We start from the raw sequence: 57,206 nt of genomic DNA, 5'->3' as shown, positions 1-57,206 counted from the left end.
TCTGACTTTATGGCTAAAAATAACCTGACTGGAAAAGCCACCAAAACCGAGTCTGGCTTGGTATATATCGTCGAAAAACCTGGTACAGGAAAGTCACCCTCTGCCGGAGATAAAGTGAAGGTTAACTATGTTGGAAAGTTCCTAGATGGTAAGGAATTTGATAGTTCAAAAGGCACACCCCTGGATCTTCAGGTGGGAGCAGGCATGGTTATCCCAGGATGGGAAGAAGGAATTATGCTCATGAAAAAAGGAGAAAAAGGCCTGCTTATCATTCCATCAGGACTGGCCTATGGTCCGGAAACTTACGGTCCAATCCCAGGAAACTCGGTATTGCAGTTCGAATTGGAATTGGTAGATTTCAGTAAGGGAGAAAAACTTCCTACACCTCCTGCAAGATAATCCAGAGCCAACCTGCTACAAAAGCGCGGCTACTTCCCCTGGGAGGTAGCCGCTTTTTTGTATGCCCATTTTTCATTAAACTGCACCTTAGTCGCATCAAATCACCATATCTATTCATGAATCAACTTTGTTTCGCTACCAATAATCAGAATAAAATTAAGGAAATAGCTTCCTTGTTAGGATCCGATTTTACTCTCCGATCCCTGGAAGATATAGGGTGCCATACCGAAATACCCGAACCCTATGATACAATAGCCAAAAACTCTATGGGCAAGGCTCGCTATGTCTGGGAGCAGTTTGGAGTGGACTGCTTCGCCGATGACACCGGTCTGGAAGTATTCGCATTAGACCATGCACCCGGAGTGTTATCGGCACGTTACGCCGGGCCACAACGACTGGCCGACGATAATATGAATCTACTGCTTTCCAATCTTGCCCCTTATACCGATCGTAGTGCCAGGTTCTTAACGGTCATCACCTTGGTAATAAATGGTACCTTTCACCAGTTCGAAGGGGAAGTTATCGGTACTATTTTGAAAGAAAAACGCGGTGGACAAGGTTTTGGATACGACCCAATTTTCATGCCTGAAGGGCAATCATTGACCTTTGCTGAAATGGAACTGAGCAAGAAAAACACCATGAGCCATCGAGCACGGGCATTTGCTAAGCTGGTTGATTTTTTGCAAAAAAAATCCTGATTAGTTTTTGTTTCCACATCAACAGACTTCTCCACCATCCAAAATATAGTTTGCTATGTCTAATTTCAAAATAGAAGAATACCGGTACGAAGGAAAGAATACCTTTAATATAAAAAAGGCAGAAACACGATTTAAAGACATATACGACAATGATCAGGAGTATGAGATCATGCAGGCTGCCGCAGCCCATGAACTGGATGACTTGCAGTCGATGATGTATGCACACAATCGGTATGGTCTGCTGCTTGTATTTCAGGCTATGGATGCTGCTGGTAAGGACGGGACCATCAAGCACGTAATCTCTGGTGTGAACCCTGCTGGTGTAGCTATCCATAATTTTAAACGCCCATCAGAAAATGAATTAGAACATGATTTTCTCTGGAGATCCAATATGGTGCTTCCCCAAAGAGGAACGATAGGAATTTTTAATAGAAGCTACTACGAGGAGGTCTTGGTAGTCAAGATTGAAAAAAGTATTCTTGATAATGTCCAGCGTCTGCCCCCAGAGCTTCTAGAAGACCGGGAAAAACTCTTCAAAAGACGCTATAAGGATATTAGGAATATGGAGAAATACTTGCATCATAATGGCTTTAGGGTGGTCAAATTTTTCCTGAACGTCTCCAAAAAAGAACAGGGGGAGCGACTCATTGAACGCATTAAAGATCCCAGCAAGAACTGGAAATTCGAAGAACAGGACATTCAGGTACGCGATAGATGGGACGAATATATGGAAGCCTATGAAACCTGCATTAACGAAACAGCCACGGAGAAAGCCCCCTGGTATGTAGTGCCTGCGGACGACAAAAAAAATATGCGTCTGACTGTTGCCAAAATTATCTGCGAGGAGCTTCATCAGCTCAAGATGCAGTATCCTGCCGTCAGTAAGGAAAGAGCTGAAGAACTGCAGCGCTTTATCAAAGTGATAGAGGATCAGAATAAGGCCTAAACACAAAGAGAGCGTCGGATCAGCTCCAACGCTCTCTTTATATATCTTCTTAATCTTAGCTTATTTGATTACGAAATTGCTAGCTCCAATTTTATATCCTTCGCTATAAAGTTCTACATTATACTTACCTGGACGAAACTTACCCGTGTTATCGTATAACATTTCTACTTTCTGATTATTATTTTGATACGCGATAGATTCTCTAGCAGTAAACTTAGATGCCATACCATTCACTTCAAACTCACCAGAACCGGTGGCCTCGTCAGCAATAACGGCTCCATCAGGATCTAAAACTCTCAGGAAAATATCCTTAGGTTCCTCCGCAGTAAGTGGATTCTCAGGTAAGGTAAAGGTCAGTTTAATTTTATCTACCTGGTTTGCGCGATAGGCATCTTTATCTTTCACACGTCCATTAGACTTTACAGTAAGCACTTTCATATTTTGTGCCTTTAAAGCAGCCGCCAGACTTACTTTTTCGGATAAAACTCGGTTTTCCGCAGTAAATGTCATCACGGAATCCGTTAACTCCGACTGCCGCTTTACCAATCGCTCACGCTCCGATGAAAGACTCACTACATGGGTACCTAGCGAATCGTTGGTAGCCATAAGATGCTCATTTTCAAGCTTAAGTTGTGCGATTACCTCATCTTTCTCTACCAAAAATTTCTCGTACTCCTTAATTTTAGCAAGATATTTTCCTGTATCTGCGCGATTGCTACGACTAAAGGCTTTCTTGTCGGCCTCGAGCTGTTCTTTTACTTTGGTAAGTTCTGCAACGTCACCACCCAAACGTTCGATTTCTAGAATTTTACTATCCAATACTGTAGAGATAGAGTCCAGTTTGGTACGAGTAGCGGCCAGTTCCTGCGCTTTCTCCATTACCAAGGATTCCTGCTGGTTCAACTCGCTTTTTTGAGTAGTAAACAAATACCCAAACATGGCCGTCGCAATTCCCAGAATTACAACCAGAGCCCAGGCGGTCGAATTTTTACTTTTTTGTTCCTGCTGCATTTCGATAAAATTTTAAATTGTCCTTTTTGATTTAGTTTTAGCAAGTAGGTGGTATCTTCTAATAGGTGCCCAAGGATGAGCTATCTAAGAAAAGGCTTCTAAAGCCGATACCGGTATTTATTCTAATAATACTGTTCCAAGTCTAATTAAGAGTTAGGTATTTCGCAGGAGAATGGACCGGTATACCCTGTCTAGAAGGCCTAAAAATTGGGAAAGAAGTCTAATAGAAGCAGTTATTTTTCCAGAAAGGACTATACGCAGGGAAGCATCATTTTTATGGAAATATAAAAATAATACAATTATAAAATTGGGTAATCATTACCCAATTTATGGTATTTTGAAGCAGTTTGAAAGCGGATTTACAGTGTATACCTTACAATAACAAGGTAAGCACATTCTTAATACGGCATTATTCTATTTGGTCACGCCATGACCATTATTTTATGCTTACCTGAATATCGAAGGGGCGTTTGTCCATCATTACCAATTTCTGGTAGCCATGCACATGATAGGCTGTTAAGTGTCCCTCAGCAATATTCAGCCGAAAAGAACGCTTAGATTCATACAGTTTGTTAACCGACTCAAAGCTGCCGTCAATTTGAACTGGCAGCTGGCCTAAATCGTCGTAGTGTACTGTGAGTTGTTGCAGGGTCAAGTTCTCGGTAGGTTTTAAGGTATATACCACGGTAGTAGAGTCAGGGCGATCCGTGGTGTAACTGTTTTTATAAGCAGGCTTGTTAAGGTCGGCCTTCATAAATAGCGCCAACTCTTTGGACCAATCTACCGAATTGGTTTCCAGGTTTTCTGTCTCGCCCGCAAGCATGGTAATTTTCTTAACGAGGGGCTTCGTTGCACTCAAATGCCCCATCTCGCTCTGCAACCATCCTGCCAGATCGTAATAATATTTTTCACTACCAGCAAGCTCTTCCCTGTCTTCACAGCTCGAGCATAAGAATAAAAGAAGAATCAAAGGGAAATAAATTGCTTTATTCTTTAATAAAGAAGAGAAATGGAGCTTCATGGCTATAGATATACCTTAAAATTAATAATAGAGCAGGAAGAAAGGTCTTCCCGCTCTATTCAATATTTATTCAACAATGTACTATAATAGGCTGGAACCTGTCATCTCCTCTGGTTTTACAATGCCCATGAGTGCCAAAATGGTAGGAGCCACATCTGCTAGCTTCCCGTCATTGATCGGTTGACGGTAATCTTTGTCCACCAATATACAAGGCACTAAGTTTAACGAATGGGCCGTATTGGGCGATCCATCATCGTTGGCCATATAGTCAGAATTGCCATGATCGGCGATGATAATGGACGAATAACCATGCTCTAACCCAGTTGTCACCACATCTTGTACACATTTATCAACTGTTTCACAAGCTTTGATGGCCGCCTCAAACACACCTGTATGACCTACCATATCGGGATTAGCAAAGTTAAGGCAAACGAAGTCTACCTCCTCCTTTACCAATTCAGGAACAATGGCATCACGGATTTCGTAAGCCGACATTTCGGGCTGCAAATCGTAGGTAGCTACTTTGGGAGAAGGGCATAGCAAACGGCTCTCTCCTTCAAAGGGTTTCTCCCGGCCTCCAGAAAAGAAAAAAGTAACATGTGGATATTTCTCAGTTTCGGCAATCCTGATCTGCTTTTTGCCAGCACCTTCCAGTACTTCTCCAAGGGTGTTATTAAGGTTATCCTTATCGAAGATTACCTCTACCCCTTTGAAGCTATCATCATAATTGGTAAGGGTAATATAATGTAACTTAAGCTTGTGCATATTCTGCTCATGAAAATCCTGCTGGGTAAGGACTTCTGTAATCTCCCGTCCACGGTCGGTACGGAAGTTGAAGCAGAGTACCACATCGTCTTCCTCTATAACGGCAAGTGGCGAACCATCAGGATTGGTTGCAATAATAGGCTTAATAAATTCGTCGGTTACGCCTGCCTCATAGGATGCCTCAACAGCCGCCAATACGTCGTCCTGCTGCACGCGTTCCCCTTCGCCATGAACCATGGCATCGTAGGCTAACTTTACACGCTCCCACCGTTTGTCTCGGTCCATGGCATAGTACCGACCCGTTATGCTGGCGATTTTTCCAGTAGTGGTCGCCATAGACGCTTGCAATTCTTGTAAGAAGCCTAGGCCGCTTTTAGGATCACAGTCGCGGCCATCGGTAAAGGCATGCACATACACATCGGGAACCTGAGCCTCAGCGGCAAATTTACAAAGTCCTTTCAGGTGGTCGATATGGGAATGTACTCCACCATCGGAAACCAGCCCGATAAAGTGAACCTTCTTTTTGTTGAGTTTAGCATATGCGAAGGCGTCTTTCAAAACCTTCTCCTGCCCTAGGGTCCCTTCCGAAACCGCCAGGTTAATTTTAACAAGGTCCTGGTATACAACTCTACCTGCCCCCAGATTGGTATGCCCCACTTCGGAGTTACCCATCTGCCCGTCGGGGAGGCCCACGGCTAAGCCGCTCGCCGCCAATTTGCTATGGGGGTAGGTTTGTAAAATGCTATCGTAAAATGGGGTATTGGCCGCTAAAACGGCCGAACGGCTCTCTTCGCCAGCTTTGGCAATTCCCCAACCGTCCATAATGATTAGAATAACTTTCTTGCTCACAATAAGAATATTTTAAAATGAATAGTAATCAGTGATCATGGTTCCGATCCGGCTATAGCCCTTCTCAGAAATGCCGCTCTTTTAGAAACTCCATAAACCCACCGGCACAGCGGTAGGCAATCTGATAGACTTCCTCGAAGGCGTCGTCATCCTCATAGTAGGGATCTGGCACATTTTGCGACTCTCCGCGTTGCGGATCAAACTGTCGATATAAAAATAACTTGTTTTCGGAGATAATAGATCCTGTTTGCTGAAAACATTGCCGGGCAATATGCCGGTAGTTGGCTTCGTCCATGGCCAGGATATAATCGAAATCCTGGAAGTCGCTCTGCTGAAGCTGCCTAGCACGGTGTATCAGGGCTAGACCATGCCGTTTGGCCACGGCACGCATGCGGCTGTCGGGCAGACAACCAATATGATAGGCCCCGGTTCCGGCCGAGTCGCAATGAAACTGCCCCTTAAGCCCTTTCTCCTGTACCAAGGCATTAAAAACGCCCTCGGTGATGGGAGAGCGGCAGATATTTCCTAAACAAACGAAAAGTATACGTATCAAGGCTTTTGATCTTAAAAGATGAGGCCTTGCAGCAACTAGAGTGACCGAGGCACTGCCGGCGACAGATAAATCATTACTCCTTCTGACTGCTTTCCCAAGGCTGGTTGTTTTCATCTACGATCACGTAGACATCTTCGTTGGGCTTGCGCATCATAAATTTCTCCCGGGCCCACTTTTCAAGCATTTCCGGATTACCGAAAACCTCGTTACGCTCCTTCTTTACCTGTTTTACTTTTTCCTGTAAAATAGCACGCTCCTTCTCCAAATCCATCATTTTCATTTTGTTGGAAAGCACTACCGAAATATTGTTATTATCCAGGAAAATGATCCACACCAGCCAGAATACGAAAGTAGCCGGGTAGAAACTCTTCAGAATACGTGGCCAGGGAAAGCTTTTGGATTTGGTGTCGGACATAGGCAATGAAGAAAAACCGGGGCTTTGGGCCCCGGTTTTGAATATATTGAGTCGGTTAGAACTTCAATCCAGGGAAGTAAGCATTCTCGCCTAGCTCCTCTTCGATACGCAATAGCTGGTTGTACTTGGCCATACGGTCGGAACGGGAAGCCGAACCGGTTTTAATTTGACCCGTATTCATGGCTACTGCCAAGTCAGCAATAGTAGAATCTTCTGTTTCACCTGAACGGTGCGACATGATGCTCTTGTATTTGTTGCGCGTAGCAAGGTTTACCGCATCATACGTTTCTGTCAGAGAACCGATCTGGTTTACTTTAATCAAAATCGCATTGGCGATATTAGAATCGATACCCTGCGTCAGACGGTTAACGTTGGTAACGAACAAGTCATCACCTACCAACTGGCACTTGCTGCCCACTGCATCGGTAAGTGCCTTCCATCCATCCCAATCGTCTTCGTCCATCCCATCTTCGATAGACATGATAGGATACTTCGCCACCCACTGAGCCCAATAGTCCGACATTTCGGCAGAAGTTAGTTTACGGCCATCCGATTTTTTGAAATGATACATACCATCCTCATAGAATTCAGAAACGGCTGCATCCATAGCAATGAAGATATCTTCACCTGGCTTATAACCCGCTTTCTCGATGGCCGTCAAGACCACTTCGATGGCCTCTTCGTTGGATTTGATGTTGGGAGCAAATCCGCCTTCATCTCCTACGTTGGTAGAGTATCCTTTGCTTTTCAATACAGTTTTCAAAGTATGGAAAACTTCCACACCCATGCGTAGTGACTGTGAGAACGTATCGGCTTTCACAGGCATAATCATAAACTCCTGGAAATCGATGGAGTTGTCGGCATGGCTACCACCATTCAGGATGTTCATCATCGGAACGGGAAGGGTATTGGCGTTTGTACCTCCAATATAGCGGTACAAAGGAAGACCCGCTTCCTGAGCTGCCGCCTTGGCTACTGCCAAAGAAACCCCAAGAATAGAGTTAGCTCCTAGTTTGCTTTTATTTGGTGTACCATCCAATTCCAACATGATCTTGTCGATCAGATTTTGATCGAACACAGAATGACCAATTAGTTCAGGATAGATAATTTCATTTACATTTTCTACCGCTTTTAAAACCCCCTTACCAACATATACTTGCTTGTCTTCGTCGCGTAATTCTACCGCTTCGTGCTTACCGGTAGATGCTCCTGAAGGAACAGCAGCACGTCCTAAGTAACCATTTTCGGTACGTATATCTACTTCTACTGTTGGATTGCCTCTTGAATCAAGAATTTGTCTTGCATGTACTGACTGAATCGTACTCATTTGCAGCTTGGGTTTTGATTATAAATGGATAAAATATTGATACAAAATAACGCAAAAAAATCGTTAGGATTACAGCTTGCGTAATTTTAGCGTAAATTTACAAAACAATCTAATTAAACTATAGTCATGAAAGCTTTACGCATTGTTTTTACCTTATTTACCCTAGCCGCCTTCTCTTGTCAGTCTCAGGACAAGTCGGAGAACCAGCTTACTGCAGAGAAATTTCAGACAGAACTAGCCAATACCCCCGATGCACAATTGGTAGACGTACGCACGCCAGATGAATTTAAAGACGGTCACCTAAAACAGGCGATGAATATTGATTTTAAAAGTGATGACTTTGAAGAACACATCAAGGCATTGGACAAAGATAAGCCTGTTTTTGTGTACTGCCTGGCCGGCTCACGAAGCGCTGGAGCGGCGAAAGTATTAGCAGAAAATGGCTTTAAGAATGTATATGACATGGATGGCGGCTATTTGAAATGGACCGCCGCCAATTATCCTGTAGACGAGCCTGCCAATGCAGGAGAAAGAAAAGGGATGTCTACCGAGGACTTCCAGAAGATGGTAGCGTCGGAGCCTGTCGTGATGATCGACTTTAACGCCCCCTGGTGTGCGCCCTGCGTTAAAATGCTTCCCATCATCCACCAGTTAGAAAAAGAATATGCTGGCAAAGCGAAGGTAGTAGCCATCAATTACGACGAAAACAAGGCCCTGGCCAAGGAGCTGGGCATAGACGAAATCCCGGCCTTTTTGATGTATAAAAAAGGGAAGTTGGTAGAACGCAAAAATGGGCTGATCGAAGAAAAAGAATTCCGGACTTGGCTCGACGCCCAGTTATAATACGCAATTCCTATCAAAAAAAGCGTACAGCGAGGTTGTTCCTCGCCGTACGCTTTTTTTGTGGAATACTTCATAGATTGGATTATGCATCCCATTCCGGGTTTTCAGTTCCGAGTATAGAGCAAATCGAAGTACTTCGTATTCTAAAATGGGATAAAAGACTTCCATAGATCTTTGCTTTCGATGACTCCAAGTTTAACAAGCCGCTTGGCTGAAATATAGGGGTGATACAAGAAGGCATAAAATCAAATTGGTATATAACAAAATCAACTCTTTAATGAGTATCATAATAGCAATATAAGGAATCTCATATTTCACTCGTTATTTCCAATTCTAGATCATTACAATGGTAATCTATGTCATTTTGCCAACCCAATTCATATTAATAACCATTAACCTTCCTCATTACCGTTCGTTCTAGGGGATTGATATTTTACTTTTGGCCCGAATCGGCAATTCCACCCAAATTACTAATAGTCCAAAAATATAAGAAAAAAATGATCCATCCGAGTACTAAGGTGGTCCATCCTCTCCATTGCTTTCTTGAATAATTCAAAGAAGCTGACTTATAATAAAGAGGTTGAATTTTTTCAAGTTTATTTAAGACCCAGAAGCAACTACTAATCAATGGACCCAAAATCACAGCAGAAATTACAAGATAATACAATAAGGGGTTGCCGGATTTAAGTGTGTAATATAATTCATCAAACCGTATCACTTTTGTTATTAAAGTAAGTATGATTATATAATAAGATAAGAACAAACAAGAAAAAAGTAAAGGATATCCGGTCTTCTGCTTTGCAGATACTTTTCCATATCGACTTGAATAATGAATGTATGCAAAATCTCTCAAGTCTAATAATAAATTGATCATATACGTCATATTGTTTTATTATACGCGTGTCTTGATTGCAATAATTAAAGAACAAGTCCCCATACCCAATGCCCACCAAGGACCGACAAAGATAGAAGCTATTCCTAATCCAAATTGTATGGCATTCTTGTAATCATCACTTGTCCAGCCATTAGTATTATCGGCCAAGCCAACCCATAGCTGAACTCCAGCAATGACCCCTCCAACATGTCCTATGCGTGAACTTACTAGACCAATTTGAGAAAGCATTCTTAGTGATGTAAAATTATGCATATTAGCTCCAATAGATCTAGTAAGTACCTCCGACTTACCAACGCTCCATCCGGCAATATCAGCAGTAAGGTCAACAGGAGTTTTGTTTTACAAACCTAAATAATATTTACAAATCCCTTTCTGACCTATGTCAGAAAGGGAATCCACAAAAGTCAGAAAATCACTTTCGCTGATTGCGGATTCTGCTTAAGGTGCTTGCGGTAATATTGAGGTAAGAGGCTTGAATATTTACGGAAATTCTGCCGGTAATTCCAGGATACTGATTTTCAAAAAATGCCAGCCGATCGGCCGCCGAACGTAATCCGCACATCCTTACACGCATATCCATTAGTTCAAAAGTCCTTTCATGGGTCAGGTGCCCCATTTCAGGATATAATGCGGCTAATTCTTTATAGTTCTGGAAAGATAATTGGTATAGCGTAGAGGGTTCCAAAGTTTCGATATGGTAATGCCCAGGTTTCTGATACAAAAAGCTACTAATATCGGTCAAAAATCCAAAAGCAGGGACGATCCAGGTGGTAATTTCAACAGGCTGGGCGTTACCATCTAACGCCTTGATCAATGTCAAATCCTGCTCTAAGTAATAGGCTCGAAGTACACCCGTTTCAACAAACCATAGACAACTAGCGACATCCCCCGCCGTTAGTAACAATTTCTTTGCGGGAACTCTCACTTTCGTGAAAAATGGGATAGCGGCTTCAAAATGCTCGGGAGCCATTCCTACAAATTCCGCGAGCCCATTTATAAATTTTTCCATTATTAAGACTTTGGGTATACCAATATAAAAAAATTCGACCTCAATAGTTAATGTAAAGCTACTTAAATTAACTGCATATTTTATTAAAATGTCCATTTCTCATGAACTAATGACCTCATGCTTCAAAAACCGATTATCAAAATCAAAAAATCACAAGCTCAGAACTCAACCCTGAATCTCGTAGGACTTTTCGATGCGATTTTTTTAATATGCAGGTATATATTAGCCCAATGGTGAAGGCAAGGGCAGGGAGGAAATTGTAGTTTTCTATATCGTTGAATAGGGTTTCATAATTGCCATATACAATCAAAACAACGATAACGAGGTAGGTCAAAAGAATATCTGGCATGGATAGCTTCGTTTTTCTAAACAGCCTAATTCTCATCAACAGCAATGTCAATAAAAAATAATACAGGGCTTCGAAACAATGCCTGTAAGCAGGATAATCACTCTTAATAAAGCTGATAATAAACAAGACTATTGCAGACACTATATCCCATACTAAAAATATCCTTCGGGAATTCAAAAAAAAATCCCTGCCGGAACCGGCAGGGACGAGATCGTATTAAGCGTTGAGAAGCGCTGTAAACTGATCGAACAGATAGCGCGAGTCGTGCGGCCCGGGCGAGGCCTCGGGGTGGTATTGCACCGAAAAGGCTGGATAGTCCTTTCTGCGAATACCTTCTATTGTTTTATCGTTCAGGTTAACATGCGTGATCTCCACATTGGGATGACTGCTGATCTCCTCTGGATTCACGGCAAAACCATGATTCTGACTGGTGATCTCGCATAGGCCCGTTTGTAGGTTCTTTACAGGGTGGTTAAGCCCCCTATGACCATGATGCATCTTATAAGTGCTGATACCGCTGGAAAGGGCTAGTAGCTGATGTCCCAGACAAATACCAAAGACAGGCTTTTTGGTCGCCACCATTTTCGTCACATTTTCTACTGCATAACCCATCGATGCAGGATCCCCAGGACCGTTAGAGATAAAGAAACCGTCAGGGTTCCACTGCATCACCTCTTCAAAAGAGGTTCGGGCCGGGAAGACCTTACAATAACACCCGCGTTGGGTAAGGTTACTTAAAATGCTTTTCTTTATCCCATAATCCATAACAGCAATCCGATAGCGGCTGTTACCTTCATTGCCCATAAAATAAGGCTCAGAGGTTGTCACTTCGGAGGATAGCTCTAATCCTTCCATGGAAGGGACCTTTTTCAATTCTTCCATTAGGGCTGCCTCGTCAAGAATTTCAGAGGAAATGATTGCATTCATCACTCCTTTTTGACGAACATGACGCACAATATGCCGGGTATCGACATTGCTTATTCCTACAATTTTAGCCCTTTCAAAATACTCTTGAAGGGAAAAATCTGCCGTATCACGGGAGTAAACCTGTGAGAAAGTATTACATACCATCCCTTTGATTTTTACCGACCCCGACTCTTCCTCGTCTTCCAGCTGCACCCCATAATTACCGATATGAGAGTTGGTATTGACGATAATCTGACCGTAGTACGACGGATCGGTATAGATCTCCTGGTAGCCGGTCATGCCGGTATTGAAGCAAAGCTCACCTCCGGTGGTGCCGTCAATCCCCAGCGCTAACCCTCTGTAAGCCGTTCCATCTTCCAACAAAAGCAATGCCTCTTTCTTGTGACCCATATTTGATTCTATATTTATACTATTGGTTAATTTGTGCCGATATCATAACCATCCTTCGGCCATTTCGGTTTAATTCCAGTGGCAAAATTAAAAAATTAGCCATAAAAAGGGGTTAAACGACAACGTCTAACCCCTTAATACTACTAAATTTTCATTTTGCAATATATATTATTCACTTGCAGCATCCGTTTCACGTCCACCATCAAGTTCATCTTGCAACTTTTTCAACTCATCCCATTTACCATCGGCCGCAAGCTGAGCCTGAGCAGGCCAGGTAGCAGGACTATGGGTATTGAACTGAGGACCTGCTTTTTCAAGCAATTCCTGAATCGCTTCGGGAGTGGCTGCTGCCAACTGAGCGTAAGTAGCGATGCCACCTTCCGCTAGAATATCGGCGATCTTTGGACCAACCCCTTCGATTTTCTTCAAGTCATCACCTTCGGCGACTACTTCGCTAGCAGCAGGAGCAGCAGCGGCAGTATCTTCCGACTTCTTACCACCACGGCGGCTACGACGTGTTTTGGCAGGTTTGTCAGCGTTCGCAAGAAGAAGTGCATCGTTGAAGTCGACCAATTCGATCAAGGCTACTTCAGCAGCATCACCCAGACGGTTGCCTAGTTTAATGATGCGGGTATAACCACCGGGACGGTTGGCGATTTTGTCAGAAACGTTACCAAAAAGTTCTTTTACCGACTCTTTATCGTTCAAGTAAGAGAATACAACCCTTCTGTTGTGGGTGGTATCATCCTTGGCTTTTGTAAGCAAAGGCTCTACATAACCTCTTAGTTCTTTGGCTTTTGCCAAAGTAGTTTCAATTCTTTTGTGGATAATCAGCGAAGAAGCCATGTTTGATAACATCGCCTTGCGGTGAGATGCCGTTCTTCCTAAGTGATTATGTTTCTTACCGTGTCTCATTTTGTTTATTGTTTAGTTGCTTCGAGCAGCGTACCTACGCGCTTCAGAATACATACTGATTATGGAATTACTATTTTACTCTTCGTCTAACCGATATTTGGCGACGTCCATTCCAAATGTGAGTTGTTTATCAGCAACAAGTTGCTCCAACTCGGTAAGCGACTTTTTACCAAAATTACGGAACTTCATCATGTCCGAAATTTCAAGTCGTACCAAATCTCCTAATGATTTAACATCGGCAGATTTCAGACAGTTGTAAGCACGAACAGAAAGATCCAACTCCGACAAGGAAGTTTTAAGGAGTTTCCGCATGCGCAACATCTCTTCGTCTACTTGATTATCTTCTTCCGCTTTCTGCTTTTCAAAGGTCATAGTCTGATCTGAGAATAGCATAAAGTGTTGGATCAATATATTGGCGGCACCCTTCAAGGCATCCTCGGGATGGATAGAACCATCGGTTTGGATATCGATCAATAGGCGCTCATAATCGGTCCGCTGTTCTACACGTGTGTTTTCCACACTGTATTTTACATTTTTGATCGGAGTATATATGGAATCTACGGCAATATAACCAAAGGGAAGTTCATTCGCCCTAGGCTCATCCGCAGGAATATAGCCTCTACCTTTGTCCAACAACAGTTCCATTTCGAACTCCTTATTGTCGTCGATATGGCAAATTACAAGATCAGGATTCAACACTTCGTAAGTGTTGGTAAACTTACCAATATCACCAGCCGTAATGACAGAGACATTTTTAAGGTTAACAACGATACGGCTTTCGTTCAAATCTGAAACTTTTTTAAAACGAACCTGCTTGAGGTTCAGGATGATTTCCGTAACATCCTCTACAATACCTTCAATTGAAGAAAACTCGTGAAGCACACCAGGGAACTTCACACTCGTTATGGCATAGCCTTCTAAAGATGAAAGTAGTATTCTACGCAACGCATTTCCTATCGTTACGCCGTATCCTTTCTCTAAAGGCTTAAACTCAAACAACCCATGAAAGTCGTCTGCTTTTTCCATGACGACCTTATCAGGCATTTGGAAAGCTAATATTGACATAGTCTTTGCTCCTTTTATAGTAGTAAATGATAGTTGATCACGCTACCGTTACCTTTGCGATCGCAAAATAACCGTTACCGGCCAATAGCACGTTACCGAACAGTAACGTGCTAATGTAATGAAGATTGTTATTTAGAGTACAATTCAACGATCAATTGTTCGTTGATGTTCTCCGGTATTTGGTCACGTTCTGGGAACGTTACAAACTTACCACTCAATTGCGAACCATCCCACTCCAACCAGTTGAAGCCTCTTGCGCTATGTCCAGATAGGCTATCTGAAATGGCTTCCAAGGACTTTGATTTCTCACGAACGGTCACTACCTGACCAGGACGTAGGGAGTAAGAAGGGATATTAACGATCTCTCCATCTACCAAAATGTGCTTATGCGATACCAACTGACGTGCAGCACGACGGGTTGGCGCTATACCCAAACGGTAAACAGTATTATCCAGACGAGCTTCGCAATATCTGAGTAGGTTTTCACCAGTGATACCCTCTTTTACAGAAGCTTTTTCGAATAGATTACGGAATTGTCTTTCAAGAATACCGTAAATAAATTTAACCTTTTGCTTTTCCATCAACTGTAAAGCATATTCCGACTTCTTAGGTCTGCGACCTTTTCCGTGAACGCCGGGAGGATAATTCTTCTTTGCAAGCGCCTTGCTGGGACCCATGATGGGTTCTCCGTAACGTCTTGCAATCTTGGTTTTGGGACCTGTGTAACGTGCCATTAAAAACTTTTGTTAACTAATTTTAAAAAATTTACCATTCTGTAACCCCAGTGTCCAAATTACGAATGGGTATTGCCCGAGGGCAATAGGGTACTTATACTCTACGACGTTTTGGAGGACGACATCCGTTGTGCGGAAGTGGAGTAATATCGCGAATCACAGTAACTTCGATTCCGGAATTCTGAATGGTACGGATAGCAGACTCACGTCCTGATCCTGGTCCTTTTACGAACACTTCAGCCTTACGCATTCCAAGGTCGAAAGCGACCTGTGCAGCGCTGGAGGCTGCAGTTTGCGCTGCGTAAGGGGTGTTCTTCTTAGAACCGCGGAAACCCATTTTACCAGCAGAACCCCAGGAAATTACCTGTCCGTTCAAGTTAGTAATAGAAATGATGATGTTGTTAAAAGAAGCCCTGATGTGAACTTGTCCCACCGGCTCTACTACAACAACTCTTTTCTTAGCTTTGTCTTTTCTTTTATTTTGTGCCATTGCTTTTGAAAATAAGGTGTGCCATTACGACACCGCTCATTGTTTATTTAGTAGCCTTTTTCTTGTTCGCGATTGTTTTGCGCTTACCCTTACGAGTACGTGAGTTGTTCTTAGTCCGCTGACCACGCAATGGCAATCCCTTACGATGACGAAGACCACGATAACATGCAATGTCCATCAGGCGCTTAATGCTAAGCTGTACCTCCGACTTAAGTGCACCTTCTACCTTAAATTCACCTGCGATTACCGAGCGAACTGCACCAGACTCATCGTCTGACCAATCAATCACTTTCTTATTAACGTCAACGCCAGCTTTGTCCAGGATTTTCTTGGCCGAACTACGGCCAATACCAAAAATATAAGTTAGCGAGATCTCACCCCTTTTGCGGTCGGGAATATCAACTCCAGAAATACGTGCCATAATTTTTAACCTTGTCTTTGTTTATACCGAGGATTCTTTTTGTTTATCACATAAATCTTTCCCTTTCGGCGAATTACCTTGCAGTCTACACTGCGCTTTTTAACTGATGCTTTAACTTTCATCTTTATTGACCTTATGTGTTGTTCACTAAACTAAAGCCCTATTTATATCGATAAACGATTCTTGCTTTCGATAAGTCGTAAGGCGACATTTCCAACTTTACTCTGTCACCGGGTAAGATTTTGATGTAGTGCATCCTCATTTTACCTGATATGTGTGCGATTACTTCGTGCTTATTTTCTAATTCCACACGAAACATTGCATTTGACAGAGCTTCGATTATTACTCCGTCTTGTTCGATTGATGCTTGTTTTGCCATTCGTAAATTTATTGCTCCACTGCAACCATTAGGCTGGTATTGGCCGTTACTTGTTCTATGTAGTCAAATGTTGTCAGGATCTCGGCCTTGCCTTTACGCACGACCACGGTATGTTCGAAATGAGCCGAAGGTTTACGATCGCCAGTACGAATAGTCCACCCGTCCCGCTCCTGCACCACTCCTTTGGTTCCCAGGTTGATCATAGGCTCTATGGCCAGTACCATCCCTTCTTTGAGTTTGATGCCCTTGCCCCGCTTCCCATAATTGGGCACTTCAGGGGCTTCGTGTAAGCTTCTTCCTATTCCGTGGCCTACCAGTTCCCTGACCACACTATAACCTCTTTGTTCAACGAAATTCTGAATAGCAAAACCAACATCACCCATTCGCATTCCATCGCTAGCCTCTGCGATTCCCTTGTAAAGGGACATTTTAGTAGCTACCAACAGATCTTTTACTTCCTGGCTCACTTCACCTACCGGGTAGGTATATGCACTGTCGCTATGAAAACCATTCAGTTTAACGCCACAATCTACAGACAATATATCTCCGTCTCTTAACTCATAGCTACTGGGGAACCCATGAACTACCACCTCATTGGCGGAGATACAAAGTGAGGCTGGGAAACCGTTGAAACCTTTAAAGGAAGGTATTCCACCATTATCCCGGATAAACGACTCGGCAATGCTATCCAGTTTTTGGGTTGTAACACCTGGCTTAACCCAGCTAGCTACTTCGGCATGTGCCTTTCCCAATACCTGAGCACTCAGCTTTATCAGGTCAATCTCCTCTTCTGTTTTGAGGTATATCATTATTAAATTGCTAGACTTTCGGCTCTCCCTGTAACCCGACCTGACTTCATCAGGCCTTCGTAGCGGCGCATCAACAGATAGCTTTCAATTTGCTGTAAGGTGTCCAATACCACCCCTACCATGATGAGTAGAGAGGTACCTCCAAAGAATTGTGCAAACTCACTGTTCACACCCAACAGACTTGCAAAAGCCGGCAAGATGGCCACCAAAGCCAGCATAATAGAGCCTGGGAAAGTTATCCGATCTAAGATAGAGCTGATATATTCCGAGGTCTGCTGTCCAGGTTTGATACCGGGTATAAAACCACCACCACGTTTCATATCATCTGCGATCTGTTGCGGATTGACTGAAATGGCCGTGTAGAAAAATGTAAATACGATAATTAATACCGCAAATAACAAGTTGTATTGCCAGGTGGTATAGTTGGCAAATATCGTCGCAACGTTACTCGCAAAATCGCTTTTATCGGCGAAGTACGAGGCTCCCAATGAAGGGATAAACATCAAGGCCTGTGCAAATATGATGGGCATAACACCCGCTGCATTCAGCTTAAGCGGCAGATACTGGCGTTGGCCACCCATTACCCGGTTGCCTACCACTTGTTTGGCATACTGGATTGGAATCCGACGTACTGCCTGCGTAAGCATCACCGCCCCCATAATCACGAAATACAGCGCTACCATTTCCAGAACTGTCAGCAAGATTTGCCCACTACCTCTAGAAACGACTTCTTTGTAAATCGCCCCGGGGAAACGTGAAACGATTCCAATCATAATCAACATCGAGATACCATTTCCGATTCCTTTATCGGTGATCCGCTCCCCAAGCCACATGCAGAACATGGTACCGGCTGTCAGGATGAATACCGAGGAAATCGAGAACAAACTTCTGGATACTAACAGGGCCTCGTCGGGCACGGTAGTATTCAGGTAGGCTGTTCCCTGTACCAGGGTAACGATGATGGTCAATACCCTGGTAATCTGATTGAGTTTTTTACGTCCCGACTCCCCTTCCTTCTGCATTTTCTGGAAGTATGGCAGGGCCATAGTCAACAGCTGAATGGCAATGGAAGCAGAGATATAGGGCATAATACCCAACGCAAAAATGGAGGCCTTGCTAAAGGCTCCACCCAGAAAAGTATCTAACAAACCCAGTAAACCTTGGGTCGATACGTTTAATTGATCGGGTTCAACACCAGGCAACGCTACATAAGACCCTAATCTGAAGATTGTTATAAACAACAGAGTGTTGAGAATACGAGTTCTCAACTCCTCTATTGAAAATATATGTTGTATGGTTTCAAAAAATCTTTTCATGTTCTGGGCTTACATTTGCCTTTCGAGAGCCAACCGAAGTTGGCCTGTTCGAATTCGTTATAGTTTAACCGCTTTACCTCCTGCTTTTTCAATCGCTTCAATAGCAGTAGCAGAAAAGCCATGCGCTTGAACCTCGATAGAAGCGGATATTTCACCACGACCAAGAATTTTGACAAGGTCTTTTTTGGCTGCCAATCCATTCTCGCGGATCATGTCCACGGTAATGACGTTAGCATTTACCTTGTCGGCTAGTGCCTGGATAGCATCCAGGTTCAAAGCCTTATACTCAACCCGGTTGATGTTATTGAAACCAAACTTGGGCAAACGTCTCTGAAGGGGCATCTGGCCACCTTCAAAGCCCAGTTTACGGCTATAACCAGAGCGGGACTGAGCTCCATTATGACCGCGGGCAGCAGTTCCTCCTTTTCCGGATCCCTGACCACGACCTACACGTTTTCCGACTTTTACAGATCCCGCAGCAGGTTTTAAAGAACTAAGATTCATACTATTAGTATCTATTAAATTGCTTCCACTTTAACCAAATGGCTAACCTTACGGATCATGCCCGCAATGGCGTCGCTATTTTCTTTTTCAACCGATCTGTTCAGTTTACCAAGACCAAGGGCCTTAATGGTAAGTTTTTGTCTTTCTGGGCGATCGATCGCACTTTTAACTTGGGTAATACGTACTTTTGACATAGTTACTTTCAGATATAGGTTATCCGAGACGGATTAACCATTAAACACTTTATCCAGTTTAACACCACGCTGAAAAGCAACTTGATGCGGAGCTCTCATTTTAAGAAGCGCATCAATGGTAGCCTTTATTACATTGTGGGGGTTCGAAGAACCCTTCGACTTAGCCAATACATCTTTGATACCCGCACTTTCCAAAACGGCTCTCATCGGGCCACCGGCAAGTACACCTGTACCAGGAGCAGCTGGCTTAATCAGTACAAATCCACCACTGTATTTTCCTTCCATAGCATGAGGAACAGTGTTCTTCAGCATAGGGATCTGGATCAGGTTTTTCTTAGCGTCGTCGATACCCTTGGCGATGGCGTCAGTAACCTCATTGGCTTTTCCTAGGCCATAACCTACTACACCCTGGCCGTCACCCACTACCACAATGGCAGAAAAGCTAAAACGACGACCACCTTTTACCACTTTTGCAACCCGATTGATCGCTACAACGCGCTCTTTCAGATCTGATTCGTTAACCTTTGAAGGTCTTGTATTTGTAGACATAGAATTGGTTATTCTTAGAATTTCAGGCCACCCTCGCGAGCTCCTTCGGCCAATGCTTTTACTTTACCATGGTACAAATATCCGTTACGGTCGAAAACCACCGCGGAGATACCTGCTTCCTGAGCCTTAAGGGCAATCTTCTTACCTACCTCAAGAGCAACACCAAGGTTGGTGCTGGTTCTCTTTTCTCCAAGGTCGTGTGAAGATGCACTCGCTAGGGTTACCCCTCTCACATCGTCAATTACTTGTGCATAGATTGCTGTATTAGAACGAAACACCGATAATCTGGGACGTTCCGCGCTTCCCTTCACACGCTTGCGAATGTGAAGTTTAAGGCGCTGTCTTCTATCTAATTTTGTCGTAGCCATTTTTTACTTTTTCTAATCTTTGTTATTAAACTAAATTCCGTGGCTACGCACTATTTCTTAGCGGCTGACTTACCAGCTTTTCTACGAACCACTTCACCAACAAAGCGAATACCTTTTCCTTTGTAGGGTTCCACCTTACGCAGAGACTTTATCTTAGCAGCTACAGAACCGATCAATTCTTTATCAATTCCTTCGAGAATAACCTTAGGATTCTGACCTTTATCCATTGTTGTAGTAACCTTGATTTCTACTGGAATGGCCATGAAGATATTATGAGAGTAACCCAACTGCAACTCCAGCACATTATTGGCTGAAGTAGCTTTGTAACCTACCCCTACAAGCTCCAATTCCTTTTTATATCCCTGATCAACTCCAATCACCATATTGTTGATTAGAGAACGATACAGGCCATGGAGTGCTTTATGACGCTTTTGCTCAGTAGGGCGCTTCACTGTAAGTTCAGTGCCTTCTACTTCCACAATCATGTCTGAGTCCACCGCCTGCGTCAGCGTGCCCTTAGGGCCTTTTACCGATACTACATTGTCAGCTGCAACATTTGCAGATACACCAGCCGGTAAAATTATTACTTTATTTCCTATGCGTGACATTTCCTGGAATACTTTAAAATATTAATACACGAAACATAACACTTCACCACCTACATTCAAGGTCTTGGCTTCTTTGTCGGTCATCACCCCTTTCGAAGTGGAGATGATCGCCGTACCAAGGCCTCCCAATACTCGTGGGAGCGTAGATGAACCCGCATACTTCCGAAGACCTGGCTTACTAACGCGCTGCAATTTTACAATGGCAGATTGTTTGGTAACAGGATTATACTTCAAGGCTATTTTAATTGTACCCTGAGGACCGGTTTCATCAAATTTATAACTCTGAATGTACCCTTTATCGAAGAGTACCTTCGTCATTTCTTTCTTTATGTTGGACGCAGGTATCTCTACAACCCGATGCTTCGCTTTGATCGCGTTTCTGAGTCTGGTTAGATAATCTGCTATGGGATCCGTTAACATCTTTATTCTTAGTTTAAACTCTCCCCCTGAAAAGGGAGTGCAAAGTTAAGTAATTGAAATCAGAATTGAAAATATTCTTACCAACTAGATTTTGTCACACCAGGGATCTTGCCATCAGAAGCCATTTCCCTAAACAAAACCCGTGATATTCCGAACTTTCTCATGTATCCCCGTGGTCTACCCGTGATTTTACAACGGTTGTGCAGTCTTACGGGAGAAGAATTGCGGGGCAGTTTATCCAAACCTACCCAGTCACCAGCTTCTTTCAATTGCTTACGCTTTTCAGCATACCTTGCAACGAGTGCTTGTTTTTTTCTATCCCGTGCTTTTACTGATTCTTTTGCCATTTCGGTATATATCTTATATCTTAAGAATTATCCTTGTTTATTCGCATTAATGAAAGGCATCCCTAGGGCCTTCAACAATTCGTAACCTTCTTCATCCGAATCGGTTGAAGTTACGAAAGTGATATCCATCCCCGTGATTTTATTCACCTTTTCAATACTGATTTCAGGGAATATAATTTGCTCTTTTACGCCAAATGTATAGTTTCCACGTCCATCAAATCCTTTGTCGCTAATTCCTTTAAAGTCACGTACACGAGGCATCGCAATCGCAGTAAGACGATCAAGAAATTCATACATATTATCACCACGAAGGGTAACCTTCGCACCGATAGGCATGTTCTCTCTCAACTTAAAGTTAGAAACCGCTTTCTTGGAGATCGTAGCAATTGCTTTTTGACCGGTGATCAGTCCTAATTCTTCTACACCTGTATCGACAAGCTTCTTGTCTGCTACGGCAGCTCCGATACCCTTGTTAATCACGATCTTCTGAAGGCGAGGAACCTGCATAATCGACTTGAACTGAAATTTCTCTTTCAGTTGGCCTACGATTTCGCCTTCGTACTTTTCTTTTAATCTTGGCTTTGCCATTTTTACTGTAATAGTTGATTGTAGATTACCGACCCACAATGATTAATAATAAAACCGGGGGGAATTAGATGAAATTCCCTGATTTCTTTGCAAAACGTTGAAGCTTCCCTTTATCGTTAGCTTTACGTCCGGTTCTGGTGGCTTCACCTGTCTTAGGATCTACGACCTTAAGGTTACTGATATGAATAGTACCCTCGATTTTCTCAATGCTTCCCTGAGGATTTTGTGCATTGGGCTTCACGTGTTTGGTGATCATATTCACACCTTCTACGGTAGCACGAGACTTGTCAATCAAGACCCTTTTGATTACACCGGTTTCCCCTTTAGCGTTTCCAGAAATCACCTTAACGGTGTCTCCTTTACGGATATGAAGCTTTGCCGGTGCTTTTTTATTTTTACTTTCCATCTGAGATATTCTCTTAAAACGGTTTAAAGAAACACTTTAGTTATTGATTTCTTACAACACCTCTGGAGCCAGAGACACGATCTTCATAAATTGCTTTTCGCGCAATTCACGGGCTACCGGCCCGAAGATCCGAGAGCCTCTTGGCTCATCGTTGTTGTTCAATAAAACAGCAGCATTATCCTCAAAACGAATGTAGGTTCCATCTTTGCGGCGTACTTCTTTCTTGGTACGTACCACTACGGCCTTAGAAACCGTTCCTTTTTTCATATTGCTCGAAGACAGAGCCGATTTTACTGTAACGACAATTTTGTCGCCTACTGAAGCATAGCGTTTGCCAGTTCCGCCAAGTACCCGGATCACGAGTACTTCTTTGGCTCCACTGTTATCTGCTACCGACAGTCTTGATTCTTGCTGTACCATGATTACTTAGCTCTTTCAAGGATTTCTACTAATCTCCAACGCTTGTTCTTACTAAGCGGACGTGTTTCCATTACTGAAATCGTATCACCGATTCCTACTTGGTTGGTTTCGTCATGCACCATTAACTTGGTGGTACGGGTCATAAACTTACCGTATTTTGCATGCTTAACGCGACGCTCGACAGTGATCACACAGGACTTATCCATCTTGTTGCTCACTACTTTGCCAACTCTCTCTTTACGTAATTTTCTTTCTGATGCCTCCATAATGTCTAAACTGATTTACTGTTGGATACTTTTAGCCGACAGTTCGGTTAAGAGTTTTGCAATTTCCTTACGTGAGGCGCGAATACGCATAGGGTTCTCGATTGGAGAAATAGCATGAGCAAATTTCAATCGCAATAAGCGCTCTCTTTCCTGTGCAATCTGCTCTTTAAGCTGATCCTGTGACAGTTCTTTTATTTCTTTACTAGTCATTGCTGTTAATAATTAGCGGTTTAAAATCGTTCGGAGTTAGTCTATTCTTGGTAATCCCGACGCACCACAAACTTGGTCTTTACTGGCAATTTCTGAGCTGCCAAACGCAATGCTTCATTAGCGGTATCCAGGGCAACGCCACCGGCTTCGAAAATGATCGTTCCGGGCTTCACTGGAGCTACCCAATACTCAGGTGCACCCTTACCCTTACCCATACGTACCTCGGCTGGCTTCTTGGTAATAGGCTTATCAGGGAATACTCTGATCCATACCTGGCCTTCACGCTTCATAGCACGTGTTACGGAGATACGAGCGGCTTCAATCTGGCGGGCTGTCAACCATCCTGGCTCAAGGGACTTGATGGCGAATGAACCAAATGCTATCTGATGTCCCCGAGTTGCCAGACCGTTATGAGAACCCTTCCCCTTTTGTTGCTTGCGAAATTTTGTTCTTTTCGGCTGTAACATGATTCTAATCTATTTGAACCGATTTATAAAACCGGGAAATGTCTGATTACTTCTTCTTATTTTTTGCTCTTTTGCGACGGTCTGCATCGCCACCACCTTCGCCACGGTCATTTCCACGACCACCACGACGGTCACCTCTTCCACCACGGTCAGCACCAGCGGCACGGTCACTTCTGTCTGCAGCAGCAGTAGCAGCGCTCGGCGTAAGGTCACGCTTTCCGTAAAGCTCTCCTTTGAAGATCCAAACCTTGATACCTATTTTTCCATAGATAGTCTGGGCTTCTGAGATAGCATAGTCGATATCGGCTCTCAGGGTATGCAAAGGAATACGACCCTCTTTGTATTCTTCGGTACGGGCCATTTCAGCACCTCCCAAACGACCACCCAGGCGGATCTTGATTCCTTGTGTTCCAACCCGCATGGCTGCTGCAATCGCTTGCTTCATCGCACGACGGTAAGAGATACGTGCCTGCAATTGCTGCGCAATCGCTTCACCTACCAATTTGGCATCGATTTCAGGACGTTTGATTTCGTAGATGTTAATCTGCACATCTTTGCCTGTAATCTTCTTTAGCTCTTCTTTGATTTTATCAACTTCGCTACCACCTTTTCCGATTACAATACCCGGGCGTGCCGTGTGGATCGTAAGGGTGATGCGCTTCAATGTACGTTCAATAACTACTTTAGAAATCGATCCTTTTGGGATACGCGCTTTGATGTAGTTACGGATTTTTTCGTCTTCAACAAGTTTGTCAGAGAAGTCTTTACCTCCGTACCAGCTAGAATCCCAGCCTCTAACAATTCCTAGTCTCAGACCTATAGGATTAACCTTTTGTCCCATTCGAAATAGATCGTTTACTTATGATTCGGTGATTACTGTATTTACTGCGTCTGCTTCTGCTGCCTGATCATCGATCACGATCGTGATGTGATTGGACCGCTTACGAATTCTGTGAGCCCGTCCCTGGGGTGCAGGGCGCAAACGCTTCAACATACGTCCACCGTCAATAAATACGGTTTTAACAACTAGATCCGCATCTTCAAGCTTTGCGTCTTCATTCTTTTGCTGCCAGTTGGCAACAGCTGAAAGTAAAACTTTGTGCAAAACAGGTGAAGAAGCTCTTGGCTGAAATTTTAATAACGCCAACGCTTTGCTGACCTTCTGTCCGCGAATCATGTCGGCTACTAGTCTCATCTTGCGAGGAGAAGTAGGCACATTTCTTAATATAGCTCTTGCTTCCATGTTCTTTCAGATATAGGCTCGTTTACCAGGATGATAAACCAGCTATCGTCGACTATTTATTTTCTACCTTTATCTTTTTTTGCAGTGTGACCACGAAAGTTACGAGTAGGTGAAAATTCACCCAGCTTGTGTCCTACCATGTTCTCCGTTACATATACAGGGATAAACTTATTCCCGTTGTGAACCGCAAACGTATGTCCGATGAAATCTGGAGAGATCATTGAACGGCGTGACCAGGTTTTGATAACTGATTTACGAGACGCGTTGTTCATAGCCTCCACTTTATTCTCCAGACGAAAATCTATGTATGGTCCTTTTTTTAATGAGCGTGCCATGTTTCTATGTTATTTTTTACGACGGCTTATAATCAATTTCTCGGAGTGCTTGTTGCGATTACGGGTCTTAAGTCCCTTAGCAAACTGTCCGTTTCTTGAGCGAGGCTGACCTCCAGATGAGCGGCCTTCTCCACCACCCATTGGGTGATCTACTGGGTTCATGGCTACACCACGAACGCGAGGACGACGTCCCAACCAGCGTCTACGACCTGCTTTACCTAGAGATACATTCATATGGCTGGAGTTTGATACCGTTCCTACTGTAGCAATACAAGTAGAAAGAATCATTCTCATTTCGCCAGATGGCATCTTCAATACGGCATATTTGCCTTCACGTGCTACCAACTGAGCATAAGCTCCTGCACTCCGTGCAAACTGTCCACCTTTTCCAGGGGTAAGCTCCACGTTATGAACAATGGTACCAATCGGCATAAATCCTAGTGGCAAGGCATTGCCTACCTCTGGGGCTACCGAAGAACCTGACACGATCACTTGCCCAACTTTAAGTCCGTTAGGAGCGATGATGTAACGCTTTTCTTCGTCTTGATACTGAACCAAAGCAATACGTGCTGAACGGTTCGGATCGTATTCTATCGTTAGTACGGTGGCGGGATCATCGAAGCGATTTCTTTTGAAATCGATCACACGATATCTTCTTTTGTGCCCACCTCCTATATGGCGCATGGTACGATGTCCCTGGCTATTTCTACCACCGGTTCTTTTGATGGTTTCCAGTAGACTCTTCTCAGGTTTCGCCGCTGTGATCTCCTCAAAAGCAGGAGCCGAGCGGAAACGCTGACCAGCACTTGTCGGTTTTAATTTTTTAACTGCCATTTGCTATTAACTCGTCAAAGATTTGAATCAATCAACTATTTATGCTTCACCGTAGATATCGATGATTTCGCCTTCTGCTACCGTTACGATAGCCTTCTTGATAGTTGACGTTTTGCCACTTACAAATTTACCTCCCGAAGTACGGGATTTGCTTTTACCGATGCTGCGCATCGTGTGAACGCTTTCTACAGTCACCCCGAACAGCTTCTCAATAGCTTTCTTAATTTCTACCTTATTAGATGTAAGGGAAACTTCGAAGGCATATTTTCCTTGACCACCCTGAGCCGTTACCTTTTCGGTTATGATCGGACGTTTCAGTACACTCATGTTATTTGTTCATTTGGGTTTCCAAAATAGATAGCGCAGATTCACTTATCAAAAGACGGTCTGCATTCATCAGGTCATATGTATTTACTGAATCAACAGTAGTTACTTTGGCCTTTGGTACGTTACGGCTCGACAGGATAATGTTGCTGTCGATAGCCGGAAGAATTAGCAAGGTCTTTGTGTTTCCATAAGACAATGCATTCAACACATTGATATATGCCTTGGTTTTAGGCGAATCAAAACTAAATGCTTCCAAAACTGAGATCGCATCAGCCTTAGCCTTCACTGCAAAAGCAGAATTACGCGCTAGTGACTTCACTTTCTTGTTGATCTTGAAGCTATAGTTACGAGGTCTTGGTCCGAAAATACGGCCTCCACCTACAAACACTGGAGACTTAATGCTCCCTGCACGTGCCCCGCCAGTTCCCTTTTGGCGTTTGATTTTGCGAGTAGAGTGATTGATCTCTGCGCGCTCCTTAGACTTGTGCGTGCCCTGGCGCTGATTGGCCAGGTACAATTTTACATCGAGATAGATCGCATGCGTGTTAGGCTCTATACCAAAAATACTCTCTGGCATTACCACCTTCTTGCCGGTATCTTCTCCTTTTATATTTAATACGGACAGTTCCATTGGTCTTACTTCTCAATGATTAGAAATGAATTCTTTGCTCCCGGTACTGAGCCACTTACTACCAGTAAATTCTGCTCAGGTATCACTTTCAAAATCCGAAGATTTTGAATCTTTACACGATTGTTTCCCATGCGTCCACCCATACGTAATCCTTTGAATACACGTGAGGGGAAAGAACAGGCACCAATCGAACCTGGGTGACGTGCACGGTTATGCTGACCGTGTGTTTGGCCTCCTACCCCGCCGAATCCGTGGCGCTTTACAACACCCTGAAAACCGCGACCTTTGGCAGATCCTACCACATCAACGAATTCACCTTCTTCAAATACATCCTGTACAGAAAGTGAAGTTCCAAGTTCATGCTCCACTTCAAAATACTTAAACTCTACCACCTTTTGCTTAGGGGCCGTGCCAGCTTTTTTGAAGTGCCCTATTAATGGCTGAGTGGAGTTCTTCTCCTTTTTCTCGCCATAACCTAATTGGATAGCCTTATAGCCATCCTTCTCTTCGGACCTTACTTGTGTTACTACACAAGGACCAGTTTGGATTACAGTACATGCCAGAGCCTGCCCGTCAGCATTGTACAAACTAGTCATTCCGATTTTTTTACCAATTAAACCAGACATGTTGTGAAATTAAAATTTAGCAGGTATAAACCTTGTTCATTTAAAACGGACTGCAAAGGTAGAAAAATCAAATTTATTTTCCAAGCAGCCTTTTATTATTTCTCACTGATAATCAGCAAAAAAGGTCAGATGTACTAGCACATCTGACCTCGGATTTTTATCGTTCTAAAGACTATCTTTTCTTGGAAAAAATGCCCTTTTCGGACTTGAGCTCAGATGTGGTTTCCGTATTTCCGGACCTTCATCCAATTATGTCTTCTGATTCTCAATTGAGGCTTAAAACCCCTAAATCAGTCTTTTAGCTAGGTATCGCTTCATTAAATGAGGAAATACCAGGCTTCACTATACCTTAATTTCTACGTCTACCCCGCTTGGTAGCTCCAGTTTCATTAGCGCATCTACTGTCTTAGCACTCGTAGAGAAAATGTCTACTAAACGCTTGTAAGTACATAGCTGAAATTGCTCACGTGATTTTTTGTTTACGTGGGGAGAACGCAACACGGTGAACTTCTCTTTCTTGGTTGGCAAGGGGATTGGCCCGCTTACTACCGCTCCAGTGGCCTTTACAGCCTTCACAATCTTCTCCGCCGACTTATCCACCAAATTATGGTCGAAAGAGCGAAGTTTGATACGAATTTTTTGATTCATCTTGTTTTTTATTTCGGTTCTGAATACTAACCCCGCAAACTGCGGAGCTGCACTGACGAAAGAACCATTTACTTCGCCAGTATATCTTTAAAAGAAATAGCAGCATCGGCCCGTTTACACCGATGCTGCTCCTCTTATTTTTTATGCTTTAACTCCTTTTGTCTTTTCAATAACTGCTTCTGCAATATTATTAGGAACGATCTCGTAATGAGAGAAGGTTAGAGACGCTGTAGCACGTCCAGAAGACATGGTACGAAGGTCAGTAACATAACCGAATAGCTCCGACAAGGGAACATCAGCTTTGATTACCTGGGCTCCATTTCTAGAGTCCATACCTTTCATAATTCCACGGCGACGGTTAAGGTCACCGGTGATAGGTCCGGTATATTCGTCTGGAGTCAATACCTCTACTGCCATAATAGGCTCCATTAGCTTAGAACCAGCACTGCGTGCCGCTTCTCTGAAACCAATCTTAGCGGCTAGTTCGAAAGATAGAGAATCTGAATCGACATCGTGGAAAGATCCGTGGAATAGACGCACCTTCATAGAATCCAATGGATAACCCGCAAGGGCACCGTTGGCCATGGCCGCTTCAAATCCCTTTTGTACGGGTGCAATAAATTCACGAGGAATAGCACCCCCAACGATTTCGTTCACAAACTGAAGACCCGGAGTCACCTCTTTGCCTTCTTCAGCGTCGTCGCGTGGTCCGATTTCGAATACGATATCGGCAAATTTACCACGACCACCCGTTTGCTTCTTATATACCTCGCGGTGTTCACAGCTCTTAGTAAGGATTTCCTTATAAGCAACCTGTGGAGCACCTTGATTAACTTCTACCTTAAATTCACGACGCATACGGTCGATAATAATATCAAGGTGAAGCTCACCCATACCCTTAATAATGGTCTGGCCGGTTTCTTCATTACTTTCTACCTGAAGGGTAGGATCTTCTTCAATCAGTTTGGTAATTGCTTTGGAGAAGTTATCGCTGTCAGCAGCCTTCTTAGGCTCAATTGCGTAACCAATTACCGGCTCAGGGAATACCATTGATTCCAATATAATTGGATTCTTTTCGTCGGAAAGTGTATCTCCGGTTTTGATATCCTTGAAACCAACTACCGCTCCAATATCACCCGCTTCAAGGCGGTCAATTTGGTTTTGCTTATTGGCATGCATCTGGAAGATACGGGAGATACGCTCCTTATTACCTGAACGGTTGTTAAGGACATACGATCCTGAATCCAAAATACCTGAGTATGAACGGATAAAGCACAGACGACCCACGTAAGGGTCAGTAGCAATTTTGAATGCCAATGCGGCAAAAGGATCCGTTTCGGATGGTAGACGTGAAGTCTCCTCACCTGTACGAGGATCAGTTCCGACAATGCTCTCGCGGTCCATAGGAGAAGGCAAGATAGCCATCACATAGTCCAACATCGTTTGAACTCCTTTGTTTTTGAAGGAAGAACCACATACCATCGGTACAATTTTCATGCTGATGGTTGCTGCGCGCAAGGCGGCCAGGATCTCATCTTCGGTGATCGACATAGGATCTTCGAAGTATTTTTCCATCAAAGTATCGTCGAATTCAGCAACGGCTTCGAGCAATTTCTCACGCCATTCCTTCGCTTCTTCGATCATATCATCAGGAATAGGCACCTCAGTAAAGGTCATTCCCTTATCTTCTGTATTCCACTCGATACCGCGGAAGTTGATCAAATCAACTACGCCACGGAATGTATCTTCCGAGCCGATCGGCAATTGAAGAGGCACGGCATAGCTACCAAGCATCTCTTTCACTTGATTACAAACTTTCAGAAAGTCTGCGCCAGAACGGTCCATTTTATTCACAAAACCAATACGGGCTACTTTGTAGTTATCAGCAAGGCGCCAGTTGGTTTCCGACTGAGGCTCAACACCATCTACAGCAGAAAAAAGGAAAACAAGACCATCCAATACCCGCAGCGAACGGTTTACCTCTACGGTAAAATCCACGTGACCTGGAGTATCAATGATATTGATATGGTATTTCTGATCGCGGTACATCCAGTTTACAGTTGTAGCAGCCGAAGTAATAGTAATACCCCGCTCCTGCTCCTGCTCCATCCAGTCCATAGTAGCAGCACCATCGTGTACCTCTCCTATTTTGTGGCTAACCCCGGCGTAGTAAAGGATACGCTCCGTTGTTGTTGTCTTACCGGCATCGATGTGCGCAGCAATACCAATGTTTCTTGTTAATCTTAGATCACGTGCCATGATAAATGGTGATGTGTTATATTATTTTCGAGTTGCAAAAATTTGCATTTGTAAAAAGCTGATTCTCATCTTGCCGCAAAAAACCACATATCAAAAAAATCAGAGCGCAAAAGTATAAATTGTTGAGTATAAAAACAATGATGGGAACATTTTTTTTGGAGGTTTCCCCAAAAAACAGTGGGAGGACATATAAATGCCCTCCCACTGTTAATCTACTCAATACAAATTCCTTAGAAACGGAAATGTGAGAATGCCTTGTTCGCATCGGCCATGCGGTGCGTATCATCCTTTTTCTTGACAGCAGCACCTTCCCCTTTGGCAGCGGCAATAATTTCGCCAGCCAAACGATCCATCATGGTTTTTTCACCACGCTTACGTGCGTAGCTTATCAACCATTTCATCCCCAAGGATTGCTTACGCTCTGGACGAACTTCAGTAGGAACCTGGAAAGTAGCTCCACCTACCCGACGGCTCTTAACCTCTACAGCAGGAGTTACGTTGGTTAGTGCTTTTTTCCATGTTTCTAGTCCATTTTCACTGGTTTTCTTCTCTACCAACTCCAATGCATCATAGAAAATGGTGAAAGCAGTACTTTTCTTTCCACCCAACATCAGGTTGTTTACGAATTTGGTAACCTGAACATCCCTGAACTTAGGATCAGGAAGAATATATCTTTTCTTTGGTTTTGACTTTCTCATTGTGATACTTAATGTTTAACGAGGTTTCGTTTTGCAACTTATTCACCCCGAATCGCTCCGGGATTACTTCCCTTTTATTTAGATATGGTTACTTAATAAAAGCAGAGAGAGTTACTTTTTTTATTTTTTCTTACCTTTTGCTGGAGCTGCAGCCGCTTGTCCTGGCTTAGGACGCTTCGCACCATACTTAGAACGACGTTGTTTACGGCCATTTACTCCGGCTGTATCCAAGGCACCACGGATGATGTGGTAACGAACCCCAGGCAAATCCTTAACACGACCACCACGAATCAATACGATCGAGTGCTCCTGAAGATTATGTCCTTCACCAGGAATGTAGGCATTCACCTCCTTGTTGTTGGAAAGGCGTACACGCGCTACTTTACGAAGTGCGGAGTTAGGTTTCTTTGGCGTTGTGGTGTACACACGGGTACACACACCCCTACGCTGAGGGCAGGAATCCAAAGCCGGTGACTTTGATTTCCAAGTAATGGTCTCTCTACCTTTACGTACTAATTGTGAAATAGTTGGCATTTAACAAATTGATTTTGATCTGGTTAGTTTCCCAGTCGTTTGTTTAAAAACACTTTTTCCGAAAAATCGGACTGCAAAATTATAACTTTATCGATGATTTACAAAGCTCGGCACCTTTTTTTGTCATAGTTCCTCTAAACTTTGGCTCCGGACAGCACTTTCACACTCAGCAGGATAACTCATGCACACCCCTGTCAGCATACCAGGCAGCGCTCCCACGAGATCAAATCAACTGCTTGTGCAAAAAATATAAGGAATCTATATCCATTATTTTATTTACAGTCGTTGTTTATTAGTATTGTTGTATAAAAGAAAATCAGCTTGGCTCTGAGCCGTCCCTCAAAAATACCACCAGACTATTAACTTTATCTATGAGATTATTGCGAAGTTCTCTATACCTACTCTCAAGCCTGCTCCTGCTTGGCACTCTGCTGATAGGCTGTAATTCTACCATGCAGGTCTATAAAGACAGTTTGAAGAAGTATGACAATGGCGAATATGACTTAGCCATAAAAGGCCTTCAGAAGGTAGCTGCAGCTGGCTACGAACCCACCCAATCCAATTTTCTGATTGCCGAAAGTTACCGGCTCTCCAACCGATATCAGGAAGCGATCCCCTACTACAAACAGGCCCTGGATGAAGGTATCGATCAACCTCAGGCACGATTTCATTATGCTTATGCGCTGAAGACTACCGGCGCCTACCAACAGGCTCAGGAGGAGTTCCAGGCCTTTGCCGGAATGCAGAATGCACCGAAAGCCCTTCAGGAGAGGGCTCTCCGCGAGATAGAAATCCTTAAGATAGTGGACCGGCTGAAAACAATGGCCCCAGAGGTGGAGATCACGAATCTTCCAACCAATACCGCTGGAGCAGAATTTTCGGCGTTTGTCAATGGCAACCACCTCGTATATGCCTCTTCAAAAAAGGAAAAAATTTATAAAAATAATGGTCAGGCTATGTTGGGGCTTTATAAAGTTGCACTGCCTGAGGACCCGGAAAGCATCCAGGGGCCCCCTACTCTTTTCAGCAAAAATGTCTTTGAGGCGGAAGCCAACGAAGGGTCTCCCGCCTTTTCTCCCGACGGAAAGACCCTGGTATTTGCCCGAGGCAATACGGGAAAAAAGAAAGGGACCGCAGACGTCGACCTGTACATGAGCAAAAATGTGGATGGGGAGTGGACCTTGCCTATTTACCTGCCCATCAACGACTCTCTGGCCTGGGATGGCTCTCCCGCTTTCTCGGGTGATGGCAAAACCTTATACTTTGCTTCTAATCGACCTGGAGGATCGGGAGGAATTGATCTTTATCGGACCAATATGGATGCCTCTGGCCGATTTAGTAAGCCGGTTAATATGGGCAAGGACATCAATACCGCCGGAGACGATATGTTTCCCTATGTCTCCGAAGATGGTAAATTATATTTCGCCTCGGATGGGCACCCAGGTTTGGGGAAACTGGACCTGTTCGTCGCCACCCGCTCCCAGGGCATTATTACCGTTCAAAATTTAGGACTGCCGTATAATAGTCCACAGGATGATTTTGCTCTGACTTTTTATCCCGATTCGAACTCGGGCTTCCTTTCTTCCAATCGGGATGGAGGGAAAGGAGACGATGATCTGTATTACTTCTACATACCTCAGGCACCCGACAGCAGCATCGCCAAGGTCGACGACCCGAACGATCCAATGAGTCCGAAAAACCCAAACTTTATTAATGGCAAGCCCAAGATAGTTCGGTATTTCCTGGCGGGAGATGTGGTACTGAATACCCCCGAAGCAACCCCTTTGGACTCGGCCCTGGTCCAGATCTTACCCGACACCTCTGAGACGCCTATAGCCCAATTGCCTACGGATGCTTATGGCAAATTTGGTACTCAACCCGTGGAAGAGGGTCAGAATTATGTTTTGCTGGTTTCGCGTAAAGGTTATATCAGCAAAAGGGAGCCCTTCTCTATGGATGGAAGGTCTATCCCCCCTATTTTTCTGAATAAGGAACTTACCGACACTACCTTTACGGTGACCGTACGTCTGGACAAACTCGAGCTAAATAAGACCTTCGTTCTGGACAATATCTATTATGACCTTAACAAGTATAATATTCGTCCCGATGCCGCATTGGAATTGGATAAGCTGGTCCAGATACTCAAAGACAACCCAACGATGAAAATTGAGCTTAGCTCTCATACCGATGCACGTGCTACCGATTCTTATAATATGACCCTTTCACAAAACCGGGCAGAGTCGGCCGTAAACTACCTTATTTCCAGGGGAATAGACGCCGATCGAATGGTAGCACAGGGCTATGGAGAACGGGAGCTACTGATACCGAATGCCAAAACGGAAGAGGAACATCAAAAGAACAGAAGAACGGAATTTACCATTCTGAGCTACTAAAAGGATAGCATTTAAAATTTTTCTGAACCCGCTAACCTTCCACGGTTGGCGGGTTTTGTGCGTTAAGACGCTGTATTATTTTCTATCTTTGCGCTTTATTTTGAATTCTCTCTCAACAAAGTATTACAATGACCCACCGCGTGATCTACTGGTTTAGAAATGACCTGCGCCTTCAAGACAATGAAGCCTTCTTTTTGGCAGCCCAACAAGCTCAACAGATCATCCCCGTTTATGTTTTCGACAAAAGACTCTTCGAACCCACCCGTTTAGGATTCCTGCGCACCGGCTCGCTAAGAGGACAGCAGATAATTCAAGCTGTAGCCTCCCTTCGCAATGAATTGCGAAACCGAGGGTCGGAGCTCTTGATTCGGGTAGGAGAACCAGAAATTATAGTCGCCGAAATAGCTGAACATTACCAAGCCTCTTTTGTATATACCAGCAAGAAGATAGGCCCCAAGGAAACGAGAGTCGAATCCTCGTTAAGTAAAAACTTAAAACAAAGCAATACCGATTTTAAACTTCCATGGATAGACACGCTTACCCCTGCCATGGCGCTACCGTTCAATATTGCCAAGTTGCCTGGCAGCTTTTCTGATTATCAAAAGGCAATCGCCACTCTGCCTGGCATAGGCCCTGGTTGCGCAGTACCAGAAAATCTGGTGTTATCGGCAGATACGCCTTATGAAGCGGGCTCCTTACCCAGCCTATTATCTCTTGGAGTAGACATCCCTCTACCTTCCAAGGCTTATTTGCCTCAGGAAAATACCGCCTTTGGAGAGGCCTTAGCCCATCAGAAACTTACAGAATTTGTAGAGCAGGTCACCCAGGGGGATTGGGCACCGAGCCCCGATCCTATTACCGACTCCGGGATGTCTATTTGGCTCTCGCTGGGCTGCCTTTCTCCTCGCCAAATTTACCATGCTTTCGACCACTTACCCGACAATCATCCATTCAAAGAACTGGTAACTCGTTGCCTTCATAAACGTGATTATGCACAATTTACCCTGCTAAAATTTGGCCCACGGCTCTTTAAGCCTACCGGGATCCGCCACGATTTCGAAAAGACTTGGGCAAATGACCAGGATAACTTTGTAAAATGGATGAATGGCGAAACGGAAAGGGAGGATGTTAATAAAGTAATGCAAGACTTAAAGTCTATAGGATATATTAGTGGAGAAGAACGGAACCTGGCGGCGCAATACCTGGTAGACGAGTTGAAAATCAACTGGACCTGGGGTGCTACCTACTTCGAGAGTATCCTGATTGACTATGATGTGGCTGTAAGCTGGGGTCGCTGGAATAACGTGGCCCGGGTAGGAATATAGGGCAACGTATAGGACTGCGTTTCCTATCCTTCTCAAAGGGCGATTATACATGTGTAACGACCGATTATGTATATTTTGCCTAATAATTCGTTAGCTTTGAACATATTTGAACTATATCATTAACTTTAAATCGAAATAAGAAATGTCAAAAGGTCTAATTGCTGTCATCGCTGTAGTATTGATACTGGGCTTTGTAGGATGCGGAAAATATAATGGAATGGTAGCCAAAGACGAGGCCGTTAAGGAGTCGTGGGCAAGAGTAGAAAGCCAATACCAACGTAGAGCTGACCTGATCCCCAACCTAGTCAACACAGTAAAAGGGGCCGCTGATTTTGAAAAAAGCACGCTTACCGGTGTGATAGAAGCGCGATCGAAAGCTACCCAGACAACCATTTCGGCTGATGCCCTCACGCCTGAAAATATAGCTAAGTTCCAAGCAGCCCAGGATCAACTCAGCGGAGCGCTATCCCGCCTGTTGGTAACCGTCGAAAAATACCCGGATCTTAAAGCCAATCAAAATTTCCTGGAATTGCAAGCTCAGCTGGAAGGAACAGAAAATCGGATTACCGTTGCGCGTAACGATTTCAACACGGTTGTAAAAGGATATAATCAAGAAGTACGGACCTTCCCCAATAATTTGTTTGCGGGCATGTTCGGCTTCGATCAGAAAGGATATTTCCAGGCGACAGCTGGTTCTGAAAACGCCCCAGCCGTCCAGTTTTAATCAACTTACTTTTGACCTACCCTCTAAAAATAGGGTAGGTCAATTCATTTATCTCCTCAGACATTGCTATGACCGATCAAATGCCATTTTTTTCGGAAGCAGATCAGCAAGCCATTATCAAGGCTATCCAAGAGGCTGAGCAGCTAACCTCCGGAGAAATAAAAGTACATATCGAAGAGCGCTGTTCCAGCGAAAAGGCTATGGACCGGGCCATTGAAGTATTTGGCCTGCTCAACCTGCACGAGACTGAACAACGAAATGCCGTCCTATTTTACCTGGCTTATGGAGACCGTAAATTTGCCGTTTTAGGAGACGAAGGCATACACCAAAAAGTTACCGACACTTTCTGGAATAGCACCAAAGATCGGCTTCGGCATCACTTCGCAAAAAACGACTATGTAACCGGGCTCTGCGAAGGCATTGCAGAAGCGGGTATGCAACTCAAAAAACATTTTCCGTATCAATCGGACGACATCAATGAACTGCCAGACGACATTTCCTTTGGCTAAAACACTTATGAAGAAATTTATTGGCATTACCTTATATTTCTTATTCCTAATTGGCGGGCTCTCGGCACAAGATATTCCCGCCCGTCCGGATCCTCCGCGACTGGTCAATGACTTTGCCAACCAGCTAAATCCGACGGAAGAGGCCGAACTGGAGAAAAAACTTGTTGCTTATAATGACTCAACTTCTTCTCAGATTGTAATCGTAGTAGTGCCTACTACCGGCGAATATCCTATCGCCGACTATGCCTTTAAAATAGGTCGGGAGTGGGGCGTAGGCCAGAAAGACAAGGACAACGGTATTGTGTTGCTCTGGGCATCCACCGATCGGAAAATCTATATCAGTACCGGTTATGGTATGGAAGGGGTAATTCCTGACGCCATTGCCAAGCGCATCATCACACAGGTAATCACCCCCGAGTTCAAAAACGGTATGTTTTACCGCGGCTTAGACCGGGGAGTCGACACCATCTTTAAATACGCAACAGGAGAATACAAGGCAGATCCAGAGGCTGCCAACGAAGACCAGGGCTTTTCCCCCATCCTGATTGTGTTCATTATCGTACTGATCATTATGTTCTTTATTTCCCGAAACAAGGGTAATAACGGTGGAGGTGGAGGCGGATACAGGAGCACCGGTGGCCCTATATTCTGGCCTTATATGACCCACTCCAGTCGTGGAAGCTCTTCGGGAAACTGGGGGAGCGGTGGATTTGGTGGCGGAGGTGGTTTCGGCGGATTTGGTGGAGGTAGCTTCGGTGGTGGAGGCGCCGGTGGCGACTATTGACGAGGCAGCCTTCAGCAAAATAAGTCCTGATCCTATTGCCTGCTGTCCCTTGAGGATTAACATTCCTTCGAGGGACAGCATATTTTTTTACATAGAATATCATACGATTCAATGAAAAACTAGGACAGTATTTAGATCCTATATTTCTCCCAAGCAGGGTAGATTTTTACGATATTTTGAAAAAATAGCGTGATAATATCTATCTTGCAAAAGATAACACCTGCCCTGATGCCTTTTACCTAACTAAATCCTATTTATTTTTAATGTCTGCTACTGTATCTACGAAACACCCTAGAGGTCTTTACGTCTTGTTTTTTGCTGAAATGTGGGAGCGTTTCAGTTATTATGGGATGCGTGCCATCCTACTCCTGTTCTTAATCGATAATGTGCGCGGTGGCATGGCCATGAGCGCCGCAGAAGGAGCCGCCATCTACGGATTATATACGGCCTCAGTATATCTTTTGACCCTGCCTGGAGGCTGGATTGCCGATAATATTTTGGGGCAAAAAAAATCCATACTGTACGGCGGTAGCATTATTATGCTGGGACATGTTATCCTGGCCATACCGGGCGGTGCCGGGATATTTTTCTTGGGATTGGCCACCGTGGCTATAGGCACAGGGTTACTAAAACCCAATATTAGCTCTATTGTGGGAGAGCTTTATCCCGAAGGTGGAGCCCGGCGCGATGCTGCATTTTCTATTTTCTACATGGGTATCAACCTTGGCTCGGTATTAGGAATCACCATTGTCGGGTACCTAGGTCAGAAAGTTAACTGGCACCTAGGCTTCGGTGCCGCAGCTGTTGGAATGCTATTGGGACTGATCGTCTTTCAGTTGGGCAGCAAAAAATATCTCGCCGGATTTGGAGAGGTTCCCGCCAAAAAAGAGGAGACCACAGAATCCCTGGCCAAGTCTGGCTCCGATCGTAAAAAAGGCTATATGCTTGCCGCAGCATTGGTCGTATTCCTTACAATATTACAACTGACAGGAAGCATCGATATGACCACCGCTCAGGGCCTGGCCCAGGGCGCTGGTGTTATTATTGTGACTGTTTCCCTCTTTTACTTCTTGTTTATACTATTTGCCGGAGGACTTAATGCCGTCGAGAAGAAGCGTGTTCTGGTGCTCATTGTCTTCTTCCTGGCTGCCGCTCTGTTTTGGTCAGGCTTCGAGCAAGCGGGATCTTCTCTTCAAATCTTTGCAGAAAGACATACGCAACGGACCATCGGCACTTGGGAAATGCCCTCTAGCTGGTTCCAGAATTTCAATGGCACCTTCATCTTACTATTTGCTCCTGTCATGGCCAGCTTGTGGATTTTCCTTTCAGCGAGAGGCCTCAATCCATCCACTCCTGTCAAATTTGCCCTGGGTCTTTTACTACTGGGGGGTGGTTTCTTTATTATGGAAATGGCCGCTTCCCAGGCGGTTACCGGCGATCTGGTTTCTCCTCTGTTTCTGACATTCACCTATTTATTCCATACCATTGGTGAGCTTTGTTTGAGCCCTGTAGGCTTAAGCACTTATACCAAACTGGCCCCTAAACGATATGTAAGTCAGTTGATGGGGATATGGTTTGTAGCTGCTTCTCTGGGCAACCTTATTGCTGGCTTGTTTGCTGGTAATTTCGACGAAAATAATGTAGAGCAGATGCCCGACCTATTCAACCAGGTAGCACTTTTCTCCGTAGGATTTGGTTTGCTACTCTTAATATTTTACAAGCCAGTAAAGCGTTGGATGGGAGGCATACAATAACCCGACCCGATTTTAACCGGATTGCCTTTTCTTAGGCAGGCAAAAAGACTCTCCATTTCAGGGGAGTCTTTTTTACGTTAAATCAATTTGTTTAGTTTATTAACCACTTATTTACTAGGTTCGAGGAGTCAAAATCATTCTACCCTCTGTAAATCGTGGATAAAGGCTCTCGATATTATCATAAATACCACCTTACGCTCACAGTAGGGCAGTACCTTTTAGTCTTGGTTCCCATCTTTATGTTTGTTTGGGTATTAAAAGATGCCGTCATTAATCTCCCCATTTACGATGATTACGACGCAACATTATACTATCTCAAACAGTATTATTACGAAGGATTAGGACATGATAGGAGCCCACTAACCTTACTACTCAAGCAGCATAACGAACATAGAATACTCCTTTCCAGACTGGTTACGCTAGCCTACTTTAACCTGACAGACGAGATCAACTTTGCTCATTTGGTATACATCCAAAACATTTTGCTCTTTTTGCTGTTTCTGTTTATGGCCCGTCTCTCCCGAGTCACGCTTCCCAATAATCTTTGGATGATTGTCATCATTAGCTTTTCCTTGTTCAATTTTTCTTCCTGGCATACGGCATTTTATTACTCCAGCGGAATTCAGCATTATGCCAGTTTCTTCTTCGCCTTCGTTTGTCTATTTTTTCTAAACAAAACAGCATCGTATGGCTCTCTGCCATTTCTTCTGGCAATCCTATTTGCCTTTCTGGCCACCTACTCTTTTGGTAATGGGCTTTTGGTGATGCCAGCCGGTTTTCTACTGTTATGGCTTCGCGATAAGAAAAGGCTTTTGATAGGATGGATTTTCCTCACCATAGGCTTCGCAATTATATATATATATCAACTCCAATTGGATCATCCAGAAGGCAGTGAGTTCAGTTTATATTCTTTTATCCTATTTTTATTTACTTACCTAGGAAGCTTTTCCTTTGTATATCCTCAATCTCTCCCGCTGGCGCAAGTAAACGTCGTACTATCTCTTCTGATTGGCCTGGTCATGTTAGGTATATGGACATACCTTTTCTTTACCGGATATGGTCGCCGAAACCCGCTTATTTTCAGCCTTATCAGCTTCTGCATGGTGTCGGCACTGATGCTGGCCTTCTCGCGTTCGGGTTTTAAAGTTGCGGGTGCCATAACGAATCGCTACAGTTTTTTTGCCAAATGTCTGTTCATCTGGGTATTAATGGCATCTGGCGACCATTTTAAATGGTCCCAAAGAGTCTTCCGCTGGATTGCTACAGGAGTTATCACCCTCTGGGTAGTTACGACTTTCAACCTATTCCCACAGATTAAACCTGCTCAAATTGCTAAATTAAAGGAGGTAAAAGATTGGCAGCAAGGAAAAATACCTTATCTCATGCCTGACATCCCCACAGATCATTATGGGGATGTCCTTCTATGGGCTCAGGAAAAAGGTATTTATCAGCCACCCACCAGCCAGGAACTCGACGAGATGATCGAAGAGTTGGAATCCGGATTTAACAATTAACGGAATAACCTCTTCCCTGCCCTTAGTTTATCCTTCATTTGATCCACTCATCACTTGTACATGTGAGAGCCATCTGCATCTTGTTACGAAATAATTATATTTGTTATTATCGTCACTAAATGAAGATCAAATGAAATTTAAAAAATTACACTACGGTCTCGTTGCTACAACGCTGATTTTTTCGGCTTGTGGTGACAAAAAAGACCAAACAGATGCCAATGCAGTTCCTGGTTTCGATATTTCTTCTCTTGATTCTTCCTATCAGGTCTGCGACGACTTCGATGGATTTGTGAATGGGGGTTGGAAAAAGAATAACCCTATTCCGGGTACTGAGAGCCGTTGGGGAGCCTTCGGCATATTGGATAAAGAAAATAAAGAGGTACGCTTGAAAGGTATTATTGAAGAAATAACCAAAAAAACAGATCGAAAAAAAGGTTCTGAAGAACAGCAGATAGCCGATTATTACCAGTCATTCCTTGACACGACGACCATCGAAAAAAGAGGGCTAACCCCCTTAAAGCCCTATCTGGATCAGGTAAGCAGCGTGAAAAGTCTGGCCGATTATGCCCAGACTGCCGGAAGTTTGCAGAAGATTGGAGTTTCAAGCGTCGTAGGCTATGGTGTGGAAGGTGACCTGCGCAATAGTAAGATTAATGTGCTTTACGAAGGACAGGACGGGCTTAGTTTAGGAGAGAGGAGCTATTATGACCGTCAAGACTCCAGCACTGTAAAAGTGCGGAATGAATTCGTAGGCCATGTGGACAAAATGTTCCAAATGGCAGGATTCCCTGAGTCGAACCCTGGTAAGACTATTTTGGACTTTGAGACCAAAGTAGCCAAATTACAGTTGACCAATGTTGAACTACGCGACCCAGTAAAGACCTATAATAAAATGTCCTTTGCTGAGGCTAATAAGCTAATGCCCGATTTCGATCTGGTCACCCTGGCTACTCAGCAGGATATCCAGACAGACACGGTTATTATACAAAATAAAGCCTATCTCCAAAACCTCAACAAGTTGCTGAAATCAACTCCGATTGAAACCTTGAAAACCTACTCAAAATGGCAGCTGTTATCGACCTTTGCAGGCTATCTACCTAAAAGGTTCGATGACGAAGACTTTCGGTTCTTCAGTACGGTAATGAGAGGGACTAAAGAGCAGAAAGGCCGTACCGAACGTGCGATCCGCTCCACAGACCGCTTGCTGGGCATGCCTTTAGGAAAGCTGTTTAGCGCCAAATACTTCCCGGAGGATGATAAGAAAAAAGTATCAGAAATGATCGAAAATGTTCGGGACGTATATGGAGAACGGATCGACAAGCTAAGTTGGATGAGTGACTCTACGAAGGCTAAGGCTCATAAAAAACTAAAGGCATTTACTTATAAAATTGGCTATCCGGACAAATGGAAGGACTATTCCAGCATAGATGTGAAAGCTGATAAGCTGTTCGAAAATGTGATATCGGCCAGGTTATTTGGCAATAAAGAGGCTGTGGAAAAAATTGGCAAAGAAGTAGATAAATCGGAGTGGCATATGACCCCACAAACGGTAAACGCCTATTACAATCCATTGAATAACGAAATTGTGTTCCCCGCTGGCATCCTTCAGCCTCCATTTTACAATCGCAACGCCGACGATGCCATTAATTATGGAGGAATTATCGCCGTTATCGGTCATGAGTTCACCCACGGCTTCGACGATCAAGGATCTCAGTTTGATGACGAAGGAAACTTAAAAAATTGGTGGACAGCCTCTGACCGCGAAAATTTCGACAAACTTACCAAACAGTATGTAGAGTACTTCAATGGGATTGAGGCTCTTCCAGGCTTCAAGATCAATGGAGCCCTGACCATAGGTGAAAATGTTGCCGACCTGGGTGGGCTTACACTGGCCTACTATGCTTTGGAAAAGTCGCTAAAGAACAAACCTGAACCTGCCTTGATTGATGGATTCAACTGGAAGCAACGGTTCTTTATGGGCTGGGCACAGGTATGGCATATGAATAGTACGGAAGCGGCCCTGCGCAATCAAATCCAGACGGATCCACATGCCCCGGCCACAGCCAGGATAAATGCCCCCCTACCCCACCTAAAAGAATTTGAAGCTGCCTGGAATTGTGCCCCAGGCAGTAAACTTACCTTACCCCAGAACGAACGAATCGTGATCTGGTAATAGAACACTCATATTTCCCATGAAAGAGCCCACCTGGAAGTCCAGGTGGGCTCTTTCATGTATGGGCAATCTCCTGGGTTATCCTTTAGCTGGAATATATTTTCTTCGGAATTCACTCGGGCTGCACCCTTTAACCTGGCGAAACTGTCGGGCGATGTTCTTACTATCGGTGAGGCCCATATCCATCGCTATCTCAAAAACAGACATATCGGTGTCTAACAACTTTTGTGTAAACTTCTCTATTCTCAGATTAAAAATATACTTATAGATGGGGAAACCGGTAATTTCCAGGAATCGCTTTTCTAAGGCCCTACGAGATAGAGGAACCTGTTTGACGACCTCGTCTACATGAAGATTTTTTTCAATATTTTGATGAATATATTTTAAACTAGAAGCGATATGATGGTCATGCGTAGCGTAAATGTCCGTTGAATGCCTGGTTATAACCTGCAATGGAGCCACCACAATATCATAGAAAGCCTGAGTTCCTTGCTGAATCATCTGATCCATTAAGCGGCCGGCCTCATACCCTCCCTGCTCAGTATCCAGAGCTATACTCGACAAAGGTGGATCTGATAGATCGCAGATCATCTCGTCGTTGTCTACACCGAGCACGGCCACCTCTTCGGGAATGCGGATACCCACATGCCTACAGGCCTCCGTTATATGTTGCCCCTGATTATCGTCGCAGGTCATCAATCCAATAGGTTTTGGCAGGGATTTTAACCAGCGACTCAGGGAACTAGGTTTATAATACCACAATTCGGTTGAACGAGCCTTTTTATGTTCGAAGTAATGGACTTCGTGACCTGACTGGGCCAGGCGGTCTTCAAATCCTTCCGCCCTTTCTCGAGACCAGACGATATCGCCGAAACCGTAGAAAGCAAAATTAGTAAAACCCTTCTTTAGAAAATACTCCGCTCCAAGTGCGCCGGTACTTCGATAGGCCCCTGTGATATTCGGTATTTCGGTAAAGCGCTCCTTAAAATCTTGGGCGATTACGGGAATTCCCGCATCTACTATTTTCTGTATATCCTGATCATTATACAATTGGCCAATGATCCCATCGGCACCCCATTCCAGTGCCCACTTTAGAATACCGTCCATTCCTACTGTTTCTCTATGAAAAAGGGGCATACGGCAAAAAATCCAGGGACCATGTTCTTTTGAATAAGTGTTGATGCCCTTCATAAGGCTTTTGCTATACGCCTCTGCGAAATCCAGGAGAAGTATGATTTTGTACATGGTAGGGAATGATCCGTTAAGAAAAGAAAATAGACATGCCTTCAGGTAAACAAATATATATTTTCAAACCCTCCATTTACCCTTTTTCAATTAAAAATTTCTTTCAGCTTCACCGTTTCATTTTTCACCAGTGGTCTGGCCCATATACCTATACTGAAAATATAACCTAGAGATACTAGTAAAAACAACATGGCCATCTGCAAGCCAAAGATTTCGGCCAACCCACCTATAATCAAGGGTACCACCGCCCCGCCAGCTATGCCGGCACATAAGATTCCGGAGAAGGTACCGTGGTGATGAGGCACAGAGTTAAGCGCTAAAGAAAAGATGATCGAATACATCACCGAAGCAAAAAAACCGGTCAGGGGGAAGGCAATCAATGCCATATCTATGGTCCCAAAAAGAGCCACTAGCAAAGCGATGACCGCACCCGTGGTAAAAAAGATCAGTACCTGTCGGCTATCGAAGATCCGGAGCAGGACCAGCCCCAGAAAGCAGCCCACCGTAAGTAAACCCCAGAACAAGGAGATCACCGAAGCACCCTCGGTGGCAGGATCGATGCCATGATACATTTGTAAAAATTGAGAGATCCAGTTGGCAATTCCTTGCTCGGTACCCACGTAGGCAAAAATCCCCAGAAAAAACAGCCATACCGATCGCTTGGTAGAAAGGTCGTTAAAGGCTTTGCCAACATCGATTCGCTCGTCGTCGTGTAACTCGACTTTAGGAAAGCGTACCAGCACTATAATCAGCACCATACAGGCGGCAATGATGGCAAATACCCAGTATAAGGATACCCATTTCAGTGCGGCCGGGACGAGCCCATCAAGTAAGTTAAAAGGAAAGTCAGAACGGCCCTGGTGAACATTCAGCACCAAATAGCTGTAGAGCATAGGGCTCAAGAACGAGGCCCCACCAAAAAAGAGTTGACCTAATACAGAGTTGAAGGCAAAACGTGATTCGCCACCAGCCACCCGCAATAATGGATTGATTACCACCTGTAGAATGGCCATCCCAATTCCGATGATAAATAGGGAGGTAAGCGCTATGGTAAAACTTGGAATCATGGCAAATAACAAGGCTCCGGTAAAGGCCAGAAAAAAGGCTGATAAGAGCATGACCTTCTCTCCATAGCGCTCTACGAGTAAGCCCGCGGGAATAGACATGACCCCATAAGCTACAAAGAATGAGAAGGGGAGAAAGCCTGCCAAACCAATACTGAGATCGAAGCTCTGTACAATATCCGGGATTATAGGTCCGAGGATATTCGTCAAAAAAGAAATAACAAAAAATATCAGCAGGATTAATCCTACAATAAAAGCGTTACGATGCATAGACAAGTACGATAAATAAAAGGGAATCTGAACGATCCAGATCTTAACTATTCCACAAAAAAACAAGCAACAGGTCTTTCTACCTATCGTGCTTAATAACTTTGAACATTAAACGATATGATCGGCCACAGATATTTTGGGCAGGTCATCGAGCAAAGCGACTGCTCCAAGTAAGGCAATATTTTCGTTCTGAGACATTTGTATATGAAGCCTCTTTATGGTTTGAGGATAGGCAAAGTCCTGCATTGCTTCCATCATTGCAGGTCTGAAAAAATCGCTGGCCTTGGCCAATGAACCTCCTATGACGATAGCTTCCGGGTCATAAGTATATAAAAGAGTCTTGATTGCTGCGGCCAGATGTAACCCAAAGTCCCTCCAGGCTTCAATAGCACGTTGCTCACCATTCAGGGCCAGGTTATGAGTAAGAAAAGCATCCATCCCCAGCTCCCGTTCAAAAAAACGGTTGCTGGCATAATCTTCTAATATAGAATCGCGGTAAGGCAACATCCCAATTTCCCCCGCTCCACAATTATGTCCGACATACAGTTGGTTGTTAGTAATGATTCCTGATCCGATCCCTGTCCCTATTGACAGTCCAATGATGGATTGAAATGGCTGCATCTGTCCATAGCGATGCTCCCCTAGCGTAAAACAATTGACATCGTTATTAATCGCAACTGGAATATGAAATTCATCTTGCAGGATATCGCGGAGGGCTACTTCCTCCCAGGAAGGGATGTTCATAACATTATAGACTACTCCTGCGGAAGTGTCTACTACGGAAGGGACCCCAATGCCGATACCCCTTACTTCCTGATGGATTAATGGTCTGAGCAAGCCCGTAAGCTGAGATAAAGTCGCATCCAGATTATCTTTCTGCTGAAGCAACAAATGATTCTGCTGGGTTATCACCCCCTCTTTTTCTACGCCGGCACGAATATTCGTCCCCCCTATGTCTACACCTATATTCATGAAAAAAAATCAACTAAATTACAATCTAAAAAAGCCCTACTATCCCTGCATTCCCAAGCTGGGAGGAGGTAAATACGGCGCGAGTACACCCATTGCCGAGTAAGATCAGTGTACAGAAAGCTTGCTATCCCGGCTACCTTTCCCCGCGCTGTCAAAAGCCCTTAATCGGACTGTTCCGCTAACGGGCACAGGTTTGCGATAGAGGGCAGAGGTTTTTGTCGGCTCCGTTCCATCGGTGGTATACCTAATTTCCAGGCCAGGAAGGGCGACATTGGCATAAAGAAGACCTGACTCTACCTTCGCTCCAGGCATGGGAAGGCGGTAGGTGTAGCCCCCATTCAGATAGCTAAGTCGGGGAATATGTTGTTGGGCTAATGAGTTGGCAAAAACATTCCATCCGCGCTGGGTCATGGTGCTACGCTGCTCCGGGTCGGCTACCGATTCCCAGGAGCGTTCAGCCGCCCAAGCACTTTCGGCAAAGCCCAGTAGTTTGGGAAGGATAGCATACTCCATCATGTCACGACCCTTAATCGTTTCGCTCCACAACTGGGCCTCCACCCCTATTATATTTTTACGGGCTTCGGGTTTCAAAAGCTCCTTTCCATTAAATTCTTCCTTCATGGGCTTGCCCATTGCCGTTTCCTCGGTAGTACGGAACATATGGTAGGGCGCGAATAACCAGTTGTCTCTGGTGTTAACAAATCCTGCCCAGTACAGGCCTGGCTCCTTCGGATCGTTATCATAAGACATATCGAAATAGAAATTTGTTACGTTGCAAAGCACCACCTCGTAGCCCGCATTGGCCAGGCGGTTGCCCAGGTCTACATCGTATACATTATTCCAAACATAAGGCACTACGGGTCTGCCAACGAAGGCCGGGTTGACCTTATAGGTCCCGTCGGAAGTCTTGGTTAGGGCCACTTCTTCCCAGCCATGAACCTTCAGATTTCGTTTCTCCAGGCGGGGTAGTAGTTGGGAGAAAAAATAGGCCTGCAAGTTTTCTTCCCCGCCAATTTCTGGATGATCTTTCAAAAGCTGAGCTACCATAGGCGACTTACTCCAGGCTCCCTGAGCCACTTCGTCTCCACCTGTGTGGAAAGTATCCATCTTAAGCCCTGCCTGCTGGTAAAGCTTGGCCATTTCATCGACAACTTTTTCGAAGAAATGATAGGATGACTCTCTTGCAATATTGACTACATTATTCTTATAGGCTTGTGCAGAAAGATATTCAGATTTATCCTCAGGGTCAATTAGTCTGTATTCATTGGCCTCTTTCTCCTTTCCTTCTCTCATGAGGCGCTCATACCGCGCCTCCATGGCCTTAATAGCGGCCAGAGCATGGCCGGGAAAATTCAGCTCCGGGATCACTTTGATATGACGCTTATGAGCATACTTTAAGATTTCTATAAAATCGGCTTTGGTATAGTATCCACTCCCATGTTTCCCTTTTTCATACGCTACCGGACCCGACCCATAGCCTGGCTGTAAGGCGGGAGCATCCATTCCTGATACATGCTGACGCTGCCCACCCACTTCGGTGAGTTCGGGCAAGCCATCGATCTCAACCCGCCAACCCTCATCTTCAGTGGTATATAGCAGAATATGATTCACCTTATAAGTTGCCAGTAAATCCAGAATCCTGAGGACTGATGCTTTCGTTTGGAAATTACGCGCCACGTCTAGGTGCAAACTTCGAAATGAAAAACGGGGAGCATCCTCAATTTCTACATACGGGAAAGACAGCGGGTTACCTTTTGATGTCAATATATCTAAAGGAATTAATTGCAGTAGACTCTGTATGCCATAAAACACTCCAGCAGCATCGCTACCGGCTAGTTTTATACCCGTATCATTCACTTGTAATCGGTAAGCTTCTTTGTCTACCTTATTCACGGCCAAGGGTTCCATAGTCAACCGAATGCCTTTTCCTGAACCACTACCTTCCTGAGTGGAATAAATATTACCACTAGCTTCCTGTAGTTTTGAACTTAGAATTGTAGCCTCATTCTGCAGACCTTTCTGATAATATATTTTTGTTTCCTCATCGAGAGTAAATTTCCCCGAACCCTTGCGCATTCGTATTGGCTTAGGAATTATTTCTTGTAACTGATTCTTATCCAACACGGACAGCAAGGCATTATCCGCAAAACGATTTTCAGGGGAGGGAATCTTCATAAGATCCATTGCTCCTCTTAATATCTGTTCCTTTTGGGTGAAAGGGGCTATCGTAAATTTATCAACCTGAACAATTTCTTGCTCCTTTCCTTGCTCATCGTAAAATACAAAATAGAGGCCGACAGGGGCATCGCCTTCCTTAATCACTCCCTCCGTCCCATGGTATTTTATAGTGATGGAATCTCCAGAGGTCAGTGTAAAGCCAGTATTAGGCACCAACTTGTACCAATCACCATTGATATGTTCTAGGCTTCCTGGTTCTGAGTGGCTATTGGGAAGAATGGGCCGGGGAGACATATTGAAGAATAAAGCCCAATTCTTATCGTTCAATGACAGTTTACCATGATTGGCCAAGGTAAACTGGGCCTGAAAGCTTCCCTCAGGCTCCACGAAATTACTGATCAGCTTCCAGGAAACACTTATTTCTCTGGCCCCAGACCACTTCTGCGGAGATGTGCAACTGGCCAATAATACCAGGCATACTATGATCCATCCCTTAAATATCTGCATAACTTATAATTGGTGCTGTTAATATAGGGGGTAACTGCCCCATATGTTCATTTTACTATAGTACTAGCATTTGCGAAAATGATACCATTGTGGAGAATAAAGATTCACCCGCATCAACGCATGAAAAATACTACTTTCATGAACCATGGAAGCACAGCAGGGAATAGCCTGATCGCCCTGATTGACGGTATCAATGGAAACTAAACTCCATGAATCAGCCCCTCTCCGACTCCAGGCTCATCTCGCTTGACACCATGCGTGGCTATACCATTGCCGCTATGATCCTGGTAAATTTCCCGGGAAGTGATCTTTATATCTACGCACCATTGCAACATAGCCAATGGAATGGGTTAAGCTTTACCGATCTGATTGCCCCCACTTTCCTTTTTATCGTGGGCGTCTCCATAGCCCTGGCCTATAGCAAGAAAAAAGACGGACCCAAGAGACCTCTATACCGTAAAATTATTATCAGATCAGTCAAAATATTCGCTGTAGGCATGTTTCTGAATCTACTCCCGGATTTCGATTTTTCTGAACTTAGGTATACAGGCACATTACATCGCATCGCTATCGTATTTTTGGCCAGTGCCTTCTTATTCTTGAATAGCCACTGGAAGCAGCAGGCCTTCCTGGCCCTGTTTATTCTAGTCGCTTATCATATGGCTATGAATATGATTCCTACTCCCGGCTACAACCGGGCGATGCTGGACCCAGGAGTTAACTTGGCCGCCTGGGTCGACCAACAGCTATTACCAGGAACCATGTGGCAAGGAAATTGGGACCCGGAAGGAATTTTGAGTACATTCCCTTCCATTGCTACCTGTATAACCGGGATGTTGGCAGGACGAATGCTGTTGTCCAGTAACAGCCCGAATCGTGTAGCCAATTGGTTGATGTCCCTAGGCTTCGTGGGCTTAGCAACAGGATATTTCTGGGGCTTAGGTTTTCCTGTAAATGAAAATCTTTGGACCAGCTCCTTCGTAATGGTCACCAGTGGCTTTGCCTCCTTACTTCTGGGGGCCGTTTATTTCTTAGTCGATATTCTGAAACGACAAAAAGGTACTGGCCCAGCTGTTATAATGGGCGCCAATGCCATAGCCGTGTATGTATTGGCCGATATCTGGGCGCTGGTACTGTATTTACTACCTATTGAAGGAAAAACGCTGAACATGCATTTTGTAAACTGGGCTATAACTATAGGATTTGACCCGCCTTTTGCCAGCTTCTGCTATGCCTTAGCCTTCGTAATAATCAACTATATCCCTGCCTATCTGTTATATAAGAAGAAAATTTTCGTTAAACTGTAATGATAATATTCATTCCAAGTAACCCATTAATTTCTGCTCAACTGGTAGCTATGCTTAACGGGCTGGTTTTGTGGGTATACCGCATAAAGAATTTCGGCAAGCGCTTCCTTTATCTCGGGCTCCACCGCATCATTTTCGGCATATAGTCTGAATTGGTTTCTGTGGTACTCATAGGTACTGGTACCCTTGTATTGTTCGTCCAAACGTTGAGCTAAAAATGATCAGTAAAGACCGAAAAATAAGTTTATTCCTATCCATACTTTGCTATGGTTAGATGAGGGCTAGCCAGGAATAGTCGTTTCTATTCAAAGCAGATCGTCTCCCGGCATTAGCGTTATAAAAGGACTGCTAAGGCCGGGAGACGAAAAGATTAATTCATTCTAGGATTTCCTGAGCTCGGCTCATAAGTCCATCCACTCCAATCCCTCCCATTGGGCTACAGGATCATTTTTCTGGATTTTACCTGGTGTACTTCTACCCTCCTTGACATATTTTGTCAAGAGGCGCTTTAGATCGGCAGCCTTTTGCGGGTTCTGACTGTAAAGGTTATTTTCTTCAGCAGGATCCTTACTCAGGTCGAAAAGCTGATATGTAGGCAAACCCTGGAGCTCAGTCTTGGACTTGGGAAGGCTCCAGCCACCTGATCCAGGCCATACAATCAGCTTCCAGGGACCCTGACGGATAGCGAAACGCCCATCGATGGAATGATGTACTGTAGCCTCTCTAATTGGCTTAGCAGGATTAGGATTTATAAATGTAGGAGCAAAACTATAACTGTCTTCTCCCTCTTGGTCAGTCATGCGGTGACCAGCCAGTTCGGCTGCTGTGGCAAAGAAGTCGGTGGTACATATAATTTCATTGCTTACCCCTGGCTGCTTAATTCCCTGAGGCCACTTCACAATAAACGGAACGCGGTGCCCTCCTTCGTATATATCGGCCTTATGTCCCCGATAAATATAGCTAGGGTCATGACCTACTTGAGCCAGTTCTTTAAAATTGGCCTTAGGTGAGCAGCCATTATCACTGGTAAAGATGATCATCGTATTTTCACTAATACCCTTTTCCTTCAGCAACTTTTCAATCTGACCAACCAGATCATCCACCTGCAAGACAAAATCACCATAAAAGTTGGTGTTGCTGGTACCCATGAACTTAGAAGATGGCAGGATAGGTGTATGAGGTGCTGCAAGTGCATAATAGAGGAAAAATGGTTCTTTTTTGCCGGCATTTTCTGCAATAAAGGCCAGGGTTTTTTCTTGAAAATGATCCATCACATCGGTATGGTGAAAATCTGCCCCCGTAAGGCCCCTTCTCCAGAAACCCTTATCCTCCACACTAATGGTAGTATCGGTGGGAATGGTAGTCGAGCGTCCATTTTCTACATACACATAAGGTGCCATATCCAGGGATCCGGAAATCCCATAAGAATAATCAAATCCGAGATTTTTGGGCCCAAATTTTATCGGCATTGAATAGTCTACCACCGGGTGCACACCGAGGTTGTCCAGGTTTTTTTCTTCAGAACGCAACTCCCAGTCCCAGCCCAGATGCCATTTCCCAACAAAACCAGTCTTATAGCCTTTATCCTTAAGAATTTTGGCAACAGTCACCCGTTCAGGCTGTATAAGAGATTTACTAAAACCGCTTAATACACCATTCTTGAGTCTGGATCTCCAGTTATAGCGGCCGGTAAGAATTCCATAACGGGTAGGGGTACATACAGACGAACTCGTATGGGCATCGGTATAGATCATACCCGTTTTACCCATTTGGTCGATATGCTTGGTGTTAAGCTTCGACTGTGGGTTTAAGCTAGAAATATCTCCATAGCCTAAATCATCGGCTAGAATATAAATAATATTAGGGGCCTGCGCCTTCTGGCTGTACGCAGACATACTGCCTAGGATCAGTAGGGCCGCAATCGCCCAATTCTGTACATACTTCATAAACAAATTACATTAATTAGGATTTTTTAGGAATAGTCTTCATCTGAGCTAACCAACCCTCTAAAGTCGCCTTCAGGTGATTGGCTCGTTCATTGTTCTTTAATATCAAATCATTTTTTTCACTTATGTCTTCTTTTAAGTTATAGAGCTGGTACTTCTGACCAATTTTTACCAATTTCCAGTTTCCTTCCCGTACGGCTGCCTGGCGGCCGAAACTCCAATAAACAGGCCGATCTTTAACTTTCGCAGTATTCCCATACAAAATATCCTTAAAGCTAATGCCGGGTAGGTCGGTTGATGGACTTAATTTTTCTCCAATCAAATCGCAAATCGTAGGATAAATATCCATCGTCATCAGTAGTGCATTATTTTCACTCGCCTTGGTCACCCCTTTCCAGTAGGCCATTGCGGGAACGCGGTGTCCCCCTTCGTATACCTGCGACTTTTGACCCCTATAAGGAAGATTGGATCCTATCTTACTTGCACCATTATCCGAAAGAAATAAAACCAGTGTATTTTCTGCAATCTGATGATCTTCCAATGCCTGCAAAATCCTACCTACTCCTTCATCCATAATTTCAATCATTTGATGATAAACTTTCAAACTATCCTCTAATGGTTGGGGCTGGTAGCTTTTATCCCCCGTGCGGGTGGGTTTACTTTCACGATTCTGATAGGGGGCATGGGGAGCTTCGTGAGCAATATACAGGAAGAAGGGGTTCTTCTTATGCTTTTCTATAAATGCTAATGAATGTTCGGTGATCAGATCTGTGGTATAACCCTTTTCCTGATCCGGTTTTTTTCCTAGCCACCAGTCGAAATAATTTTCCTGATCATAATGGGTATGATAGTCGACATTTCCACTAACAAAACCTTTGAAGACATCGAAACCTTGATTGACAGGAGAATAGGTAGTATCATAGCCTAAGTGCCACTTGCCGACAAGACCGGTTCGGTAATCATATTTTTTCAATAATTCAGAAATAAGAATTTCTTCTTTGCCCAGACCCACATCACGGTGGTCTTTGGCCGTAATAACCCCGGTCACCCCCGTACTTTGAGGATACTTACCCGTTAGCAAGGAGGCGCGGGTAGGGCTACAAACCACTCCATTGGTATGAAAGTCCAAGAATTTTATTCCCTTTTGAGCCAATATATCTAAGTTTGGCGTTTTGATATTGGCATTGCCATAGCAGGCCAGGTCGCCATACCCTAAGTCATCGGCCATCATTATAATGATATTGGGCCTTTCCGAAACGGCAGGGGATTGTGCATATGCCGACCAGCTAAATAGGACAAAACAGCATACATATAAATATAATTTAATCATCTTAAAACAATATTATTAATTGTAACCATCATTCTGAACCCCTAAATTAGCATTATTTACAAACTCTATGGAAGGAATAGGATAAAGAAAATATGATTTTCCCGTGATAGGATGATTGGTTATTCTTTGATTCGGAAAGTTTAACCCTAGAAAATCCATTTGTTTTTGGATTACTTCCTCAAGAATCCCCCATCTGTTCAGGTCGAAATAGCGTTTCATTTCGAATGCTAATTCCACCCGTCTCTCTTTCCGTAACGCATTGCGAAAACTCGTCTGATCGGGCAGATCATTTAAACTTAAAGGGGCTAGTCCCGCATTTACCCGGGTCTTATTAAGGAGCTCAAGAGCTTCTCCACCAAGCCCGGCATTTATTTCTATAAGAGCTTCCGCCCTTGCCAACAGAATTTCTGCATAGCGAATCAAGGGAAAGTTCCAGGTGCTCAGTCCACGCAAATCCTTGGTATTATAGTATTTATTGACATAGAACAAGCTTCCATTAGGCTTAGATGGCTCAATAAAATTAGGCAGGTTATAACTTTGGACTAGTGTAGATTTCCTTTGATCATTGGGCTCCAGGGCCTGCATAAAACCATTACCAGAAGAAAGACTTCCCCCTTTTCCCTGTAAGTTTTCGTCGGTAGGCATAATGACCGCCGTACCGGCGAAGTCGGGTGGAGCTAAGGTATTACTGATGCCGCTAGTCGTATTAGCAGCCACACCACCATACTGCACCTCAAAAAAAACGTGTGGGCCATTCTCCTGAGTACCATTAAAATTGTCGGCATAGGCATTTAAAAGGCTCCCGTTGGTTAATAATAAAGCGGAATTACTTACCACTTGATCCCATTCCTCTAATTCTAAATTCACCAAAGTAAGAAGCGCTCGAGCCGATAGATTAGTAGCCATTCCAGGTTGGCTGCCCCTGCCCCCTCCTTGTTTTATGGGTAATAAACTAATGGCCTCCGTCAGATCCAGTTTGACCTGATCGTAGACCTCTTTGATTGACGCCCTGGGTCGTTCAGAATCCTCCCGGACTACAATTTCCTGTAAGATGAGTGGCACCCCACCAAAAATACGTACCAGATTAAAATAATAGAAAGCCCTCAGAAATTTGGCCTGTCCTATTAGATTGTTCTTTTGTGCTTCACTGGAAAACCCCTCCACTTTCCCAATCCTATCCAATACCGTATTGGTCCTGGTAATCCCTACATAATGCTCGGACCATATGGACTGTACGCCCCCATGCGTTTCCTCTATGATAAATATATCAGGCTCTACTTCCTTCCTCCATATCCAGCCATCATCACTGGCTAATTCCAGAATAGGAAACATATTTCCCTTATAAATATTCTGTAGGGGCTGATAGGCTCCGTTTACAGCAGTGATTATACCATTTTCGGTCGATAGCAAATCATCCAGGGCAATTTGGCCCTGTGGAGTAGGCGATAATAAGGAATCGCAGCTCAGACTTAAACTACAGATCATCAGAATTAAAATACATCTTTTCATATTTGTAAGATTAAAAATCTGCTTTGATGCTTAGTGAAAACAGTTTGGTAAGAGGATAAGGAGTATAATCTATTCCAGAGGATAACAGGCTAGCTCTGCTAGATGCCTCCGGATCCAGGCCGGTATATTGGGTAAAGGTGAGCAGATTGGTGCCCGACACAGTTAACTGCCCGCCCTGTAGGATACTCCCAGAAAATATTCGGGCAGGGAGTTTATAGGATAAACTTATATTTTTGAGCCTCACGAAGTCGGCAGATTCCAGAAACCGGGTTGATACCATAGTTGCCAGGGTAGTCGTATTTCCTCCCTGAGAAGGACGAGGCACCTTATTGCTCGGATTCTCTGGGGTCCAAAAGTCGTTGACCTCAGCAAAGTTCTGTACGAAGGGCACACTCCTTGAAAAAAGGTTCCGGGCCGTATTGTACAATTTGTTTCCAGCCGAAAAATTAAAAAATAAGGATAGAGAGAAATCACCAAGTGTCAAGGTGTTATCTATACCTCCGAACAATTTAGGATGAGGGTTACCAACAAAGGATTTATCTCCTTCGTCGAGTACACCATTTCCATTAAGATCGGCATAGCGAGGGTCTCCCGGGACGGCTCCCGACCATTTTTTAGCCTGCTCTTCTTCGCCTAACTGCCAAATGCCATCGAACTGATACATGTAAAAAGATCCTACGGGATAACCGGCCCTGGTCATATTGGCCGGCAGGTTGGACAAGGGAATCAGTTCACCAGGAATTTCGAGTGGATTGCCTATAGAATTGGCACCGATATCGAGTACCCTGTTGGTATTATGGGTTATATTAAAGTCTGTAGTCCATGAAAAATTCTTCTTTCGGATATTTCTACTAGTAATGCCGAATTCGATGCCTGTGTTTTTTAGGGAGCCAATGTTTAATATAGGATCGACGCTCACTCCTGCCGTAAGGGGTATCGGAGTAGATACCAGCAGGTCCTGAGAGCGTTTGTCATAAAAATCGATGGTAGCATGTACTCTTCCACCATATAGGGACATATCCGCTCCTATGTCAAACTGTTTCGAAGTTTCCCACTGTAAATTAGGATTGCCAATATTCTGAGGGGCATTTCCCACATTTACGGTGTTGCCATATACATACGAGGCCGCTGTGGCTCTGGTGATGAAGGCAAAGTTGCCAATATTCTGATTCCCTGTTAAACCGTAACTAACTCTAAGTTTCAAATCGTTGATTACCCGGGAACCTTTCATGAATTCCTCATCGGAAATACGCCAGGCCACCGACGCCGAAGGGAAAGTTCCAAAGCGATTCTCGGGGCCGAAACGGGATGAGCCATCCCTACGCACTGTGGCCGTCATCAAATACTTACCTTGATAGGCATAGTTTAACCTCAAAAAACCAGAGGCCAACCCGGGCACCACCGTAGATCCTGAGGCATTAAAACTGGTCTGATTCGATAGCTGATTCAGGGCATTATCCAGGGTACCACGCCCCGTGACACTATTTTCTTTGTTAAAAAACTGCTGCATTGAAAATCCGCCTAACAGGGTGAATGCATGATTTTTCACCTCTTTCTGGTAGGTTAAAAATACATCTGAAACCCAATTATATTGGTTACTGGCATTTTCCGTGACAATTCCTTCGGGTCGGTTAAACAGACCAATCTGATAAACGGGTAAATAGATATAATCACCACCATTCAATATGTCTGCT

The 57,206-nt window shown here is 44.1% G+C and carries 65 protein-coding genes (2 of these 65 running past the window's edge); 14 read left to right on the top strand and 51 right to left on the bottom strand.

Annotated features, from left to right (window positions below):
• The 3 genes from X939_RS0116275 to X939_RS0116265 all read left to right on the top strand — a co-directional run.
• Window positions 1-399 carry the 3' portion of an FKBP-type peptidyl-prolyl cis-trans isomerase gene (locus X939_RS0116275; protein ID WP_025764358.1) on the top strand. 486 nt of this gene lie to the left of the window's left edge, so only the last 399 of its 885 coding nucleotides appear in the window; its start codon lies beyond the left edge, outside the window; the stop codon is at window positions 397-399.
• 116 nt (window positions 400-515) lie between these two features.
• The gene (rdgB, locus tag X939_RS0116270) at window positions 516-1,097 is read left to right on the top strand and encodes an RdgB/HAM1 family non-canonical purine NTP pyrophosphatase (protein ID WP_025764357.1); all 582 of its coding nucleotides are present in this window, start codon (window positions 516-518) and stop codon (window positions 1,095-1,097) included.
• A gap of 55 nt (window positions 1,098-1,152) precedes the next feature.
• Window positions 1,153-2,043 (top strand): PPK2 family polyphosphate kinase, encoded by an 891-nt coding sequence (locus X939_RS0116265; protein ID WP_025764356.1) that lies wholly within the window; start codon window positions 1,153-1,155, stop codon window positions 2,041-2,043.
• Window positions 2,044-2,103: 60 nt separating this feature from the next.
• Here X939_RS0116265 and X939_RS0116260 read toward each other — a convergent pair whose 3' ends face one another.
• From X939_RS0116260 to eno, 6 genes are all read right to left on the bottom strand, one after another.
• Entirely contained in the window at window positions 2,104-3,054 is a 951-nt protein-coding gene (locus tag X939_RS0116260) for a DUF8428 domain-containing protein (RefSeq protein WP_025764355.1), read from the bottom strand.
• 436 nt (window positions 3,055-3,490) lie between these two features.
• Entirely contained in the window at window positions 3,491-4,075 is a 585-nt protein-coding gene (locus X939_RS0116250) for a hypothetical protein (protein ID WP_025764352.1), read from the bottom strand.
• 81 nt (window positions 4,076-4,156) lie between these two features.
• A complete protein-coding gene (gene gpmI / locus X939_RS0116245) occupies window positions 4,157-5,689 on the bottom strand; it encodes a 2,3-bisphosphoglycerate-independent phosphoglycerate mutase (RefSeq protein WP_025764351.1) in 1,533 nt (510 codons plus the stop codon).
• A 64-nt stretch (window positions 5,690-5,753) separates the two neighbouring features.
• Entirely contained in the window at window positions 5,754-6,242 is a 489-nt protein-coding gene (locus X939_RS0116240) for a low molecular weight protein-tyrosine-phosphatase (RefSeq protein ID WP_025764350.1), read from the bottom strand.
• A gap of 73 nt (window positions 6,243-6,315) precedes the next feature.
• Window positions 6,316-6,657 carry an FtsB family cell division protein gene (locus X939_RS0116235; protein ID WP_025764349.1) on the bottom strand — a complete coding sequence of 114 codons (342 nt, stop codon included), beginning with the start codon at window positions 6,655-6,657 and terminating at the stop codon, window positions 6,316-6,318.
• A gap of 55 nt (window positions 6,658-6,712) precedes the next feature.
• Window positions 6,713-7,984 (bottom strand): phosphopyruvate hydratase, encoded by a 1,272-nt coding sequence (gene eno, locus X939_RS0116230; protein WP_025764348.1) that lies wholly within the window; start codon window positions 7,982-7,984, stop codon window positions 6,713-6,715.
• Window positions 7,985-8,110: 126 nt separating this feature from the next.
• On the opposite strand from eno, the gene X939_RS0116225 reads away from it, so the two are divergent.
• A complete protein-coding gene (locus X939_RS0116225; RefSeq protein WP_025764347.1) occupies window positions 8,111-8,827 on the top strand; it encodes a DUF6568 family protein in 717 nt (238 codons plus the stop codon).
• An 892-nt stretch (window positions 8,828-9,719) separates the two neighbouring features.
• Here X939_RS0116225 and X939_RS0116215 read toward each other — a convergent pair.
• The 36 genes from X939_RS0116215 to rpsL all read right to left on the bottom strand — a co-directional run bounded on the left by X939_RS0116215 (window position 9,720) and on the right by rpsL (window position 32,008).
• Window positions 9,720-9,974, bottom strand: a complete 255-nt coding sequence (locus tag X939_RS0116215) for a hypothetical protein (RefSeq protein WP_131694793.1) — start codon at window positions 9,972-9,974, stop codon at window positions 9,720-9,722.
• Window positions 9,975-10,134: 160 nt separating this feature from the next.
• Window positions 10,135-10,731, bottom strand: coding sequence for a Crp/Fnr family transcriptional regulator (locus tag X939_RS0116210; RefSeq protein ID WP_131694794.1), 597 nt, complete (start codon window positions 10,729-10,731; stop codon window positions 10,135-10,137).
• A 565-nt stretch (window positions 10,732-11,296) separates the two neighbouring features.
• A complete protein-coding gene (carA, locus tag X939_RS0116200) occupies window positions 11,297-12,397 on the bottom strand; it encodes a glutamine-hydrolyzing carbamoyl-phosphate synthase small subunit (protein WP_025764342.1) in 1,101 nt (366 codons plus the stop codon).
• Window positions 12,398-12,565: 168 nt separating this feature from the next.
• Window positions 12,566-13,312 carry a 50S ribosomal protein L17 gene (rplQ, locus tag X939_RS0116195; RefSeq protein WP_025764340.1) on the bottom strand — a complete coding sequence of 249 codons (747 nt, stop codon included), beginning with the start codon at window positions 13,310-13,312 and terminating at the stop codon, window positions 12,566-12,568.
• Between the two features lie 75 nt (window positions 13,313-13,387).
• Window positions 13,388-14,377 (bottom strand): DNA-directed RNA polymerase subunit alpha, encoded by a 990-nt coding sequence (locus X939_RS0116190; protein WP_025764339.1) that lies wholly within the window; start codon window positions 14,375-14,377, stop codon window positions 13,388-13,390.
• A gap of 128 nt (window positions 14,378-14,505) precedes the next feature.
• Window positions 14,506-15,111, bottom strand: coding sequence for a 30S ribosomal protein S4 (gene rpsD, locus X939_RS0116185; protein ID WP_025764338.1), 606 nt, complete (start codon window positions 15,109-15,111; stop codon window positions 14,506-14,508).
• 94 nt (window positions 15,112-15,205) lie between these two features.
• The gene (gene rpsK / locus X939_RS0116180) at window positions 15,206-15,601 is read right to left on the bottom strand and encodes a 30S ribosomal protein S11 (protein ID WP_025764337.1); all 396 of its coding nucleotides are present in this window, start codon (window positions 15,599-15,601) and stop codon (window positions 15,206-15,208) included.
• Between the two features lie 43 nt (window positions 15,602-15,644).
• The gene (gene rpsM / locus X939_RS0116175; RefSeq protein WP_025764335.1) at window positions 15,645-16,022 is read right to left on the bottom strand and encodes a 30S ribosomal protein S13; all 378 of its coding nucleotides are present in this window, start codon (window positions 16,020-16,022) and stop codon (window positions 15,645-15,647) included.
• A 5-nt stretch (window positions 16,023-16,027) separates the two neighbouring features.
• On the bottom strand, window positions 16,028-16,144 hold the full coding sequence (gene rpmJ, locus X939_RS23420; protein WP_084299511.1) for a 50S ribosomal protein L36: 117 nt from the start codon (window positions 16,142-16,144) through the stop codon (window positions 16,028-16,030).
• Window positions 16,145-16,182: 38 nt separating this feature from the next.
• A complete protein-coding gene (gene infA, locus X939_RS0116170; RefSeq protein WP_025764334.1) occupies window positions 16,183-16,401 on the bottom strand; it encodes a translation initiation factor IF-1 in 219 nt (72 codons plus the stop codon).
• 8 nt (window positions 16,402-16,409) lie between these two features.
• A complete protein-coding gene (map, locus tag X939_RS0116165) occupies window positions 16,410-17,210 on the bottom strand; it encodes a type I methionyl aminopeptidase (RefSeq protein WP_025764333.1) in 801 nt (266 codons plus the stop codon).
• A gap of 2 nt (window positions 17,211-17,212) precedes the next feature.
• Window positions 17,213-18,526, bottom strand: coding sequence for a preprotein translocase subunit SecY (secY, locus tag X939_RS0116160; RefSeq protein WP_025764332.1), 1,314 nt, complete (start codon window positions 18,524-18,526; stop codon window positions 17,213-17,215).
• Between the two features lie 57 nt (window positions 18,527-18,583).
• Window positions 18,584-19,030: a 50S ribosomal protein L15 gene (gene rplO, locus X939_RS0116155; protein WP_025764331.1), complete on the bottom strand. Its 447-nt coding sequence runs from the start codon at window positions 19,028-19,030 to the stop codon at window positions 18,584-18,586.
• A gap of 14 nt (window positions 19,031-19,044) precedes the next feature.
• On the bottom strand, window positions 19,045-19,224 hold the full coding sequence (gene rpmD, locus X939_RS0116150; protein WP_025764330.1) for a 50S ribosomal protein L30: 180 nt from the start codon (window positions 19,222-19,224) through the stop codon (window positions 19,045-19,047).
• A 33-nt stretch (window positions 19,225-19,257) separates the two neighbouring features.
• Window positions 19,258-19,773 (bottom strand): 30S ribosomal protein S5, encoded by a 516-nt coding sequence (gene rpsE / locus X939_RS0116145; RefSeq protein WP_025764329.1) that lies wholly within the window; start codon window positions 19,771-19,773, stop codon window positions 19,258-19,260.
• Between the two features lie 14 nt (window positions 19,774-19,787).
• Complete coding sequence (gene rplR / locus X939_RS0116140; protein ID WP_025764328.1) at window positions 19,788-20,141, bottom strand: 50S ribosomal protein L18; 354 nt, start codon at window positions 20,139-20,141, stop codon at window positions 19,788-19,790.
• 50 nt (window positions 20,142-20,191) lie between these two features.
• Entirely contained in the window at window positions 20,192-20,749 is a 558-nt protein-coding gene (gene rplF, locus X939_RS0116135; RefSeq protein WP_025764327.1) for a 50S ribosomal protein L6, read from the bottom strand.
• A 21-nt stretch (window positions 20,750-20,770) separates the two neighbouring features.
• Window positions 20,771-21,169: a 30S ribosomal protein S8 gene (rpsH, locus tag X939_RS0116130; RefSeq protein WP_025764326.1), complete on the bottom strand. Its 399-nt coding sequence runs from the start codon at window positions 21,167-21,169 to the stop codon at window positions 20,771-20,773.
• A gap of 77 nt (window positions 21,170-21,246) precedes the next feature.
• The gene (gene rpsN / locus X939_RS0116125; RefSeq protein ID WP_025764325.1) at window positions 21,247-21,516 is read right to left on the bottom strand and encodes a 30S ribosomal protein S14; all 270 of its coding nucleotides are present in this window, start codon (window positions 21,514-21,516) and stop codon (window positions 21,247-21,249) included.
• A 27-nt stretch (window positions 21,517-21,543) separates the two neighbouring features.
• Window positions 21,544-22,104, bottom strand: a complete 561-nt coding sequence (gene rplE, locus X939_RS0116120) for a 50S ribosomal protein L5 (RefSeq protein ID WP_025764324.1) — start codon at window positions 22,102-22,104, stop codon at window positions 21,544-21,546.
• A 64-nt stretch (window positions 22,105-22,168) separates the two neighbouring features.
• Window positions 22,169-22,510, bottom strand: coding sequence for a 50S ribosomal protein L24 (gene rplX / locus X939_RS0116115; RefSeq protein WP_025764323.1), 342 nt, complete (start codon window positions 22,508-22,510; stop codon window positions 22,169-22,171).
• Window positions 22,511-22,561: 51 nt separating this feature from the next.
• A complete protein-coding gene (rplN, locus tag X939_RS0116110; protein WP_015813798.1) occupies window positions 22,562-22,930 on the bottom strand; it encodes a 50S ribosomal protein L14 in 369 nt (122 codons plus the stop codon).
• A 2-nt stretch (window positions 22,931-22,932) separates the two neighbouring features.
• On the bottom strand, window positions 22,933-23,196 hold the full coding sequence (gene rpsQ / locus X939_RS0116105) for a 30S ribosomal protein S17 (protein WP_025764320.1): 264 nt from the start codon (window positions 23,194-23,196) through the stop codon (window positions 22,933-22,935).
• Between the two features lie 15 nt (window positions 23,197-23,211).
• Entirely contained in the window at window positions 23,212-23,406 is a 195-nt protein-coding gene (gene rpmC / locus X939_RS0116100; RefSeq protein ID WP_025764319.1) for a 50S ribosomal protein L29, read from the bottom strand.
• Window positions 23,407-23,447: 41 nt separating this feature from the next.
• A complete protein-coding gene (gene rplP, locus X939_RS0116095) occupies window positions 23,448-23,873 on the bottom strand; it encodes a 50S ribosomal protein L16 (protein WP_025764318.1) in 426 nt (141 codons plus the stop codon).
• Between the two features lie 46 nt (window positions 23,874-23,919).
• The gene (gene rpsC / locus X939_RS0116090) at window positions 23,920-24,714 is read right to left on the bottom strand and encodes a 30S ribosomal protein S3 (RefSeq protein ID WP_025764317.1); all 795 of its coding nucleotides are present in this window, start codon (window positions 24,712-24,714) and stop codon (window positions 23,920-23,922) included.
• 18 nt (window positions 24,715-24,732) lie between these two features.
• Window positions 24,733-25,116, bottom strand: a complete 384-nt coding sequence (rplV, locus tag X939_RS0116085) for a 50S ribosomal protein L22 (protein WP_025764316.1) — start codon at window positions 25,114-25,116, stop codon at window positions 24,733-24,735.
• A 56-nt stretch (window positions 25,117-25,172) separates the two neighbouring features.
• Window positions 25,173-25,451, bottom strand: coding sequence for a 30S ribosomal protein S19 (gene rpsS / locus X939_RS0116080; RefSeq protein WP_025764315.1), 279 nt, complete (start codon window positions 25,449-25,451; stop codon window positions 25,173-25,175).
• Between the two features lie 9 nt (window positions 25,452-25,460).
• Window positions 25,461-26,285 (bottom strand): 50S ribosomal protein L2, encoded by an 825-nt coding sequence (gene rplB, locus X939_RS0116075; protein WP_025764314.1) that lies wholly within the window; start codon window positions 26,283-26,285, stop codon window positions 25,461-25,463.
• Between the two features lie 39 nt (window positions 26,286-26,324).
• Entirely contained in the window at window positions 26,325-26,612 is a 288-nt protein-coding gene (gene rplW, locus X939_RS0116070) for a 50S ribosomal protein L23 (protein WP_025764313.1), read from the bottom strand.
• 1 nt (window position 26,613) lies between these two features.
• On the bottom strand, window positions 26,614-27,243 hold the full coding sequence (gene rplD / locus X939_RS0116065) for a 50S ribosomal protein L4 (protein WP_025764312.1): 630 nt from the start codon (window positions 27,241-27,243) through the stop codon (window positions 26,614-26,616).
• 5 nt (window positions 27,244-27,248) lie between these two features.
• On the bottom strand, window positions 27,249-27,869 hold the full coding sequence (rplC, locus tag X939_RS0116060) for a 50S ribosomal protein L3 (RefSeq protein ID WP_025764311.1): 621 nt from the start codon (window positions 27,867-27,869) through the stop codon (window positions 27,249-27,251).
• 342 nt (window positions 27,870-28,211) lie between these two features.
• The gene (rpsJ, locus tag X939_RS0116055; RefSeq protein WP_025764310.1) at window positions 28,212-28,517 is read right to left on the bottom strand and encodes a 30S ribosomal protein S10; all 306 of its coding nucleotides are present in this window, start codon (window positions 28,515-28,517) and stop codon (window positions 28,212-28,214) included.
• Window positions 28,518-28,658: 141 nt separating this feature from the next.
• Window positions 28,659-30,776: an elongation factor G gene (gene fusA / locus X939_RS0116050; protein WP_025764309.1), complete on the bottom strand. Its 2,118-nt coding sequence runs from the start codon at window positions 30,774-30,776 to the stop codon at window positions 28,659-28,661.
• Window positions 30,777-31,006: 230 nt separating this feature from the next.
• Window positions 31,007-31,474, bottom strand: coding sequence for a 30S ribosomal protein S7 (gene rpsG, locus X939_RS0116045; RefSeq protein WP_025764308.1), 468 nt, complete (start codon window positions 31,472-31,474; stop codon window positions 31,007-31,009).
• Window positions 31,475-31,594: 120 nt separating this feature from the next.
• Complete coding sequence (gene rpsL, locus X939_RS0116040; RefSeq protein WP_025764307.1) at window positions 31,595-32,008, bottom strand: 30S ribosomal protein S12; 414 nt, start codon at window positions 32,006-32,008, stop codon at window positions 31,595-31,597.
• 371 nt (window positions 32,009-32,379) lie between these two features.
• Between rpsL and X939_RS0116035 the strand changes: the two genes are divergently transcribed.
• The 8 genes from X939_RS0116035 to X939_RS0116000 all read left to right on the top strand — a co-directional run bounded on the left by X939_RS0116035 (window position 32,380) and on the right by X939_RS0116000 (window position 43,184).
• The gene (locus tag X939_RS0116035; RefSeq protein ID WP_025764306.1) at window positions 32,380-34,401 is read left to right on the top strand and encodes a CHU_0125 family OmpA-like outer membrane integrity protein; all 2,022 of its coding nucleotides are present in this window, start codon (window positions 32,380-32,382) and stop codon (window positions 34,399-34,401) included.
• 128 nt (window positions 34,402-34,529) lie between these two features.
• Window positions 34,530-35,726 (top strand): deoxyribodipyrimidine photo-lyase, encoded by a 1,197-nt coding sequence (locus tag X939_RS0116030; RefSeq protein ID WP_025764305.1) that lies wholly within the window; start codon window positions 34,530-34,532, stop codon window positions 35,724-35,726.
• A gap of 142 nt (window positions 35,727-35,868) precedes the next feature.
• Window positions 35,869-36,450 (top strand): LemA family protein, encoded by a 582-nt coding sequence (locus X939_RS0116025; protein WP_025764304.1) that lies wholly within the window; start codon window positions 35,869-35,871, stop codon window positions 36,448-36,450.
• A gap of 68 nt (window positions 36,451-36,518) precedes the next feature.
• Window positions 36,519-36,959, top strand: a complete 441-nt coding sequence (locus X939_RS0116020) for a TPM domain-containing protein (protein ID WP_229236074.1) — start codon at window positions 36,519-36,521, stop codon at window positions 36,957-36,959.
• 7 nt (window positions 36,960-36,966) lie between these two features.
• Window positions 36,967-37,743, top strand: a complete 777-nt coding sequence (locus X939_RS0116015; protein ID WP_025764302.1) for a TPM domain-containing protein — start codon at window positions 36,967-36,969, stop codon at window positions 37,741-37,743.
• A 263-nt stretch (window positions 37,744-38,006) separates the two neighbouring features.
• Window positions 38,007-39,497 carry a peptide MFS transporter gene (locus X939_RS0116010; RefSeq protein ID WP_025764301.1) on the top strand — a complete coding sequence of 497 codons (1,491 nt, stop codon included), beginning with the start codon at window positions 38,007-38,009 and terminating at the stop codon, window positions 39,495-39,497.
• Between the two features lie 155 nt (window positions 39,498-39,652).
• Window positions 39,653-41,011: a hypothetical protein gene (locus X939_RS0116005; protein WP_131694795.1), complete on the top strand. Its 1,359-nt coding sequence runs from the start codon at window positions 39,653-39,655 to the stop codon at window positions 41,009-41,011.
• Between the two features lie 130 nt (window positions 41,012-41,141).
• Window positions 41,142-43,184 (top strand): M13 family metallopeptidase, encoded by a 2,043-nt coding sequence (locus X939_RS0116000; RefSeq protein ID WP_025764299.1) that lies wholly within the window; start codon window positions 41,142-41,144, stop codon window positions 43,182-43,184.
• A gap of 78 nt (window positions 43,185-43,262) precedes the next feature.
• Here the strand turns inward: X939_RS0116000 and X939_RS0115995 are convergent, their stop codons facing one another.
• The 4 genes from X939_RS0115995 to X939_RS0115975 form a co-directional block, all read right to left on the bottom strand.
• On the bottom strand, window positions 43,263-44,429 hold the full coding sequence (locus tag X939_RS0115995; RefSeq protein WP_025764298.1) for an AraC family transcriptional regulator: 1,167 nt from the start codon (window positions 44,427-44,429) through the stop codon (window positions 43,263-43,265).
• A gap of 86 nt (window positions 44,430-44,515) precedes the next feature.
• Window positions 44,516-45,763 carry an MFS transporter gene (locus tag X939_RS0115990; protein ID WP_025764297.1) on the bottom strand — a complete coding sequence of 416 codons (1,248 nt, stop codon included), beginning with the start codon at window positions 45,761-45,763 and terminating at the stop codon, window positions 44,516-44,518.
• A gap of 108 nt (window positions 45,764-45,871) precedes the next feature.
• A complete protein-coding gene (locus X939_RS0115985) occupies window positions 45,872-46,735 on the bottom strand; it encodes an ROK family protein (RefSeq protein WP_025764296.1) in 864 nt (287 codons plus the stop codon).
• A 105-nt stretch (window positions 46,736-46,840) separates the two neighbouring features.
• Window positions 46,841-49,420 (bottom strand): family 20 glycosylhydrolase, encoded by a 2,580-nt coding sequence (locus X939_RS0115975; RefSeq protein ID WP_025764295.1) that lies wholly within the window; start codon window positions 49,418-49,420, stop codon window positions 46,841-46,843.
• Between the two features lie 78 nt (window positions 49,421-49,498).
• On the opposite strand from X939_RS0115975, the gene X939_RS24035 reads away from it, so the two are divergent.
• Entirely contained in the window at window positions 49,499-49,624 is a 126-nt protein-coding gene (locus tag X939_RS24035) for a hypothetical protein (RefSeq protein ID WP_262485437.1), read from the top strand.
• Between the two features lie 5 nt (window positions 49,625-49,629).
• The gene (locus tag X939_RS0115965) at window positions 49,630-50,727 is read left to right on the top strand and encodes an acyltransferase family protein (RefSeq protein WP_025764294.1); all 1,098 of its coding nucleotides are present in this window, start codon (window positions 49,630-49,632) and stop codon (window positions 50,725-50,727) included.
• A 26-nt stretch (window positions 50,728-50,753) separates the two neighbouring features.
• Here the strand turns inward: X939_RS0115965 and X939_RS23660 are convergent, their stop codons facing one another.
• The 5 genes from X939_RS23660 to X939_RS0115940 all read right to left on the bottom strand — a co-directional run.
• Window positions 50,754-50,930 (bottom strand): hypothetical protein, encoded by a 177-nt coding sequence (locus X939_RS23660; protein ID WP_157493022.1) that lies wholly within the window; start codon window positions 50,928-50,930, stop codon window positions 50,754-50,756.
• Between the two features lie 198 nt (window positions 50,931-51,128).
• On the bottom strand, window positions 51,129-52,673 hold the full coding sequence (locus tag X939_RS0115955) for a sulfatase family protein (RefSeq protein ID WP_025764293.1): 1,545 nt from the start codon (window positions 52,671-52,673) through the stop codon (window positions 51,129-51,131).
• A 16-nt stretch (window positions 52,674-52,689) separates the two neighbouring features.
• On the bottom strand, window positions 52,690-54,003 hold the full coding sequence (locus X939_RS0115950; RefSeq protein ID WP_025764292.1) for a sulfatase-like hydrolase/transferase: 1,314 nt from the start codon (window positions 54,001-54,003) through the stop codon (window positions 52,690-52,692).
• Between the two features lie 15 nt (window positions 54,004-54,018).
• Complete coding sequence (locus X939_RS23165; protein WP_025764291.1) at window positions 54,019-55,512, bottom strand: RagB/SusD family nutrient uptake outer membrane protein; 1,494 nt, start codon at window positions 55,510-55,512, stop codon at window positions 54,019-54,021.
• 10 nt (window positions 55,513-55,522) lie between these two features.
• Window positions 55,523-57,206, bottom strand: the final stretch of a protein-coding gene (locus X939_RS0115940; RefSeq protein WP_025764290.1) for a SusC/RagA family TonB-linked outer membrane protein. The gene runs 1,733 nt beyond the window's last position; the window shows 1,684 of its 3,417 coding nt (coding positions 1,734-3,417); its start codon lies beyond the right edge, outside the window — the gene reads right to left on this strand; the stop codon is at window positions 55,523-55,525.

Source organism: Dyadobacter tibetensis Y620-1 (assembly GCF_000566685.1).
GTDB lineage: Bacteria > Bacteroidota > Bacteroidia > Cytophagales > Spirosomataceae > Dyadobacter > Dyadobacter tibetensis.
The sequence above is the reverse complement of the archived record's forward strand: the minus strand, read 5'-3'. Positions and strand labels throughout refer to the sequence as shown.

Bases quoted from the DNA above. Each gene is read 5' to 3' on its own strand.
- rdgB (WP_025764357.1), top strand. From the start codon at position 516: ATGAATCAACTTTGTTTCGCTACCAATAATCAGAATAAAATTAAGGAA.
- X939_RS0116265 (WP_025764356.1), top strand. From the start codon at position 1,153: ATGTCTAATTTCAAAATAGAAGAATACCGGTACGAAGGAAAGAATACC.
- X939_RS0116260 (WP_025764355.1), bottom strand. From the start codon at position 3,054: ATGCAGCAGGAACAAAAAAGTAAAAATTCGACCGCCTGGGCTCTGGTT.
- X939_RS0116250 (WP_025764352.1), bottom strand. From the start codon at position 4,075: ATGAAGCTCCATTTCTCTTCTTTATTAAAGAATAAAGCAATTTATTTC.
- X939_RS0116235 (WP_025764349.1), bottom strand. From the start codon at position 6,657: ATGTCCGACACCAAATCCAAAAGCTTTCCCTGGCCACGTATTCTGAAG.
- eno (WP_025764348.1), bottom strand. From the start codon at position 7,984: ATGAGTACGATTCAGTCAGTACATGCAAGACAAATTCTTGATTCAAGA.
- X939_RS0116225 (WP_025764347.1), top strand. From the start codon at position 8,111: ATGAAAGCTTTACGCATTGTTTTTACCTTATTTACCCTAGCCGCCTTC.
- X939_RS0116215 (WP_131694793.1), bottom strand. From the start codon at position 9,974: ATGCATAATTTTACATCACTAAGAATGCTTTCTCAAATTGGTCTAGTA.
- X939_RS0116210 (WP_131694794.1), bottom strand. From the start codon at position 10,731: ATGGAAAAATTTATAAATGGGCTCGCGGAATTTGTAGGAATGGCTCCC.
- carA (WP_025764342.1), bottom strand. From the start codon at position 12,397: ATGGGTCACAAGAAAGAGGCATTGCTTTTGTTGGAAGATGGAACGGCT.
- rplQ (WP_025764340.1), bottom strand. From the start codon at position 13,312: ATGAGACACGGTAAGAAACATAATCACTTAGGAAGAACGGCATCTCAC.
- X939_RS0116190 (WP_025764339.1), bottom strand. From the start codon at position 14,377: ATGTCAATATTAGCTTTCCAAATGCCTGATAAGGTCGTCATGGAAAAA.
- rpsD (WP_025764338.1), bottom strand. From the start codon at position 15,111: ATGGCACGTTACACAGGTCCCAAAACCAAGATTGCAAGACGTTACGGA.
- rpsK (WP_025764337.1), bottom strand. From the start codon at position 15,601: ATGGCACAAAATAAAAGAAAAGACAAAGCTAAGAAAAGAGTTGTTGTA.
- rpsM (WP_025764335.1), bottom strand. From the start codon at position 16,022: ATGGCACGTATTTCTGGAGTTGATATTCCCGACCGCAAAAGGGGTGAG.
- rpmJ (WP_084299511.1), bottom strand. From the start codon at position 16,144: ATGAAAGTTAAAGCATCAGTTAAAAAGCGCAGTGTAGACTGCAAGGTA.
- infA (WP_025764334.1), bottom strand. From the start codon at position 16,401: ATGGCAAAACAAGCATCAATCGAACAAGACGGAGTAATAATCGAAGCT.
- map (WP_025764333.1), bottom strand. From the start codon at position 17,210: ATGATATACCTCAAAACAGAAGAGGAGATTGACCTGATAAAGCTGAGT.
- secY (WP_025764332.1), bottom strand. From the start codon at position 18,526: ATGAAAAGATTTTTTGAAACCATACAACATATATTTTCAATAGAGGAG.
- rplO (WP_025764331.1), bottom strand. From the start codon at position 19,030: ATGAATCTTAGTTCTTTAAAACCTGCTGCGGGATCTGTAAAAGTCGGA.
- rpmD (WP_025764330.1), bottom strand. From the start codon at position 19,224: ATGTCAAAAGTACGTATTACCCAAGTTAAAAGTGCGATCGATCGCCCA.
- rpsE (WP_025764329.1), bottom strand. From the start codon at position 19,773: ATGTCTACAAATACAAGACCTTCAAAGGTTAACGAATCAGATCTGAAA.
- rplR (WP_025764328.1), bottom strand. From the start codon at position 20,141: ATGGCTACGACAAAATTAGATAGAAGACAGCGCCTTAAACTTCACATT.
- rplF (WP_025764327.1), bottom strand. From the start codon at position 20,749: ATGTCACGCATAGGAAATAAAGTAATAATTTTACCGGCTGGTGTATCT.
- rpsH (WP_025764326.1), bottom strand. From the start codon at position 21,169: ATGTTAACGGATCCCATAGCAGATTATCTAACCAGACTCAGAAACGCG.
- rpsN (WP_025764325.1), bottom strand. From the start codon at position 21,516: ATGGCAAAAGAATCAGTAAAAGCACGGGATAGAAAAAAACAAGCACTC.
- rplE (WP_025764324.1), bottom strand. From the start codon at position 22,104: ATGGCAAAGCCAAGATTAAAAGAAAAGTACGAAGGCGAAATCGTAGGC.
- rplX (WP_025764323.1), bottom strand. From the start codon at position 22,510: ATGGAAAGTAAAAATAAAAAAGCACCGGCAAAGCTTCATATCCGTAAA.
- rplN (WP_015813798.1), bottom strand. From the start codon at position 22,930: ATGGTACAGCAAGAATCAAGACTGTCGGTAGCAGATAACAGTGGAGCC.
- rpsQ (WP_025764320.1), bottom strand. From the start codon at position 23,196: ATGGAGGCATCAGAAAGAAAATTACGTAAAGAGAGAGTTGGCAAAGTA.
- rpmC (WP_025764319.1), bottom strand. From the start codon at position 23,406: ATGACTAGTAAAGAAATAAAAGAACTGTCACAGGATCAGCTTAAAGAG.
- rplP (WP_025764318.1), bottom strand. From the start codon at position 23,873: ATGTTACAGCCGAAAAGAACAAAATTTCGCAAGCAACAAAAGGGGAAG.
- rpsC (WP_025764317.1), bottom strand. From the start codon at position 24,714: ATGGGACAAAAGGTTAATCCTATAGGTCTGAGACTAGGAATTGTTAGA.
- rplV (WP_025764316.1), bottom strand. From the start codon at position 25,116: ATGGAAGCAAGAGCTATATTAAGAAATGTGCCTACTTCTCCTCGCAAG.
- rpsS (WP_025764315.1), bottom strand. From the start codon at position 25,451: ATGGCACGCTCATTAAAAAAAGGACCATACATAGATTTTCGTCTGGAG.
- rplB (WP_025764314.1), bottom strand. From the start codon at position 26,285: ATGGCAGTTAAAAAATTAAAACCGACAAGTGCTGGTCAGCGTTTCCGC.
- rplW (WP_025764313.1), bottom strand. From the start codon at position 26,612: ATGAGTGTACTGAAACGTCCGATCATAACCGAAAAGGTAACGGCTCAG.
- rplD (WP_025764312.1), bottom strand. From the start codon at position 27,243: ATGGAACTGTCCGTATTAAATATAAAAGGAGAAGATACCGGCAAGAAG.
- rplC (WP_025764311.1), bottom strand. From the start codon at position 27,869: ATGTCTGGTTTAATTGGTAAAAAAATCGGAATGACTAGTTTGTACAAT.
- rpsJ (WP_025764310.1), bottom strand. From the start codon at position 28,517: ATGAATCAAAAAATTCGTATCAAACTTCGCTCTTTCGACCATAATTTG.
- fusA (WP_025764309.1), bottom strand. From the start codon at position 30,776: ATGGCACGTGATCTAAGATTAACAAGAAACATTGGTATTGCTGCGCAC.
- rpsG (WP_025764308.1), bottom strand. From the start codon at position 31,474: ATGAGAAAGTCAAAACCAAAGAAAAGATATATTCTTCCTGATCCTAAG.
- rpsL (WP_025764307.1), bottom strand. From the start codon at position 32,008: ATGCCAACTATTTCACAATTAGTACGTAAAGGTAGAGAGACCATTACT.
- X939_RS0116035 (WP_025764306.1), top strand. From the start codon at position 32,380: ATGAGATTATTGCGAAGTTCTCTATACCTACTCTCAAGCCTGCTCCTG.
- X939_RS0116030 (WP_025764305.1), top strand. From the start codon at position 34,530: ATGACCCACCGCGTGATCTACTGGTTTAGAAATGACCTGCGCCTTCAA.
- X939_RS0116025 (WP_025764304.1), top strand. From the start codon at position 35,869: ATGTCAAAAGGTCTAATTGCTGTCATCGCTGTAGTATTGATACTGGGC.
- X939_RS0116020 (WP_229236074.1), top strand. From the start codon at position 36,519: ATGACCGATCAAATGCCATTTTTTTCGGAAGCAGATCAGCAAGCCATT.
- X939_RS0116015 (WP_025764302.1), top strand. From the start codon at position 36,967: ATGAAGAAATTTATTGGCATTACCTTATATTTCTTATTCCTAATTGGC.
- X939_RS0116010 (WP_025764301.1), top strand. From the start codon at position 38,007: ATGTCTGCTACTGTATCTACGAAACACCCTAGAGGTCTTTACGTCTTG.
- X939_RS0116000 (WP_025764299.1), top strand. From the start codon at position 41,142: ATGAAATTTAAAAAATTACACTACGGTCTCGTTGCTACAACGCTGATT.
- X939_RS0115995 (WP_025764298.1), bottom strand. From the start codon at position 44,429: ATGTACAAAATCATACTTCTCCTGGATTTCGCAGAGGCGTATAGCAAA.
- X939_RS0115990 (WP_025764297.1), bottom strand. From the start codon at position 45,763: ATGCATCGTAACGCTTTTATTGTAGGATTAATCCTGCTGATATTTTTT.
- X939_RS0115985 (WP_025764296.1), bottom strand. From the start codon at position 46,735: ATGAATATAGGTGTAGACATAGGGGGGACGAATATTCGTGCCGGCGTA.
- X939_RS0115975 (WP_025764295.1), bottom strand. From the start codon at position 49,420: ATGCAGATATTTAAGGGATGGATCATAGTATGCCTGGTATTATTGGCC.
- X939_RS24035 (WP_262485437.1), top strand. From the start codon at position 49,499: ATGATACCATTGTGGAGAATAAAGATTCACCCGCATCAACGCATGAAA.
- X939_RS0115965 (WP_025764294.1), top strand. From the start codon at position 49,630: ATGAATCAGCCCCTCTCCGACTCCAGGCTCATCTCGCTTGACACCATG.
- X939_RS0115955 (WP_025764293.1), bottom strand. From the start codon at position 52,673: ATGAAGTATGTACAGAATTGGGCGATTGCGGCCCTACTGATCCTAGGC.
- X939_RS0115950 (WP_025764292.1), bottom strand. From the start codon at position 54,003: ATGATTAAATTATATTTATATGTATGCTGTTTTGTCCTATTTAGCTGG.
- X939_RS23165 (WP_025764291.1), bottom strand. From the start codon at position 55,512: ATGAAAAGATGTATTTTAATTCTGATGATCTGTAGTTTAAGTCTGAGC.